Consider the following 56852-nt stretch of genomic DNA (forward strand, 5'->3'; position numbering starts at 1 on the left):
CAGCAACGTCAGGCCCACGCCGGCCATCAGGCCAGCCCAGACGGTGTAACGGGTCAGCAGGCGGGCTTCGGTCACGCCGCGAGAACGCGCCGCGTTGACAATCACGATCCCAAAGACCATCGCCCCAAGGGTGTCCATGGTCAGATAGCCGTTGACGAAGCCGTTGGAGAATGGCGCGGTACGGTAGGCTTCCATCGCGTGGCTCAGCGGACCGGCTGGCCAGACGATCGCCGCAACGGCGAGAATAATCAGAGCGATGATTTTCAACGGCGCGAGGAAATTCCCGACGGTGTCCAGCAGCTTGCCCGGATAGAGCGAAACGAGGATCACCAGGGCAAAATAGATAACGCTGTAAATCAGCAGCGGCAGCGGGCCGTCGCCGGTCAGCGGAGCAATCCCCACTTCAAAAGAGACGGTGGCGGTACGCGGAGTCGCAAACAGCGGCCCAACGGCAAGGTAGCAGACCACCGCCAGCAGGATACCGGCAACTTTACCAATCGGCGTGCTCAGGCTCTCTACGCCGCCGCCGACTTTCGCCAGCGCCACAACCGTTAGCACCGGCAGACCCACGGCGGTAATCAGAAAGCCAATAGCCGCGGTCCAGACGTGTTCGCCGGCCTGCAAGCCAACCATCGGAGGAAAGATAATATTGCCTGCGCCGACGAACAGCGCGAAGGTCATAAAGCCCAACGCAATGATGTCGCGAGATTTTAACTGATGGGTCATAAATTCATTACAGCCTGTGGATGTGGTGTTGTAAAAACGGATAAATACCGCGCCTTTCCCCTGGGGATGATACAGCGGCCATTGTCAGTAAACTCAGCGGGATATGCTCCCAAAGCGGCGTGGAAAAGAATTGTTTTTTGAATTACCACGCAAAAACAGTCTGTCTGCGACCGTAGGGGGGCAATTTAAACGCTTATAACGTTTTAAAGCAAGGAGGGATCGCAAAAGCAGATGATTATGCTGACTCTATTTTAATGCGTAGAATTATTTACCTGATGGATGGAAAACATCTGGCTTATCATGCGAACAAAAAAGCAGCTAACGTTCGTTAATTACTCAACTTCGATTTTACTGCAAACGAAAATGACCAGCCGAAGCTGGTCATTGGCAAGTTATGCTGACACCCACATGCAGGCGTTCAATTTTTGGCAATTAAACGTTCCGGTAGCAGGAAGCTAAAGCGGGTGCCTTTACCCAGCGTACTCTCAATTTCGAGGCGGCTATCGTGATGGCTGACCGCATGTTTGACAATCGCCAGCCCCAGACCGCTGCCGCCGGTCTGTCTCGAGCGCGCTTTATCCACCCGATAGAAACGCTCGGTCAGGCGCGGAATATGTTCCGGCGCGATGCCCGGCCCGTTATCTTCGACGCTGAACATTGCCCCGTGCGGCGCTCGCTGCCAGCTTACGGTAATATCCGTTCCCGGCGGCGTATGATTGATCGCGTTATACACCAGGTTGGAAATCGCGCTGCGCAGCTGTTCTTCATTACCCAGCACTTTCAGCGATTCATCAACCGAAAAATGCAGCGCATGCTTCTGCTGGCTTAGCGTTTGCGCTTCGCGCTCAACGACCCGCAGCATCATCGGCACATCGATTTTATCGTTCATCGCCAGGACCGGCGCGGCTTCGATTCGCGACAGCGTCAGCAATTGTTTCACCAGGCCTTCCATTCGCTGAGTTTGCTCGCGCATGGTGTGCAACGCTTTTTCGCGCGTCCCCCCTTCCAGCACCTGCTCCTGCATCATCTCCAGATACCCCTGCAGCACCGTCAGCGGCGTACGCAGCTCATGGCTGACGTTAGCGAAAAAGTTTCTCCGCGCCCCTTCCAGCTGGTGCATCTGCGTAACATCGCGCGCAACCATCAGCAGCTGTTTATCGCTGTAGGGCATCACGCGAATCTCCAGATGGCGGCCGTTATTCAGCACCAGGTTGAGCGGTTTAGAAAAATCCCTGTATTTCAGGTAATTGGCAAATTCAGGATAGCGCAAGAGGTTAAGGATGTTCTGCCCGTTATCGTCAGGCCAGCGTAGATTCAGGATCTGCTGCGCCAGGCCGTTACACCAGAACATCGCGCCTTCTTCGGTGGTCAGCACTACCGCATCCGGCAGAGACTCCGCCCCGCTGCGAAAGCGCTTAATCAGGTTGCCCAGCTCACGGCGACGCTTTTTATTACGCATCTGCATTTGATGCAGTCCGTACAGCAGCGGCTCCCAGCTGCCGCTACCCGGCGGAGGCGTCATGCTGCGGTCAACCCACAGCCACCATGACAGGCGCATCAGATTCCAGAAATGCCAGATAAGAAGACCGGTCACTGCCGCCAATAAAAACCACGGCAGATGACCTAAAAACGCCCCGAGGATCAGGGCCGGGATACAACACAAGAAAAGCTCAAGCGCCAGCCTTTTCCATGACAGCCGTTCCAGCACGGTTCACACTCCTGTCAACATTCAGAATCGGGCGGAGAAACGATATCCCGTACCGCGAACCGTTTGTACCATCCGGTCATGGCCGCTATGTTCCAGCGCTTTGCGCAGACGGCGAATATGCACGTCTACCGTTCTGTCTTCAACATAAACGTTGGTTCCCCAGACGTGATTCAGCAGCTGTTCGCGGCTATAAACCCGTTCCGGGTGGGTCATAAAGAAGTGTAATAATTTAAACTCCGTCGGCCCCATATCCAGCGGATTTTCACCGGTCATGACCCGATGCGAAGAGGGGTCCAGGCTCAGCCCCTGCATTTCAATCACCTCTTCCACCGCCATCGGCGAAATGCGCCGCATCACGGCTTTAATTCGCGCCACCAGCTCTTTCGGGGAAAACGGCTTAGTGATGTAGTCATCGGCGCCGGTCTCCAGACCGCGGACGCGATCTTCCTCTTCGCCGCGGGCGGTGAGCATCACCACGGGAATATCGCGGGTCATCGCTTCACGCTTGAGCTGTTTAATAAACTGCAGACCCGACCCACCCGGCAGCATCCAGTCGAGGAGGATCAAATCCGGCCAGGGTTCATTGAGCTGATTAACCGCGCTGTCAAAATCTTCCGCCTCGACGGGCTGAAAGCCGTTTTGCTCCAGAACAAAGCAAACCATCTCGCGGATTGGAGCTTCATCTTCAACGACCAGAATTCTTCTCGCCATTATTTACCCTGTATTTTTTAGCCATCAGTATAGAAGTGCGCGGCCATTATGCGTCAGATTTATGACAGATTTATGAAAAAAATGACCGCCGGATGAACGCGGATTTCGAATTGTGACGCGGACTTATCGCGCCTGAGAGCAGTGTTGTCCCCGTAATAATTCGGCTTGCTTAAAGGCAGCAAGGGCGTAAGTCCCAAAAAAGAGATAACGATGCGACTGGGTGGGCGCGGGTAGCCAACACATAAGCAACTTGAAGGATGACGGGTATATAATGCCGCTTTCGCTTTTACGCTATGGAACAACTATGCGCATCCTTCATACCTCTGACTGGCATCTTGGGCAAAATTTTTACAGCAAAAGTCGCGCCGCCGAACATCAGGCGTTTCTCGACTGGCTGCTGGCCAGCGCGCAGGAATATGACGTCGATGCCATTATTGTCGCGGGCGATATTTTTGATACTGGCTCCCCGCCGAGCTACGCGCGCGAGCTGTATAACCGGTTTGTCGTTCAGCTGCAGCAAACCGGCTGTCGGCTGGTGGTGCTGGCGGGCAACCATGATTCGGTCGCCACCCTCAACGAGTCGCGAGACATTCTTGCGTTCCTGAAAACCACGGTCGTGGCCAATGCCGGCCACGCCCCCTTTATTCTGCCGCTGCGCGACGGTTCGCCGGGGGCGATTTTTTGCCCGGTGCCGTTCCTGCGCCCGCGTGAACTGGTAACCAGCCAGGCCGGGCACTCCAGCGGCGAAAAGCAGCAGCAGCTCCTGAGCGCCATCAGCGACTATTACCAGCAGCAGTACCAGCAGGCCTGCGAACTGCGCGGCGACCGGGCGCTACCGATTATCGCCAGCGGCCATTTAACCACCGTCGGCGCCAGCAAAAGCGACGCGGTGCGCGAAATCTATATCGGTACGCTGGACGCCTTTCCGGCGAGCCGTTTTCCGCCTGCCGACTATATTGCGCTCGGCCATATTCACCGTGCGCAGGTGGTGGGCGGCTGCGAGCATATCCGCTACAGCGGCTCCCCCATCCCGCTGAGCTTTGATGAAACAGGGAAAAATAAAAGCGTCAATCTGGTCACTTTTACCCACGGGCGTCTGGCGGATGTCACGCCGCTTATCGTTCCCGTCACCCAGCCGCTGGCGGTGCTAAAGGGCGATTTCGCCAGCATTAGCGAGCAGCTAAACCAATGGCAGGATAGCGCCCTGCAGCCCGCAGTGTGGCTGGATATCGAAATCACCAGCGACGAATATATGCATGATATCCAGCGTAAAATTCAGGCGCAGACCGAAACGCTGCCGGTGGAAGTCCTGCTGGTGCGCCGCAGTCGCGCCCAGCGCAACCGCATTCTGGCCGGCGCTCAGCGAGAGACCCTCAGCGAACTGCAGGTGGAGGATGTCTTCGCCCGCCGTCTGGCGCTGGAAACGCTGGAAGCCGCGCAGCAGCAGCGCCTGGAACAGCTTTTTAATGAAACGCTGCATAGCCTGAACGGTGAGGATCGCCTGTGAAAATACTCAGCTTACGCCTGAAAAACCTCAATTCACTGAAAGGTGAATGGAAAATTGATTTCACCGCTGAGCCGTTCGCCAGCAACGGTCTGTTCGCGATTACCGGGCCGACCGGCGCCGGAAAAACCACGCTGCTGGATGCTATCTGCCTCGCGCTCTATCACGAAACCCCGCGCCTGAGCAGCGTGTCGCAATCACAAAACGATCTGATGACCCGCGACACCGCCGAATGTCTGGCGGAAGTGGAGTTCGAAGTCAAAGGCATCGCCTATCGCGCCTTCTGGAGTCAGAACCGGGCGCGAAACCAGCCGGACGGCAACCTGCAGGTGCCGCGCGTCGAGCTGGCGCGCTGCGAGGATGGCAAAATCCTCGCCGATAAGATCAAAGACAAGCTGGAAATGACCGCCTCGCTCACCGGCCTGGACTATGGCCGCTTCACCCGCTCGATGCTGCTATCGCAGGGGCAGTTCGCCGCCTTCCTGAATGCTAAACCGAAAGAGCGCGCCGAGCTGCTGGAAGAGCTGACCGGTACCGAAATTTACGGCCAGATTTCCGCGCAGGTCTTTGAAAAGCATAAGCAGGCCCGCGTCGAGCTGGAGAAAATCCAGGCTCAGGCTTCCGGCGTCCTGCTGCTAAGCGACGACCAGCAGCTGGCGCTACAGCAAAGTTTGCAAGCGCTTACTGATGAAGAAAAACAGAAGGTTAGCGAACAAAGCCGTCTGCAAAATGCCCGTCAGTGGCTGGTACGCCGCGCAGAGCTGACAGCAGAAGATCTGCAGGCGCAGAGCGCGCTACGCGAAGCCCAATCTGCGCTGGAGCAGGCGCAGCCACAGCTGACCGTGCTGCTGAATGCCCAGCCAGCAGAGCACTTACGTCCACAGTGGACGCGTCAGCAGGAACAAACCACCGCGCTGGCGCAAACCCGTCGCCTGAGAGAAGAAGTAAATACTCGCTTACATGAAAGGCTGCGACGGCGAGCGGGGATTCGCCTCGCCGCCCGCCAGCAGTCTGAACGCCTGCAGAGCCACCAGCAAACGCTCTCCGCATGGCTAAAAGAGCATGACCGTTTTCAGCGGTGGGGCAATGCGCTGGCGGGCTGGCGGGCGGCTTTCCAGCAGCAGACTCGCGATACCCAGCAGCAAGCCGCCCTGCAGCAACGTCTGGCGGAAACCCGTCGCAGACTGGCAGACCTGCCGCCCGCCGTGCTGACGCTGGATGCCGAACAGGTCAGCGCCGGGCTGGCGCAGCACGCCGCGGCTCGCGCTCTGCGCCAGCAGCTCTCAGCGCTACATAGTCAACTTCAGCCTCTGGGCCAGCGCCTGATGCAGCTCAACGCCGCCGGGCAGGCCACCAGGCAGGAGCAGGAAAAACTGGAAGCGATGCTGGCTCAGCGCCGTCAGGCTTATAAAGAGAAGAATCAGCAGCTGAGCGATGTGAAAGCCCTGTGCGAAATGGAAGCGCGCATTGCCGGTCTTGAGGCCGAGCGTGCTCGCCTGCAGCCCGGTACCCCATGTCCGCTCTGCGGTTCCGCGCAGCATCCGGCCGTCGCCGAATATCAGGCGCTGGTTCCCGGCGTTAATCAGGCGCGGCGCGATGCGCTGGAGCGCGAAGTTAAACAGCTGGCGGAGGCTGGCGCCCTGGTGCGCGGCGAGCTGGACGCCCTGATTAAGCACCAGCAAAAAGAGGCGGCTGAGAAAGCATCGCTTCTGCAGCAGGAGCAAGCGCTTACATCACGCTGGCAGGAGACGATCGGCGGATTAAATATCGACCTGACGCCAAAGGATGATATTCCGGGCTGGATAAATGCGCAGCAGGAGCATGAACAGCGGCTCTATCAGCATCAGCAGCGTCTGGCCTGGCAGGCTCAGCAGCAGGAGTGCCAGCAGCAGCTTCAGCAGCTACAGCAGGAACAAGAGCAGCGCAGCGCCGCGCTGGCGGCCGAACTGAGCGCCTTTAGCCTGAGCCTACCGGCTGCAGAGCAGACCGCGAGCTGGCTGGCGCTGCGGGAAGAAGAGACCCGCAGCTGGCAGGCCAAACAGAATGAACTGCTCGCCCTGCAGGAACAGCTCCAGCAGCTGACCCCGCTGCTGGAGGCCTTACCGGAAACGGACTTAGCGGCAGAACCCGCGCCGCTCGACGGCTGGCGTCAGGTGCACGATGAATGCCTCGCGATCCAGAGCCAGTGGCAAACTCTGGGGCAGCAGGAGAGCCAGCAGCAGGTTCAGTTGAAAGAGAGCGAAGCGCAGTTCAGCGCAGCGCTGGCCGCCAGCCCCTTCGCGGACCGGCAGGCATTTCTCGCCGCGCTGCTTGATGAGGAAACGCGCCAGCGTCTCGAAAACCTGAAACAGACGCTGGAGAGCAGGCTACAGCAGAATCAGGCGCTGGCGCTACGGGCTCGCGAAGCGCTCGATAACCACAGCCGGCAGCCGCCGGCGGAAATGGACTTCAGCCAGTCTCTTGAGCAGGTGCAGGAACAGCTTCAGCAGCTAACGACGCTGCTGCGGGAAAACAGCGCCCGTCAGGGAGAGATTCGCCAGCAGCTGAAACAGAATGCAGAAAACCAGCAGCGTCAGCACGCTTTACGCCAGCAGATGGAGCGCACTGCGCAGGAAGTGGAAGACTGGGGATGGCTGAACTCGCTTATCGGCTCCAGGGAGGGCGATAAATTCCGTAAATTTGCCCAGGGCCTGACGCTGGATAATCTGGTGTGGCTGGCCAACCACCAGCTTAATCGCCTGCACGGTCGCTATCTGCTGCAACGTAAAGCCAGCGATGCCCTGGAGCTTGAAGTGGTCGACACCTGGCAAGCGGACGCGGTGCGCGACACCCGGACCCTCTCCGGCGGCGAGAGTTTCCTCGTAAGCCTCGCGCTGGCGCTGGCGCTCTCCGACCTGGTGAGCCATAAGACGCGGATAGACTCGTTGTTTCTTGATGAGGGCTTCGGCACGCTGGATAGCGAAACCCTCGATACCGCGCTGGATGCGCTGGACGCGCTCAACGCCAGCGGCAAGATTATCGGCGTCATCAGCCACGTCGAGGCGATGAAAGAGCGCATTCCGGTGCAAATTAAAGTTAAAAAGATCAACGGGCTGGGCTATAGCCGCCTGGATAAAACCTTCGCCGTCGAGTAACTTTCTTCATCCTTTTCATCCCTGATGACCTCCTCCCGACAGGGGGTCATCAATCTCCTCTCAGCTCTCAAATCACGACTCATCTTGATTATGCACGAATTCGCATGATACGTTAACATTACTTTCTAATTCGGTAATTAACAGGCAGCCTCATGCGCGTAAATGTCAATTCATTCTCATGAAACGCTCAATTCGTGCAAATTCGTGCATTTAGCTTTCGCACTGGCAAAGCATGTTACGGGAAAGGATGGCCGCAACTGCATTGCCCTACATTCTCCTGCAACGCATCAAGAAGGTCCTGAAAAATGAAAAAGTTACTTATTTTGATCGCCGGCCCGGTACGCAGCGGTACCCAGAATCGTCCGGAATTAATCGAAGCGAACCTGAACAACATGGCCCAGGTTGCGCTAAGCGTGTACAAAAAAGGTCATATTCCGGTCGTCGGCGAATGGCTGGCTTTGCCCATAGCCAAAGCCGCGGGTTCCACGCAAATTGGCGATGAGATTAGCGAGGAATATCTCTACCCCGTCGCTCACCGCTTAATTAGCCGCTGTGACGCTATTTTACGCCTGCCGGGCGAATCTCGCGGCGCGGATCTGGATATTGAGGAAGGCAAAAAAAGGGGGCTGTCGATTTATTACAGCCTGGAGGAGATCCCGGACCGATAATCCGCAGGGTACCCGCTGCACCGTTCAGGCCGCGCAGCGGGTTGAAGATTACAGCGGCCACAGCCAGGCCGCGCCGCGCACGCCGCTGGAGTCCCCGTGCACCGCCCGGCGAATCGGCGTCTCGCATTCACCGCCGAATACCCACGGTTTTAGCAGATTCGGCACCGTCTGGTAGAGACGATCAACGTTGCTCATTCCCCCGCCAAGCACAATGACGTCCGGATCGAGAATGTTGACCACGTGAGCCAACGACTTCGCCAGCCGCATCTCATAGCGGCTCAGCGCCAGTTCCGCTACCGGGTCCCGCTCGCCGACGCGCTGCATAATCTCGCTGCCCTGTAGCCGCTGACCGCTCAGGCGCTGGTAATCGGTCGCAAAGCCGGTGCCGGAGATAAAGGTTTCGATACAGCCCTGTTTACCGCAGTAGCACGGTACTTCAGCGCGATAGCGCAGTTCATCCTCATCCATCCACGGCAGCGGATTGTGTCCCCACTCGCCCGCCGTGCCGTTGCCGCCAATATGGGCGCGTTCGTTAAGCGCCACGCCTGAACCGCAGCCGGTGCCAATGATGACTGCAAATACCGTTTGCGCCCCGACCGCCGCGCCGTCGACCGCTTCCGACACCGCGAGGCAGTTGGCATCGTTGGCCAGACGCACTTCACGTTGTAGACGCTGGCTAAGGTCTTTATCAAACGGCTGGCCGTTGAGCCACGTTGAGTTGGCATTTTTAACTACGCCGGTATAAGGCGAAATCGAACCGGGGATGCCGACGCCGACCGTGCCGCTCTGCCCGGTAGCCTGCTCGGCCATCTCGACCAGCGAGGCTATCGTCTCTATCGTCTGGCGATAATCACCCCCTGGCGTAGGCAGGCGGTGGCGAAATAGCTGCTCTCCCTGGTCGCTCAGCGCGATGACTTCCGTTTTGGTCCCGCCTAAATCAATCCCAATGCGCACTGTGAATTCCTCTCCCGATTAACAATGCAAGCATAGCGACAATTCGCTATCATGCCCGCTGGATTTAACGACAAAGCCGTGGAAATTATCATGCTGTGGTTCAAAAATTTAATGGTTTATCGTCTCAGCCGCGACATTTCCCTGCGCGCCGAGGAGATGGAAAAACAGCTGGCCGAGCTGACATTTACCCCTTGCGGCAGCCAGGATATGGCCAAAACCGGTTGGGTTCCGCCGATGGGCTCGCACAGTGATGCGCTGACCCATACGGCAAATGGCCAGATAGTTATCTGCGCGCGTAAAGAAGAGAAGATCCTGCCGTCTCCGGTGATCAAACAGGCGCTGGAAGCAAAGATCTTCAAGCTGGAAGCCGAACAGGGCCGTAAGCTGAAAAAAACGGAAAAAGATTCGCTGAAGGATGAAGTGCTTCATTCCCTGCTGCCGCGCGCCTTTAGCCGCTTCAGCCAGACCATGATGTGGATCGATACCGTCAACGGGTTGATCATGGTGGACTGCGCCAGCGCCAAAAAAGCGGAAGATACGCTGGCGCTGCTGCGTAAAACCCTGGGCTCGCTGCCGGTTGTTCCGCTGGCGCTGGAAACCCCGATCGAACTGACGCTGACCGAGTGGGTGCGTTCCGGTACCGTGGCTCAGGGCTTCCAGCTGCTGGATGAAGCCGAGCTGAAAGCGATGCTGGAAGATGGCGGCGTGATCCGCGCGAAAAAACAGGATCTGGTCAGCGATGAGATCGCTGTGCACATTGAGGCTGGTAAGGTGGTGACCAAGCTGGCGCTCGACTGGCAGCAGCGCATTCAGTTCTTAATGTGCGATGATGGTTCGATTAAACGTCTGAAGTTCTGCGACGAGCTTCGGGACCAGAATGAAGATATCGACCGGGAAGATTTCGCTCAGCGCTTTGACGCGGACTTTATTCTGATGACCGGCGAACTGGCCGCGCTGATTCAGAATCTGGTAGAAGGGTTAGGCGGCGAAGCGCAGCGCTAATCGGGTAAATTCCTTCCTGCCTGCGCAGGAAGGAAACGAACATTACAGATAGCGGCACAGATAAGAGGTCGGCTCAGCCACCTGCAAATTAAACTCGCTATTCCCCGGAACGTTGAATACTTCCCCGGCAGCATAGACTTTCCACTCGGTTTCACCCGGCAGAAGAACGTTCAGCGCGCCGCTGACTACGGTCATCTCTTCCGGCTGCGCGGTCCCGAAGGTGTATTCCCCTTCCGCCATAACGCCCACGCTCGCACGACCGGTGCTGCTGCTGGTGAAGCCAATGGATTTTACTTTTCCGTCAAAGTATTCATTGCTTTGAAGCATAAACTCGCCCTTATGATCTTGTGTTGAAGGCACAATATAGGGGGCGCTCCTTGCCCCTGTCACGTAAAATTAACGTGTTACAACAGGTTAAACTAATAGTTCTGCCGCCAGCCGTGAAATCAGTATATTTGACAATAAAACCGGAATATCCAGCGCTTTTTGTAATATATCGCGATGCTGCTGGTGGTAACAAAGACAATCCAGCATTAATACGTCAGCGCCTTGTTCAATCAACTCCCTGCCCGCGGCCAGCAGCTGTTCTTTACTACCGTTAACCGGACTGCAGATAGCATAAAGAGGAGTATGCGTTAACACCTGCCATTTATCCCGCTGCAGCGGCAGCATCTCTTCCACCGGAACAATTACTCCCACCTGATGGCCGTCAACAATCGACGCGACCAGCGGCGGAATGATCCTTTGCGGCTCGAGCAGGATTGCATTATTTGCTTTAAATCCGCTAAAAGGATGGGTACTCATCAGTAAAATAAGGTCGTAATTTTGTTTATCGAGCATCGCAATGACGCTATGTAAATCACGTTCAACTTTCTGCCGCGAGACTTGCGCGATTTGATTATCATTGAGCAAGGTTAACAGCGCTTCATCGCCGGGTTCCACGCAGTAATCGCGCATAACCTCTTCGCGCGCCATTTTGCCTAACAGGCTAATATGATTGATCTGATCTTCCCTGATATGTTCAGTTAAAAGCGGCAACATCTCCGCCACCGGTACCACCCCAATGGTCAAAATTGCCATCGATGCACTACTCATATCATTTACCTTTGTCACAACCGCTGTTTCAAAACAGGCTTCTATTTACGACTTCTGCCCCCTGGTGACCAAAATCAACCGTCGTGAAGCGTAGCAGGTTACGGCTAATATGGAATGTAAAGATTCCAGAAGTGCTTAAAACGCTCCTGAAAATCCGTATCTTAGTTAATCATTAGTACTGTTAATTAATTAAAAATGTGATATATGCCCGGTTACGACTTTTTCAGAGCGAATCCCGGACATTTATTGGGGAATTATGACTTGTCAGGATCTTCGTAACGCCGTTTAGCGTCCAGCGCTTCCTGTTCTGTAGGGTGCTCACTGATAAGCGAGTTAGGCGTCGGATGGTCAGCGCGCAGTTCATACCAGGTCACCGTTTGCCCCTCGGGGCCTTTCTCAACGGCGACAACGCGCGCTTCCCTTGGATATGGAGGTCTGGTCGGCATAGCATTTCCTTTTTTTACCTTAAGAGATTTAAAGTATAGGCGCTGCCGATCCGTTTACCCCAGGTAAAGTCTTAACTGGTATAGGTCTCACCGCAGACGGTCGTCATAATCTGTTCAACGACTTCATCCGGCGGGACGGTCGCGTTGATAATATGATGCGCGGCGGCCCGATACAGCGCTTCCCTCTGTGCCAGCACCTCCCCCACTTCATCGCGGATCGGCTTTCCGGTCAGCGTAGGGCGCTGTTCCGCCTTCGGATAGGCTTCAAGACGACCAATCAGGGCAGAAACCGTGGCCTCAAGATAGATCACGACGCCATTTTCCCGCATAAACTGACGATTGTATTCGCTGAGAATAATGCCGCCGCCGGTAGCGATGATCGTTGCGGGTTGAGCGACGCGTTCCAGCGCCTGCGTTTCCAGAGCGCGAAAGCGTTCCCAGCCTTCCTGCTGAACGATAGTCGCCACGCTGCGTTGTTCATGCTCCTGAAGCTCATGATCCGTATCGGCGAACTGGAAACCGCGAGCTTCCGCCAGCGCATGACCGATCGTCGTTTTACCGCAGCCGCGAGGCCCGACAAGAAAAATTAGCTGTGTCATTACCGAAGACCCCTTGGTTCCGCGTTTTGCGGATAAATGAAAGCGAAAAGAGAAACAATGGTACCGCAAACTTACCCGACGATAACCGTAAAATAAACGTTACACACCATCTGCAAACCCTTTCACCTTAGTAATAGAAAGGACTTTAAATGTAAACTTATCATTGCACGTGGTGTTATGCCAGCTTTACTTTTGTACAAAAGTTATTTTTTGTTCGCAGTCTGGCGTAAACAGTAACACATTTCTGCACAGCTTTACGCAGCCACATATTTACAACATCCGTGCTTCGGAGCGAATCTGAGGCTAATCAATCAGTATGACAGAGGTATGTAGTATGCAATCTGAAGAGCAACGCCTTATCGATGGACTGTTTTCCCGGTTAAAAGAGGCCGAGAGCCGCAGCGCATCGCGCGATTCCAGCGCTGAGGAGCGGATTGCCGGGCACATTAAAGAACAACCGTTCGCCCCTTACTATATGGCGCAAACGATTCTGATTCAGGAAGCGGCAATCAAGCAGCTCAACGAGCGGATTCAGGCGCTGGAAAGTCAGGTCAGCCAGCTGCAGGCCGCGAAGCCGAGCAGCGGTGGCTTTCTCTCTGGTCTGTTTGGTGGCGGTCAGTCTCGCGGTTCCGATCCCATTCCTGGGGCCGAGCAGTATGGTCGCCCTCAGGCCAGCGTCCAGCCTCAGTATGCTCCGCAGACGCAACAGCAGAGCTATGCGCCTCAGGGCGCCCGCAGCGGCGGCGGTTTTATGGCCGGTGCGCTGCAAACGGCGGCGGGCGTTGCGGGCGGGGTGGTGCTGGGAAACATGCTCACCAATATGTTTAGCGGCTCGCATCCGCAGGAGATCGTTAATATCATCGAAGAGAAACCGCAGCCGGATCTCAGCCAGGCGCAGGACAATAGCGTCGCTGACGATACCTTCCGCCAGGATGACAGTCAGTTCCTTGCCGACAACAACGACTATGATGCCGACTTCGACGCCGGTTTTGGCAACGATGATTTCGGCAGCGACGACGACAGCTGGGTTTAACCCTGCTGGCGCTTGACGTCCAGCAGCCATTTCTCCAGCGCGGCGGCAAACTGCTGTCGATCGCGCTGGGATAAGCTATCCGGGCCGCCGGTCTGCACGCCGCTGGCCCGCATCGTTTCCATAAAATCGCGCATCGTGAGGCGTTCGCGTATCGTCGCCTCACTGTAGCGTTCGCCGCGCGGGTTCAGCGCCGCCCCACCCTTCGCCAGCACTTCCGCCGCCAGCGGGATATCGGCGGTAATCACCAGATCCCCCGGTTCACATAAACGTACGATTTCGTTATCCGCCACGTCAAAACCCTGCGCCACGCGCAGCGTGCGAATAAAGCGCGACGGCGGGACGCGCAGCGGCTGGTTAGCGACCAGCGTCAGCGAGATTTGCGTACGCTCGGCGGCGCGGAACAAAATATCTTTAATGACGTTCGGACACGCGTCCGCATCAACCCAAATAGCCATTGCGGCTCCTGTCGATGAAAAAGAGATAACGTATTGTCGCCTGCTTTGGCCTTCCGCGAAAGCAACAAGATGATAAGCTATGTCGCTAACGATAAAACAAACAAGGGGATTGGTGATGGAGAAGAAAATCGGCTTTATCGGCTGCGGCAACATGGGCAAGGCCATTCTCGGCGGCCTGATCGCCAGCGGACAGGTTCAGCCGGGACAAATCTGGGTCTACACCCCGTCGCCGGATAAAGTGGCGGCCCTGCACGACCAGTACGGCATAAATGCGGCGCAAAGCGCGCAGGAAGTGGCTCAGGTAGCGGATATTATCTTTGGCGCCGTTAAGCCGGGCGTGATGGTGAAAGTTCTCAGCGACGTTGCCTCCAGCCTGAATAAAGACTCTCTGGTGGTTTCCATTGCCGCTGGCGTCACCCTCGACCAACTGGCGCGCGCTCTGGGCCACGATCGTAAAATAGTCCGCGCGATGCCCAATACGCCTTCGCTGGTTAATGCGGGCATGACGTCGGTTACGCCAAACGCGCTGGTTAGCGCCGAAGAGACCGCGGATATCCTGACCATCTTCCGTTGCTTTGGCCAGGCGGAAATTATTGCTGAGCCGATGATCCACCCGGTGGTAGGCGTCAGCGGCTCCGCGCCGGCTTACGTCTTTATGTTTATCGAAGCAATGGCTGATGCCGCCGTACTCGGCGGAATGCCGCGCGCTCAGGCATATAAATTCGCAGCTCAGGCGGTGATGGGCTCGGCCAAAATGGTGCTCGAAAGCGGGGAACATCCGGGCGCGCTGAAGGATATGGTGTGCTCGCCGGGCGGCACGACGATCGAGGCCGTGCGCGTGCTGGAAGAGAAGGGTTTCCGTTCCGCCGTTATCGAAGCCATGGCGAAATGCATGGAAAAATCAGAGCAGCTGAGCCGTTCCTGATATCCACATCGGACAGCGGGTGGGGTATCCCTCACCCGCTCATTTTCTACACCTGTTTTTTCAGGCACGCGCTCATAAATTTGCTGCGATCGTCACCTTTCAGCGACTGCTGGGTCGCCTGACCGTTGCACTCGCGCATTTTTAGCTGCTGAGGCGTTAACCCCTTACCGTCCTGGGCCGCGCCCCCTTTCTTCAGGCAGCTGCTCATAAACGTTTTACGCTCATCCCCTTTTAGCGACTTCGCTGATGCTTCTTTATTGCAGACGCTCATCTTTTGCTGCTGGGGGGTCAACTCTTTTTCCGCGGCACTCACCGCTGTCATAAATACCAGGCCAAAAAGTAGGGTCACAAGTAATGTTATTTTCATCGCACCATCCTCTATGAGTGGAACACTGTAAGTCTGGTCGCTGATGGAGAAAAAACCAGCCGGTAACGAAAATTCATCACCGGCGTCCGGTTATTTCAGATTAAGTGCGGCTTTCATGGTGTAAAACAGGTCGGTCTGATCGGTTAAGCCCACCACGTTAGCCGCATGCGGGCCATAGGCGGCGATACGCAGCTGAGTACCGGTATGCTCCATCGACTCTTCTTCAGAGTTGCCGTAGCTCATCACCATCACCGAGCCATCTTTGGTGTTCAGCGCCTGCGTCAGGCCCGGCGCTTTGGTATCGGCGGGGATAATCTGGCTGGCGTGAGCGTGGTCGGCGGTGACGATAACCAGGGTGTTGCCCTCTTTTTTGGCAAATTCCAGCGCCTTCTGTACCGCTTCATCCAGATCGACGGTCTCGCCAATCTGGCCGCACGGATTCGCCGCATGATCCTGTTTATCGATGGAAGCGCCTTCCACCTGCAGGAAGAAGCCTTTCTCATTGCTGCTCAGCAGATCGATGGCTTTTTCAGTCATCTGCGCCAGCGTCGGCACCGATGCATCGCGTTTTGGGTTCGGAGTACAGGTTACTGCCGCCTTATCGATATTACCGTGGTAAGACGCCTTTGGGCCTTCCCAACGCACCGGCATATTGCCTTCCGCGAAGAGACCGAGCAGCGGTTTATCCTGATTTGCCTGGCTAATGGCGGCCAATGAGCTGGCATCGGTAACGATCTGGTAGCCGCGGGCCACCGCCTGCTCGTGCAGCGTTTTGCCCTGCCATTCGCCGGCCGTCGCGCTTTCAGCGAAGGTTTTCGCTCCGCCGCCCAGCGTCACGTCGGGACGCGCGTTCAGCAGCTGTTCGGTAATGGAACCTTTCCCGCCCTTTTCCAGCGCATTGCTGGCGCATTTTTCGCTGGTCACGCTCGGGCCGTAGCATTTACGCGAAGTGACGTGCGCCACCAGCGCAGCCGGCGTCGCGTCCTGCAGTTCCGCCGTTGAGACGTTACCGGTGGCTAAACCCGCCGCTTTCGCCAGCTCAAGGATAGTCTGATGATCTTTTTCATGGATATCGACGCCCAGCGCGCCGTTATAGCTTTTTACGCCGGTGGTCCATGCGGTAGCGGAAGCGGCGGAGTCGGTCACATAATTCGGCTTGCCGGTTTTCTTATCCAGCGAATAGTGGGTGTACTGGCCAGTCAGCGGCAGCGCGTCAATCCCTTTAAAAAATCCGCCCGCCCCTTCTGCATAATTTCGCGCGGCGGTAATTTCAGAATCCCCCATCCCGTCGCCAATCAGCAAAATAATATTTTTAGCCGGTTTATTGATTAACGAAGCGCGCAGCGCCTCGGTCCGATCGCCGCTTAAACGACGCGCGCCGCCCGGCGTGGTGATATCGCCCTGGGCGGCGCGATTTTCCAGAACCGGTGCGGTTGTTGTTTCTGCGTGAATAATCGGGGAGCCCAGCAGAGGTAGCAGGGCAATAAACAGGGCGCTTAATTTCACTTTTATCGTCTCCATGTAAAAAATACTTTAAAAAACAAAACGAGGGAGACTGTATAAAAGCGATGTGACAGTAAAATGACAGCATCCATACCTTGTCACGAAACTAACTACGAGGATGCCGTAACAGCTTTTTTATATATTGCTGCAGTAGCTGGGTATCGCGGTCATCGACCAGCGGGCCGGGGCTGGCCTCGTCGATCGCCTGCTCGATATCGCTGATGAGCGCCTGCTGGGCGTCCTGCGCCATATGGCGCAGCAGAGCAGTGACCACCACTTCCAGCGCCTCGACCTGGGCCGTCAGTTCCTTCGATTCTTCTTCCTTTTGGGCGAGTTTTACCAGTAGCTCAGCAATGAGATTCTTCACAGCGCTTTATCCTTATGCGAGGTCCGTAGTCTGCTATTTATGTCATACATTAGCCGTCGGTTGCCACAATTATTTTTTTAAAATGAATCGGCTCATCCATGAATAACAAGCGAAACGTTTTGCTCTTTACACCCCGCCATCCAGGAAATGACTCAATGACGGATTAATAAGCGACATAACCAAATTTAACAAATAAGAATAAAATGGAATATCGCTATTCTATCGATAACTATAACGTATCGCCATAATATATCTGGTAGGCCAGATTAACGCTGTCCGGCGCGTCTTTTCCGGCCAGACGTGCAATAAGTATTTCGCTCGCAGTTTTACCGATTTCATAACGTGGGGTAATGACGCTGGCGATTTTTTGCAGCCGGGCGCGGCCAATTTCCAGCCCGTGAAAACCGGCAATCGCCATCTCCTGCGGGACGGTTTTTCCCTGAGCCTGGCACTCCAGCAGCACGCCTACCGCCAGATCGTCGTTGGTACAAAAGATCGCATCGATATCCGGCCGCACCTGCTGCATTTGCAGAAACATCTGCCGGCCAAGCGCAACCGAGGAGATGGTGCGCGGCGCCATATGATAGGGCTTCAAACCGTGGGCCGCCAGCGCCAGTTCGGTTCCGTGAAAGCGGCTTAAATCGCGGGGATCGTCCATTGAACCAAAAAAGGCGATCGCCCGTTTACCGCTCTCAAGAAAGGCGTTCGTCATGTCCCACGCCGCCTTTTCGTTATCGAAACCTACCTGGATATCCAGTTGCTGACCGCCAAAATCCATCAGTTCAGCAACAGGAATACCGCTGGCGCGGACGTATTGCACCATGCGATCGCTATGCTGTTTTCCGGTCAAAATCAGCCCGTCAATGTTATAAGAGAGCAGGTTAAGCACCTCGCGCTCTTCACGCTGCGGATCGTATTCGTAGTTGGCAATCAGGGTCTGGTACTGGTGAGCGGAAGTGACGGATTCGATTCCGGCCAGCACATCGGCAAAAATCTGATTGCGAAAAGAGGGAATGAGCACGCCAATCGTTTTGCTGCGGGCATTAAGCAGGATTTCCGGCGCCCGATTAGGAATATAGTTGTTCTCTTCCATGACCTTCGAAATCAGCTCACGGCTGCGCTGGGAGACCTGACCGGGGTCGCGTAAATAACGACTGACCGTCATTTTATTCAACCCCGCCAGGTTGGCGATATCCTGCAATGTCATCCGGTTGTTTTTCATCAGGTTCTCTACGACAAACGACTTATGTCCTTGCATAGAACCTTACCACAGCAGCGGCGGTTTATGTTAACCGGCGACCTTTTTTGCCGTCACCGAGGAGGTGGCGGGTTGTGGGTTAGCGCGCACGTTGTACATCAGCACGACGGAGGACAACAGCGCGATAGCCATAAAGGTATAGGATACCCCCGGTCCGCCGGTAATACCGTTCAGATACCCCACCAGCCACGCGCCAAGGAAAGCGCCGAGCGCGCCGAAGCTGTTGATCAGGCCCATCGATACCCCGGAGACGTTACGCGGCAACAGTTCAGGAATGAGCGCGAAGAACGGGCCATAGGGCGCGTACATGCACGCCGCGGCAATCACCAGCAGCAGGTAAGAGAGCCAGAACGCCTGGTTGCCCACCATCCACGAACCAAAGAAAGCGATAGCGGCAATCAGTAATAATGGCCAAATAAACAGCTTTCGATTCTGAAACTTATCCGACAGCCAGGAAACCGTCAGCATCAGGATGATTGCCGCCAGGTACGGCACCGCCGCCAGCCAGCCCACCGCCACGATATCCATCTGCGCGGCGTTTTTCAGAATTGACGGCATCCACATCATGAAGCCGTACACGCCGATGCTCCACAGCGCATGGACCGCGCAGAGCATAATGACATTGCGCGAGCGCAGCGCTTCACCGTAGTTGCGCACTGGCTTGATATGACTCTGCTCGCTGTCCATCACCTTCTGCAGGGTCTCTTTTTCCTGCTCACTCAGCCAGGAAACCTCGGACGGTTTATCGCGCACCAGAATCCACCAGCATACCGCCCACAGCACCGCCGGAATGCCTTCGATAATAAACATCTCGCGCCAGCCCCACGCCTGAATGAGGTAGCCCGAAACGATCGACATCCACAGCACCGTCACCGGATTTCCGAGGATCAGGAACGTATTGGCGCGTGAACGTTCGGTTTTGGTAAACCAGTTACTGATATAAATCAGCATTGCCGGCATCACCGCCGCCTCGACCACGCCCAGCGTAAAGCGAATCGCCATCAGCATCGGAATATTGCTGACGAACCCGGTCGCCGCCGCGCAAAATCCCCATAAAATAAGACTGAAGAAAATCATTTTTCGCACGCTGCGTTTTACCGCATATATCGCACCGGGCACCTGGAAAAAGAAATAGCCGAGAAAAAATAGTGCGCCAATAAGCGATGCCGTTCCTTTCGTAATCCCTAAATCACTTTCAATTCCCGCCGCAGCGGCAAAACCATAATTTGCGCGGTCAAGGTAGGCCAGACTATAGGTAATAAATATAATCGGCATTAAATACCACCAGCGACGCGCGGGTAATTTCGCGAGCATTTGCATAAGTCATCCTCAGGTGTTGAATACCATCACACGGGTTTAATAATCCGTCCTTCAGGCAGTGCGTGCGCGCATGCGGTTCGAAGGACGTGAAGTGATTCAGACGGCGGCAAGCATCCCGCCATCCACGAATAACAAATGACCGTTAACAAAGTTTGCCGCTGAAGAAGCCAGATACACCGCGGCGCCAATCAGTTCTTCCGGTTTGCCCCAGCGTGCCGCCGGGGTGCGCTGATACAGCCAGGCGGAAAACGCCTCATCGTTGACCAGGGCGGTGGTCATCTCGGTGGCAAAATATCCCGGTGCGATACCGTTAACCTGAATATTGTATTCCGCCAGCTCAACGCACATGCCGCGGGTCAGCATTTTAACCGCCCCTTTCGAGGCCGCATAAGGCGTAATGGTTTTACGCCCCAGCTCGCTCTGCATTGAGCAAATATTAATTATCTTCCCGGCGCGGCGGCCGATCATATATTTCGCCACCTGCTGCGAAACCAGGAAAACGCCCTTCTGGTTGACCTCAATAACGTTATCCCACTCCTCCTCCGGAAACTCGGTAAAAGGGAAACGTCGTTGAATCCCGGCGTTATTAATTAAAATATCAATGGCGCCGACCTCCGCTTCGATGCGGGCTATCGCCTGCTCGACCTGCGTCGCCTGAGTGACATCAAATGCGTACCCTACCGCGCGGAAGCCCTGCGCCACCAGCGCCTGCGCCGCCTGGTCCGCACGAGCCTGAGTCCGATCGTTGATGATGATTTCTGCCCCATACTCCGCAAGGCCGCCGGCCAGCAAATTGCCTATCCCCTGAGCAGACCCGGTGATCAGCGCGCGCTTCCCTGTCAAATCGAATAAATTTCGCATAAAACCTCTTTTTAAGATAACTGTTACGCGTAACTGTATACGCGTAACAGTTAATAATAGAAGAGGATGAGAGGGGAAAATGATCGTTTTGTGATCGGTGATACATTTGAAGCTGAAGGCGGTCGGCGACCGGCATTGACGCTGTGATGTCAATACCGGCGAAGGAGAAGAGAAGGGATTAAGCCGTTGTACGACGGCTGCGACGCAGCATGATGGCCAGCTGCCAGATATTGATCAGGACAATAACCGCCGTCGCGATAAACACCCAGCGGAAGCCGGCCATGGCCGAGACCGATGCGCCGATTAACGGACCGGCCACGTTGCCAAGATACATAAACGACTGGTTATAACCAAAAATCCGCCCGGTCACGCTGTCGCTGCAGTATTTCAGCAGAAGCGTTTGCACCGCCGGCAGCATTGCCCCATCGGCAAAACCGAGCAGAAAACGCAGCACGCCAAGCTGGAATGGGGTTGTGACGAACGACATGGCAAAGAACATCACCACCGCGCAGCATAGCGTCGCCAGCAGGATCCGCGAGGTGCCGATCCTGTCGCCCAGTTTCCCCAGACGGGGAGCCGAAATCAGCGCCGACACGCCCGGTACGGCGGCGATCATGCCGGCAAGAAAGGCGATGTTATTGCTATCCGGCGCCATCGACTTAATAAAGAGCGCCAGAATCGGGCCAATTGAACCATTGCACAGTTGGATCACCAGGGTGGTGAAAAACAGGCTGATTACCAGACCCGGATAAGGCAGCGAGGCAAACACCGCCTTACCGCTCAGCCGCTCCGCCTTACTCATCTGCGGGCGGACGCCCTCTTTGATCAGAAACAGCGTCACCAGGAAACTCACGGTCAGTAAAACAGCAGTGATGATAAAGACCGCGCGCAAACCGACATGGTCAGCCAGGAAACCGCCGAGCAGCGGCCCACCGATCACGCCGCTGATTTGCGCCGTTGAAAGTGTACTCAGCGCCCAGCCGCTACGCTCGCGCGGAACCTGAGACGCCACCAGCGCCATAGCGTTAGGAATATAGCCGGAGGTCAGCCCCATCACCGCACGCAGGATAAACAGTTGCCAGACGTTGGTGGCAAAGGCCTGGAGTAAAATGGCGATGGCCATCCCCAGCGAGGCGCGCAGCAGCATTAGCTTGCGCCCTTTGCGGTCGGCCAGGCTGCCCCACATCGGCGAGACGATCGCTGACACCAGAAAGGTGACGCTGAAGGTCAGCCCAGACCACATGGATAACGCTTCGTGCGAGGTTACGCCGAGTTGAGAAACGTACAGCGGCAAAAAGGGGAGAATTTGGCTGATAGCCAGTCCGGTAAAAAAACAGCCAAACCAGACGGAGATAAGATTAACCTTCCAGGATTCCATAACTACGCGTATTCATTAATTTTTTGGCAATTATTACCTAGCTTAGCAATTTCCCCGATCCGCCGTACTACCAGAGATGCGCCAGAGGTGAGTTTAGTGTTTTATGACACCATATAGCCCTGTTGTGAATGATTTCGTGGTGAAAATCGTGGTGTACAGTGAGTTATGCTTAGAAACAGAAACCCTGGCCGCGCATCCCGAAGTGAAAATGGTTGGTATGGGCCGCGTTATAGTCCGGCCCTAAAGCGTTGCCGTAATAGCGGCAACCGCCGGCCAGTAACGCCTGCAGCCAGGGGTGATACTGCGCATCGGGCCACCCTTTCAGCACGCTGACGCGTCGGCCATCGGACAGACGAAAGCCGCTGACATCCAGCGCCTCCGCGGTAGCGTGCTCACTGCGCCGCGCGTTCTGGCGATGGTAAATATTACGGCAGGCATAGCTGCCAAAATGGTCAATCTGGCGGAGCTCTTGCCCCAGCATCCGGCGAGTCAACGGTTTCGCCTGCTGTTGCAGATATAGCGCGCTGCTCAACGCCAGCGGACAACTGGCAAGAAAGCTGCTGCTGAGCTTCACCGTGCCAAAATCACGCACCCGAACCACATTCTGCAGAGGACACGCTCCTCCGCTATCGGCCACCGGCTGGCTGGAAATGAGCTTCCGCCGGTTGGCCTCCTCAAGCAGGCCAGCGCACTCGGCGGGCGTTAATCGCCGCAGTTTATAGTGGCTGAGGAGTCCCGGGGGGTCTTCCAGGCGCAGCGGCGCGAATGGATTGTACTGTGCGGGAAGATAACGATAGCCGTAATATCCGGCCGCCAGCAGCGCCAACAGAACGATAAGACCTTTTCCTTTCACGCGCCGCCTCCCAATGCTTTACCCGGTGAATATTATGGCAGCCAGGGGGCTCTTTCACATGCTATGTTATGCCCTTTGATGTAATCATGATGGAAGTTGAAATGGCTAAGATGAGGGTTGGGATCGTTTTCGGCGGTAAGTCGGCAGAACATGAAGTGTCGCTTCAGTCAGCGAAAAATATCGTGGAAGCGATCGATAAAACGCGCTTCGACGTAGTTTTGCTGGGGATTGATAAGCAGGGGCAATGGCATATTAACGACGCCAGTAACTATCTGCTCAATCCGCAGGATCCTGCCCATATTGCCCTGCGCCCGTCCGATATTACGCTGGCGCAGATTCCCGGACGCGAGGCGCAGCAGCTGATTAACGTCGATAGCGGCCAGCCGCTGGCGGCCATCGACGTCATCTTCCCGATCGTTCACGGCACTCTTGGCGAAGATGGTTCTCTGCAGGGCATGCTGCGGATGGCCAACCTGCCCTTCGTCGGCTCCGACGTCCTCGGCTCCGCCGCCTGCATGGACAAAGACGTCACCAAACGTCTGCTGCGCGATGCCGGGCTGTCGATTGCCCCTTTTATTACCCTGACCCGCGCTAACAGGAATCAGGTAAGCTTTGCCGAGGTGCAGGCGAAGCTGGGCCTGCCGCTGTTTGTTAAACCGGCGAACCAGGGCTCCTCGGTGGGCGTCAGCAAGGTCAACAGCGAAGAGCAGTATCAGCAGGCCGTCGCCCTGGCCTTCGAATTTGACCATAAAGTGGTGGTTGAACAGGGGATTAAAGGGCGTGAGATCGAGTGCGCGGTATTGGGCAACGATAATCCCGAGGCCAGCACCTGCGGTGAAATCGTCCTCAACAGCGAATTCTACGCCTATGACACCAAGTACATTGACGATCAGGGCGCGAAAGTGGTGGTTCCGGCGGCCATCGACAGCGATGTAAACGATAAAATTCGCGAGATCGCCGTTCGTGCCTATCAGACCCTCGGCTGCAGCGGCATGGCGCGCGTCGATGTGTTCCTGACCGCCGATAACGACGTGGTGATTAACGAAATCAATACGCTGCCGGGTTTCACCAACATCAGCATGTATCCGAAGCTATGGCAGGCCAGCGGCCTGGATTACACCAGCCTGATTAGCCGCCTGATTGAACTGGCGCTGGAGCGTCACGCCGCCGATCGGGCGCTGAAAACATCGATGAATTAATCAAGGTATCGCCCGGTGGCGGCTGGTGCCTTACCGGGCCGGTAGCCCGGACAGATGCGCAGCATCGCCTCCGGGAAACCACATCCAACACGGCTTCAGGTTATCTCCCCGGGGGCGGCGCAAGCGCCTGCCCGGGCTACGGGTTCACCACCTCCGCTTTACGCTTCCTCTGGCGGACGGCGGCGAATAATAAAACCGGCGATCCAGAAGCTAATCACCCACGTCACCAGCCCAACCGCGTATGAACGCCAGCCTTCGGTTTCATACCCCAGCAGCCCGACTACGCCATTCATAATAAAAATTAACCCCAGGGCAACCGCATAGTAGTGCCAGTCGCGGCGGATTTTTTCAGTGAGTTTCATAACCACTCCGACAACAAAAAAAGCATCTTCGCATAGCCATCACCGCCGGTCTGCAGCCGCGTGGAGAATTGTCGCACATTGCGATAGCGGTCTAAATTTCACAAATTTGTAGCAAACTCACAAGCCGATGAAATCAGGAATATTCCTGGGCGGAAATTACCAGCAATCTGATACTGGAATCCCCCCGGGGTTGCCAGAATGACTCGTATGTAGCCGAAGTAAAAAATCGGCAAGAAAGCGAAGTCCGGAGGTCAATATGGCTGAGTTCACCTTTGCAAAGACCGTCAACGGCGGCAAAAAGAGGAGCGCTATTACCAGCAGCAACATCGCCTATGCTCTGTTTGTGCTGTTTTGCTTCTGGGCCGGCGCGCAAATGCTGAGCATGTTAATCCACGCGCCGGGCGTTCTTGAGCACTTGATTCAGATGCAGGACAGTAGCCGCCCCCGGGTCGAAATTGGCCTGCTGGTCGGCACCCTGTTTGGCCTGATTCCCTTCGTGGCGGCCAGCCTGTTAATTGGCATATCAGGGCTGATTTTCCGCTGGCGCAGCCGCCGTTAGCGGCGCGCCATACAGCTGGCCCGTCGGTCGTCAACGCGTTTGGCAAACCAGGCGGTGGTCAGATTACGGGTGATTTTGGGGCTCTCAAGCTGTATACCCGGCAGGACTTCCCGCGGAAGCGTTTTACCGGCTTTCTTATCGGCGATGCGAAATACCTGTTTATAAAGATCGCTCTCTTCAAACGCCAGCGTGTCACCTTTCTTTAACTGACGATGGATCTCGTCATCGCTCATCGCCAGCTGGGAGGATAAGCGGCGCACCGCCAGTTCGGTGGTTCCCGCCTCGTCGCTGTCGTAGCGAATTAAGTCGCCATCCAGCGCCAGCTTCACGCCCGTTGCTTTAGAGACGGCATTCTGGAAGGCGGCATTGCGGCTGGCGTACCATCCGGCGTTAAAATCAGCAAAACGGTACAGCGGTACGCTGTAATTCGCCGGATAGTTCAGCAGATGATAGGTGCCAAACCACAGACCGCCGCGCAGACTGAACACCTCCTGGCGCACGGTACCGTCGATTTTCCACGGATAGCCGTCGGTGTGCTGCTCGGCGAAAGCAATGCTGACCTGCATCGGGCCGCCGGTATGTACCGGGTTCAACGAGCCGAACAGCTTCTGTCCCATCGGCACCATGCCGATAAAATCATCGAAAATCGCGCTCAGCTGCTTTTCGGTTTTCACGCTATCCAGACGTTCGCTATAGCTTTTGCCGTTGGGTGATTTGATTTTCAGCGCGGTATGTACCAGAAAAACCGGGATGTGCATTTTTTCCGCCCGGCGGTCTATCTCCTGCCAGGCGATTTTATTCAGCCCCGGCACCGCCGGGTCAGATTGATAGTTGGATTCCTGCTGCGCCACCGCCAGCACCGAACAGACGTTCTCTTCCGTCGGCGCCAGCTTCTGACTGGCAAAGGTTTTGGCGATAGCCTGCGCCCAGGCTTCGCGATCCTTCACGCTGGCGGGCATTTTCTGCCGCACTACCGCGGCGACATCAATCGCCTTTTCGCCCTTTTTCAGCTCCGGCTCCGGTTTGCTGGAGCAGGCGCTGAGGACAATCCCTGCCAGTAGCGTCAGGGTGAGAGAAGTGATTCTGGATTGCGCTACCGGCATGGTTCATCCTTGCGTTGATTAACTTAATGTTTGCGTCACGGTCTGCAGCTCTTTGCCATCCAGCTCGCGCTCGAAGCTGCGCAGACGTTTGTAGATAGACATCAGCTCAACCAGTGTAGTCCATGAGCTGATCAGGTACTGGAACGAACCGCGAACCTGGCCAAAGACGTTGGTTATCTGAGTCATCAGGCCCAGCGTAATCGTACCGGCAACAATCGACGGAAACAGCAGGAACAAACCGAAAACGTTATCCACCTGCAGATAAAGAATACGGGCGATATTGAAATACATATAGTGGAAATAGAGGCGGAAATAGTTGCGGCGCACGGCGCCAAAGAGTTCACGCACCGTCGGCGGCGTCGCGCGGTTAGCGTCATCTTCGCCGTAAACCAGCTCTTTACGATAGGCGGCCTCAACGCGCTGGTTTTTGAACTCCAGGCCGGGCAGCTTGATCCCAACGACCGCCAGCAGGCCGGTACCCATTAACGACCAGACGATGGCGGCAATCACCAGGCCATAAGGCAGATGACCGACAATCGGTAAATCCGGGACGTGCGCGGAGAGCGTTACCAGCACCGGCAGGAAGGCGATAAGGGTCATCACCGCGTTAAGGAAGCTGACGCCCATGCTCTCCAGCGTGGAAGCAAAGCGCATGGTATCTTCCTGCACGCGCTGCGCGGCGCCTTCGATATGGCGCAAATGCTGCCAGTGCGCCATATAGTGTTCGTTCATCGCGGTACGCCAGCGGAAGACGTAGTGGCTGACGAAGAAGTTGTTCATCACGCCGATCACCACCGCGATTAGCGCAATGCCGAGGAAGATGCCAATTTCATGATAGAACTGGTTAATGCTGACCTTGTGCGGCGTTGCCAGCGCGGCCTGGATAAGATCGTAGAACGGAGCATACCAGGCGTTAATGGCCACCCCAACCTCGACCAGAAACCAGGTAACGAAAATAATCAGCGAGGTACCGAGGATCGACCAGTACTGCCAGCGGTGCGGGCTGTAAATAAACCAGAAAAGGGCGAAAACGCCCACGCAGAATACGTAGAAGGCGTAGAACACCAGGTAGTTGAGGGACCAGAAGCGCGCCGCGCTAATCGCCACATCCTGCGATGCGCCGGTGACCCGCAGCAGCCAGTCGCCGCCGCCCGCCTGCCAAAAGATCACCGCCAGCAGCGACCAGATAAAGGCAGAAATAAAAAACGGCCCCGGTTTGGGGAAAAAGGATTTAAACATCTTGCTCTCCTGCTAACTTCTTTTTCGTTTTGCTGTGCTGTGTACCACAAAAGCGCCCGCCGCAAAGCCGTCGCAGCGAAGCAAAGTGGGCGGATGATGAGACCGGATATCAGCAGCTTAGTTCGCCTGCCATCCGCTAAGAATTGTTTCTGTCGGTTTCACCTGTAAAGGATTGCCGGGAACGGTCAGTGAACGCCACACATCGTTGTAGTGGGCGATCAGCGTGACGGCCGGCGCCGCTGGACGGTTGGCGGTAGTGTGGGCATCTTCCGCGACGGTAATCGCGTAGCCCCGGCTGGCGCCGTTTTTGATGGTGGTATCCACGCAGTAGTCGGTGGCGCAGCCGCAAATCACAAACTGCGTGATGTGATGTTCGCGCAGTACCTCTTCCAGACGGGTACGGTAAAAGGCGTCGCAGGCGGTCTTAGTCACGTACAGGGAGCCTGCGGGTTGGATCAGCTCGGGGAGCAAAGCAAAACCTTCGCTCCCCTCTTCGAGGCCGCCCGCTTCGCAGTGCTGAATGAAAATTACGGTGTCCGCAGCGTTAATCAGGCGGTTAATTTGCGCCGCGCAGCGCTCGCGCTCAACTCGCGGCGTCGCGAAAACGCCGTTTTGCATATCCACTACCATCACTACCCGTTTCGCCGCCATCTTCTCTTGCCCCCCCTCTTTAGCCAAAACGATCATCATACGCGCCCGCAGGTGAATGCCGCTATCCGAAAGCAAAAAAAGGATTTTTTACGCCAGGTTACGTTTTTCCGCACAGAATCGTGCTATTAGCGCTTTGCACGGCGGCGCTTCGTAGTATAAATACGCTCTATCTTTTTTCTTCATCATGATGGATGCTCCCGTTGAAACGTAGTCTGCTCATTTTTGCTGCGCTGTGCGCGGCGTCGTTGACATCGGTCCAGGCCGCACAGCCGAGCGTCGACCCGGAATTCGCCGCTGATGTGGTCGATCGTTACGCTAACCATATCTACTACGGCAGCGGCGCAGTCGGTATGGCGCTGGTGGTTATCGACGGAAACCAGCGCGTATTCCGCAGCTTCGGCGAGACGCGCCCGGGCAATAATGAGCACCCGCAGCTCGATTCGGTGATCCGCATTGCCTCTATCAGCAAATTGATGACCAGTGAAATGCTGGTCAAACTTCTCGATCAGGGCGTGGTTAAGCTCAACGATCCGCTAAGCAAATATGCTCCGCCGGGTGCGCGGGTGCCGACTTACCAGGGGGCGCCTATCACGCTGGTAAATCTGGCGACCCATACCAGTGCCCTGCCGCGCGAGCAGCCCGGCGGCGCGGCGCACCGGCCGGTATTTGTCTGGCCAACTCGCCAGCAGCGCTGGAACTGGTTATCCACCGCAACGCTGAAAACCGCTCCCGGCACCCAGGCCGCCTACTCCAATCTGGCATTCGATTTACTCGCCGATGCGCTCTCTACCGCTGCGGGCAAGCCTTATCCGCAGCTGTTTGAAGAGCAGATCACCCGTCCGCTGGGGATGAAAGACACCACCTTTACGCCTTCGCCCGATCAGTGCCGGCGCCTGATGATTCCGGAGAAAGGAGCCAGCCCGTGCAACAATACGCTGGCGGCTATCGGCAGCGGCGGCGTCTATTCCACGCCGGGCGATATGATGCGCTGGATGCAGCAGTTCCTCTCTTCCGATTTCTTCGCCCGTGGGCAGCAGGCGGACCGGATGCAAACGCTGATTTATCAACGCAGCCAGCTGACGAAGGTGATCGGTATGGACGTGCCGGGTAAAGCCGATGCGCTGGGCCTCGGCTGGGTCTACATGAAGCCGAAAAACGGCCAGCCGGGCATTATTCAGAAGACCGGCGGCGGCGGCGGCTTTATTACTTACATGGCGATGAACCCGCAGGCCAACGTCGGCGCCTTCGTGGTGGTCACCCGCTCTTCATTGACGCGTTTCAACAACATGAGCGACGGGATCAACGAGCTGGTCAGTGAATTAAGCGGCGTCCGCACCGGAATTGAGACCGCCAGCCAGTAACCTGTGGGGATGTTTTGCCGACGATTGATAAGGATCGTTTTGGCGAAACATCCCGCCGCCAATTGAGGTAAACTCACTTTTTTCATTTCACAAAATCAGGCAAACCATGACAGATTTAATCACTCGCCCACGCCGCCTGCGCAAGTCCGCTTCGCTACGTGCCATGTTTGAAGAGACAACACTGAGTTTGAACGACCTGGTGTTGCCGATCTTTGTTGAAGAAGAAATCGACGATTACACGGCCATTGAAGCCATGCCCGGCGTGATGCGTATTCCGGAAAAACACCTGGCGCGCGAAATCGAGCGCATTGCCAACGCCGGCATCCGTTCGGTGATGACCTTCGGCATTTCCCATCATACCGATGCCGTTGGCAGCGATACCTGGAACGAAAACGGCCTGGTGGCGCGCATGTCCCGCATCTGTAAAGAGGCGGTGCCGGAGATGATCGTCATGTCCGACACCTGTTTCTGCGAATACACCTCCCACGGCCACTGCGGCGTGCTGTGCGATCACGGCGTGGATAACGACAAAACCCTTGAGAATCTCGGCAAGCAGGCGGTGGTCGCCGCTGCCGCAGGCGCAGATTTTATCGCGCCTTCCGCCGCGATGGATGGCCAGGTGCAGGCTATTCGCCAGGCGCTGGACGCCGCCGGATTTACCGATACGGCGATTATGTCCTACTCCACCAAATTCGCTTCATCGTTCTATGGCCCGTTCCGCGAAGCCGCAGGTACCGCGCTGAAAGGCGATCGTAAAACCTATCAGATGAGCCCGATGAACCGCCGCGAAGCGATTCGTGAATCGCTGCTGGACGAAGCCCAGGGCGCCGACTGCCTGATGGTCAAACCGGCGGGTCCCTATCTTGATATCCTGCGCGATCTGCGCGAGCGCACCAACCTGCCGATCGGCGCGTACCAGGTGAGCGGTGAATACGCGATGATTAAGTTCGCCGCCCAGGCTGGCGCTATCGATGAAGAGAAAGTGGTGCTGGAAAGTCTCGGCGCAATCAAGCGCGCCGGCGCAGATCTGATCTTCAGCTATTTCGCCCTCGATCTGGCCGAAAAGAAAATCCTGCGTTAATTCGGCTATTACTGCCTCCCCGGTGGCGGCTGTACGACCGGGCTACAGGCTCACAGCTATCTGTGGGTTGGTAGCCCGGACAGGCGCAGCGCGCCGCCTCCGGGAAGTCATTTTAATAACGCTCGCCGCACAATAATTCCTTCACTTCCCCACCCCAATCAACAGGATACAAACTACGGCTTACATCGCGATGAAAGGTTGAATAGGGCCAATCCCGTACCTGCCTTACCCACCCGTGCTTAATCGGATTGATATAAATATAATCAACATGGCTTCGGTAATCCTTCTGGTTGCGAATGGCGTGTTCCCAATATCTCGGTTGCCACACGTTATGCGCGCCTGTTAAACCTGAAAAATGCTTTTTAATTGCTCTCCAGCGCGATGGAAAATCGCTGTCGTTGTCAGGTAAGGTCCAGATGCAATGAAGGTGTTCGGGGAGCACCACCCAGGCATCAATATGAAAAGGTTTCTGTTTGTGGACTATTGCCACCGCCTGTCGTAACGCATCAATATGCTGAACCAGAAATCGACTCTCTCTGTCGCGTAAATTGACGGTGAAAAACCAGCTCCCACCCTTGAGGTAATAACGACGATAATCGACCATCGGATGCTCCCTGCTGAAGATATTTGCCTGTTCCCCAGGTTAAAAGAGGGGGAGACCGAAAGGCAAGAAACCGGAGATCAATCTGGAAAAGCGTTCGCAACTTTTCACCTGTGGCCTTCCCGGAGGCGGCGCTGCGCGCCTGTCCGGGCTACCCGCTCCCGCCAATCCCAAATCTTCACTCAACTGTAATCTGAACGACATCTGCGCCTTCTACTGTCTGGGCAGGACGGAGGAGGTGCCGCTATGTTTAGTCTCGACAATGTCATCGATGACCTGTGGCCTCAGGCAAAGCCAGCGCTCTGGCAGAAAAAGGTGCTGAAAAAGCTCCTGCATGAGGAAGAGTTTCAGCAGTTTGCCGCGCGTCATCATCACCTGAAAGGACTGGATACGGTCGAACAGGTGCTCGAACATCTTAATATCCGCTGCGCTATCCCGGCGCACGATCTCGAACAAATCCCCGAACATGGTCCGCTGGTCATCATCGCCAACCACCCCACCGGTACACTTGACGGCCTGGCCCTGCTCTACGCGGTGTCCCGCGTGCGCCGCGACGTCAAAGTGGTCACCAACCGCATGCTGACTCACCTTGAACCGCTGAGCTCGCTGTTTATTCCGGTCGATAATATCAATGGCCGCACCGCCAAAGCGGCGTTGCAGCAGATGGACCAGCAGTTGCAAAACGGCGGCGTGCTGATTTTCTTCCCGGCCGGCGAAGTTTCACGCCTCACCCGGCGCGGTATTCGTGATAAAAAATGGCACTCCGGATTTATTAAGCTGGCGGCGAAATACCGCGCCCCGCTGCTGCCAGCGTGGATCCGCGCGCGCAACAGCGCACTGTTTTACGCCAGTACCCTGATGTCCGAGAATCTGCCGTTACTGCTGCTGATGCAGCAAATGTTCCGTCGCCGCAACAGCAGCCTGCCGGTGAATATTGGTCAACAGATAACCTGGTCAAACTGGTTCAATCCGCAAAGCTCTTCTCGGGAACTGACCGAGCGCTGCTATCGCCACCTGGAGCTACTCGGCAAAGGGCTGCCGGGTATATTCAAAACCGAAAGTGCTATCGCCCGTCCCGAAGACCGCGCCCTGCTCAAGCGCGAGCTGGGGAAGGCTGAAACGCTGGGACGCACAGCGGATGGTAAAGTCATCTATCTCTGGCAGCGCCGCGGCCAGGAAGATGCGCCGATACTGCGCGAGCTGGGCCGTCTGCGGGAAATCGCCTTCCGCGCGGTGGGGGAAGGCAGCGGCAAACGTCGCGACGTTGACGTTTATGACGACGACTATCTGCAGCTGATTCTGTGGGATGAGGAAGATCTTGAGATCGTCGGCGCTTACCGTTTTATGCCAACCGCAATACAGCTGGAAAAGCGCGGCCTGAACGGCATCTACAGCTACAGCCTGTTTCATTACGACGCGCGCATGGACGATATTCTGCAACACGGCATTGAACTGGGTCGCAGTTTTATCCAGCCGCGTTACTGGGGCCGCCGCGGGCTGGACTACCTGTGGTCCGGCATTGGCGCGTATCTGGCGCGCTATCCGCACTATCGCTATCTGTTCGGCCCGGTGTCGATTTCCGGCGGGCTGCCGCCGTCGGCGCGCGATCTGCTGGTGGCTTTTTATCGGCTGTGGTTCCCGGCGACGCATCCGCTGGCAGAGTCGCGGCGTCCTTATCCGGCCTCGCTGCCCGATGTACTGGCGCAGTTTGGCGGAGAAGATTACAACGACGACCTGGCGCGGCTAAAGTCCCTGCTCGGCAACCTCGGTTGCGCGATCCCGCCGCTGTATAAACAGTACTCAGAAGTCTGCGAGCCGGGCGGCGTGCAGTTTATCGATTTCGGCAGCGACCCGGATTTCAACAACTGCGTGGATGGGCTGGTGCTGGTGGATTTGACCTATCTGAAGGCCAACCGCTATCAGCGCTATATTGGGGTACATCTGGACGCGCAAAAATCGGCATAAAAGCCTTTTCCCGGAGGCGGCGCGTTGCGCCTGTCCGGGCTGCGGTGCGTTTATCGTAGGTTGTTTCCCGGCTTATGGCACATTGCGCCTTAGCCGGGCTACGGGTTAACCGCGTTCTGCGGAGCGGTAGCCCGGACAAGGCGCGTTAAGCGCCGCCTCCGGGAAACAGCGCACAATGCAGCGTCCACTTTCCTCCTCGGCTCGCGGCTGATGCCTTAGCCGGGCTATAGAAATTAACCAGCCCGGTAATACGGCTTGTCTCCGAGAATCGTCGCCCGGTGCATAATGCGCCGCTGCGGCAGGTAATCGGCGTTGGCGTAGTGCTGGGTGACGCGGTTATCCCAAATCGCCACGTCGTTCGGCTGCCAGCGCCAGCGCACCTGAAAGTCCGGTTTAGTGACGTGAGCAAACAGGAAGCCGAGCAGCGCCTCGCTCTCTTTCTCCGTGACGTCAACGATGCGGGTGGTAAAGCCCTCATTGACAAACAGCGCCTGTTTACCGGTCACCGGATGGGTGCGCACTACCGGATGTAGCAGCGGCGGATTTTTCGCGACCGCCTCCAGCCAGCGCTGATGCTCCTCTTCGCTTTTACGATATTTATACTCCTGAAACGATTTGCGGAAATCATGCTCCGCGTGCAGGCCGCTTAACAGCTGGCGTAAAGGCCCGGAGAGCGCCTCATAGGCCGCAATGCCGCTGGTCCACAGGGTGTCGCCGCCGGTTGACGGCAGCTCTTTTGCCGCGAGGATCGCCCCGGCGGGCGGCGTCTCAATGAAGGTGACATCGGTGTGCCAGTTATCGTTATCCGGCGGGTTATCGTCGTGGGTATCAAGCACGATAATCTCATCGACGCCGGGCGCGTGCGGATAGACCGGATGAATATGCAGGTCGCCAAAGCGCAGGGCAAGATCCCGCTGCTGCTCGGGAGTGATGTTCTGCTCGCGCAGGAACACCACCTGGTGACGCAGCACCGCGTGATACAGCTGCTCAAACTGGTTGTCGCTCAGCGGGCGGGTAATATCGACGCCGGATACCTGCGCGCCAATATACGGCCCCAGCGGGGTAATGCTTAAACGTTCGCTCATTGTACTTCTCCATGCCAGGGCGTCAGTCGACGCTGCAGCGCGCGCAGCCCCAGTTCCAGTAAAAAGGCGATGATGGCAATCACCGCGATCCCGGCCAGCACCACGTCGGTGGCGAGGAACTCACCGGCGGACTGCACCATAAAACCTAACCCGCGGGTGGCGGCAATCAGCTCCGCGGCCACCAGCGTCGACCAACCCACGCCGAGCCCAATGCGCAGGCCGGTGAGGATCTCCGGCAGCGCGCCGGGCAGGATCACCAGCCACAGCACCTGCGCCCGGCTGGCCCCTAAAGATTGCGCGGCGCGAATGCGCACCTGCTGGGCGCTCTTTACGCCCGCCAGCGCCGACATCGCCACCGGCGCGAATATCGCCAGGTAGATCAACAGGATCTTCGAGGTCTCGCCGATGCCGAACCAGATCACCATCAGCGGTAAATAGGCCAGCGGCGGCACCGGGCGATATAGCTCGATCAGCGGGTCGAGGATCCCGCGTACCGTGGGGCTCAGCCCCATGGCGATCCCGACCGGCACGCCGAGCAGTACCGCCGCCAGCAGCGCGATAACGATACGCGTCAGGCTCGCCGCCAGGTGCTGCCAGAGGGTGGCGTCCATAAAACCCTGCGGACCGGCAATAGTGATAAGTTTCTGCAATACCTGCCCCGGCGGCGGCAGAAACAGCGGGCTAATCAGCTGCAGGGCGGCAACGGCCCACCAGATAGCCAGCAGTACCGCCAGGGTCGCCGCGCTGAGAGTGAGCTGACGCGAGAACGGCCAGCGCCACTTCAGCCTCCGCTGACGCGGTTTATCATTGATGACCACGCTCATGAGAAAGCCTCCCGTTGTTCAAATACCCGGCTGAGGACGTACTCGCGCTGTTCGATAAACCGCGGGTCCGATTTAATGCTGCGGCAGGATTCGCCGGCCACAAAGCGGCGGCCAAAATCGAGCGGCAGCCGTTCGAGCACCCGGCCCGGCCCCGGCGAAAGCAGTATCAGCTCGGTGGCCATAAACACCGCCTCTTCGATATCGTGGGTGATCAGTAGTACCTTCTTGCCGGTCTCATGCCACAGGCTGAGCAGCAGGGTTTGCATCTGCTCGCGGGTAAAGGCATCCAGCGCACCAAACGGCTCGTCGAGAAGCAGCAGCTGCGGATTGGCCGCCAGCGCGCGGGCAATGCCCACCCGCTGACGCTGGCCGCCGGAAAGCTGCCAGATAAAGCGCTTTTCCGCCCCTTCGAGGCCGACTTTTTTCAGCATCCGCGCGGCGGTTGCCCGGCGCTGCGTTTTGCCGACGCCCGCCAGCTGTAGCCCGAGCGCAACGTTATCCTGCACATTGCGCCACGGCAGCAGCCCTTCATTCTGAAAGACCACGCCGCGATCGGCTCCCGGCCCTTCAACCCGCCTGCCTTCAAGAGTGATGCTGCCGTGCTGATAAGGCACGAATCCGGCAATCAGGTTCAGCAGCGTGGTTTTACCGCAGCCGGAAGGCCCGAGGACCACCAGCAGTTCACCGCTGTCCAGCGTCAGGTTGATATCCGCCAGCGCTGGTTTACCGCCGTAGTCGGCGGAAAGATGCGAGATTTGCAGCATCATGACCTCCTTTACTTCACAAAACGGTCGGTAACGTACTGGCTGTAGTCGCTTCCCGCTGCGGGGACTTTACCCTGCTCTTTCAGGAATTTAGCGGTGTCGATGATGGCTTTATTCACCGGCCCGTTCAGCTCCTGCGCCTGCTGGGCGGCGGTCAGATAGGTATTGCCTTTCACCAGCCCCGGCACGTCGGCTTCCGGTACGCCGCTCAGGCGCGCCAGCTTGCTGATGTTTTCCGGCTGCTTCAGCCACTCATCCGGGTTGGCGATATAGGGCTGCTGCGCGTCAATGGCGCTTTTGGCGAAGGCTTTGACAATATCAGGATGCTTTTCGGCAAAGTCTTTGCGCACCACCCACACGTCCAGCGTCGGCGCGCCCCACTCCCCCACCTGCGACGAGTCGGTGAGAACCGTGCCGTCTTTTTCCAGCGCGTTGACCGCCGGCGCCCAGACGTAGGCGCCGTCAATGTCGCCGCGCTGCCAGGCGGCAATAATCGCCGGCGGCTGCAGGTTGAGGATCTGCACCTGCCCCGGTTTAATCCCCCAGTGCTTCAGCGCCGACAGCAGGCTGTAGTGAGTCGTAGAGATAAATGGCACGGCGATGCGTTTGCCGATCAGGTCTTGCGGTTTGGTGATGCTCTTTTTGACCACCAGCGCTTCGGAGTTACCGAGCTTTGAGGCCAGCAGAAAGACTTCAATCGGCACCTGCTGGGTGGCGGCGACCGCCAGCGGGCTGGAGCCGAGGTTGCCGATCTGCACGTCGCCGGAAGCCAGCGCCCGCACGATGCTCGCGCCGCTGTCAAACTTGCGCCAGTCGACGGTCGCCCCGCTCGCTTTGGCGAAGGTGTTGTCCGCCTGGGCGACTTTCGCCGGTTCGGCGGAGGTCTGATACGCCACGGTGACGTTCACCGCCTGGGCCTGGAATGCCGCCAGCGCCAGCGCGGCAATGAGTGTGATACGCGATGATAGTGCCATAGTGTCTGCTTCCCATAGTTGTTATGGGTGCAGTATTTCCGGCGCGATGCGTTTGATGAAGTAATTAAAAATTCTTGCTAAGAACAAAGCGTTTTTAGAAAAAAATCGGCAATGCTTATACACAAAATCATTCATGCTGCATCGAGGCGGCAAGGTTGTTCGTCCCCGGGAGCTGACATAAGTCAGTGACCGGGGCGGGCAAACGAAGCCAACAAAGAGGCAGCTTGAAGGATGAAGTGTATTGCGATTTTGTTACATTCATTGCATAACTGCGCCTGATTGATTGCCAGCGCAGCGGTGGCAGGCATCATAGAACCATGATGCGCTAAGAGAGAAGAAACATGATTCGAGTGGTGCTGGTCGATGACCATGTGGTGGTGCGTTCAGGCTTTGCGCAGTTACTCAGCCTCGAAGAGGATCTCGAGGTGGTTGGCCAGTTCAGCAGCGCGGCGGAAGCGTGGCCGGCATTATTGCGCGACGACGTCAACGTGGCGGTCATGGATATCGCCATGCCGGATGAGAACGGCCTGAGCCTGCTAAAGCGCCTGCGCGCGCAAAAGCCGCAGTTTCGCGCCATTATTCTCAGCATTTACGACACCCCGGCCTTCGTGCAGAGCGCCCTTGATGCCGGCGCCAGCGGCTATCTGACCAAACGCTGCGGCCCGGAAGAGCTCGTGCAGGCGGTGCGTTCCGTCGGTATGGGTGGACACTACCTGTGCGCCGATGCCCTGCGGGCGCTACGCGGCGGAGAGCAACCGGCGCAGGTGCTCGAGGTGCTCACCCCGCGTGAACGCGAAGTGTTTGATTTGCTCGTTAAAGGCGACAGCGTCAAGGAAATCGCCTTCAAGCTCGATCTCAGCCACAAGACGGTGCACGTTCATCGCGCCAACGTGCTGGGCAAACTGCAGTGCCACAGCACCATTGATCTGGTCCATTTCGCCCTCGACCACCAGCTGCTGGCGGGCCATTAATGTCGCGCAGCCTTCGCCACAGCGTCATCTCGCTGTTCATCGTGCTGGCCTGGGGAAGCGGCTGGCTGATGCTGTGGACGCTCGGGTTTTACCTGACCCATAACGGCCAGCAGGCGGCGCTGTTCCTGCCGCACGGCGTCTATCTGGCGCTGCTGATCCTGCTTTCGCGCCGCTACTGGCCCGCGCTGGTGCTGCCTCCCGTGTTGATGCTGTTCTGGCTGCACGGCGAACAGCTGCTGAACGGCTATATTCTGCTGGCCGCGCCGTTGATCGGCCTGCTTCCCGCCGGCATCGCCCAACAGTTCTGGCACCGCTTCCCCCTTTACTGGCAGCGGCTGACGCTGCTGCTGGCCACGGTCACCGCCAGCGCATTACTCAACACCGCCCTGCTCTCGCCGTTTGTGAAAAGTCCGGCGATGATGCTCGGTCTGGCCTCGTTTACCGGCGGGGTGCTGCTGACGCCGTTTGTCTATCTGATTTTTGAATTCCTGCGCCAGCAGCACCGCTACCACCTGCTGGGGCTGGATACCAATAATCCGCCGCTGCGCACCTCATTGATCATCTGGTGCAGCCTGTTCTTTATTATCGGCATCGGCACCCAAATGGTTCTGTCGCCGGAAATCGAGCGTCTGCTGTTAATTGTGGTGTTTCTGCCCAACGTGGTGATGGCGTGGAAGTTTGGCTGGCAGGGCGGCGTTCTCTCCGGTCTGCTGGGCAGCATGATGATCACCATCGCCCGCCAGGTTGGCGTCGGATTCAGCAACCTGGTGGAGCTGGAGATTTTTCTGGCGACCCAGGCGCTCCTCGGTATCGGGCTGGGGATTGCCATCAGTCGCCAGCAGCACCTGGCGCAAAACCTGCACCACTATCGCCAGCGGCTGGAGGCGGAGCTGGCGGCGCGGCGGGCGCTAACCGAAAAGCTGATCCATACCGAAGAGGATACGCGCAAAAGCCTGGCGCGCGAGCTGCACGACGAAATCGGCCAGAATATTACCGCCATTCAGATCCAGTCGCAGCTGGTGAAGCGAGCGCGCGATCCGGCGCAAACCCAGGCCGCCGCCAGCCAGATTAACGATCTCGCCCGGCGTATTCACCACTCTACCCGCCAGCTGCTGCGCCAGCTACGCCCCCCGGCCCTTGATGAACTGTCGTTTAAAGAGGCGCTGCACCATTTGCTCAATGAGTTTGCCTTTGCCGAGCGCGGTATCCGCTGCCGCTTTGACTACCGGCTCACCGCCACGCCGGAGAGCGAAACGGTACGTTTTACCCTCTATCGGCTGCTACAGGAGCTGCTTAACAACGTCTGTAAACACGCCGACGCCAGCGAGGTTGCCATTGCTCTGTATCAGCAGGGGACGCTGCTGCGCCTGGAGGTCAAGGACAACGGCATCGGTATCAGCCCCGACAAAATGGCCGGCTTCGGCATTCAGGGCATGCGTGAACGGGTCAGCGCCCTGGGCGGAGAGCTGACCCTGGAGTCGCAGCATGGGACGCGGGTAATTGTTAACTTGCCCACAAATTTGCAACAAACAGCCGGCTAACCAGGAAAAAGTCTTAGTCACTCCGGACTTTCTCTCATCCCCTTTCGATTTCACTTTCATATAGTCAGCAAAACGGAGACGGCGATGCGCTCAGCAACCGACATTAATCAACATTACCGGACGCTGCGTCCGCAGCTGCTGATGTACATGGTCATCGGATATGCGGCGTTTTACCTGACGCGCAAAAGCGTCAACTACGTATTGCCGGCGCTGCAAACGGATCTGGGTCTGGATAAAGGCGATATCGGCCTGCTGGGATCGCTGTTTTACCTGACCTACGGTCTGTCGAAGTTTACCGCCGGACTGTGGCACGACAGCCACGGGCAGCGCTGGTTTATGGGCGTGGGCCTGTTCGCCACCGGTCTGCTGAACGTGGTGTTCGCCTTCGGCGAATCGCTGACGCTGCTGCTGGCGGTCTGGACGCTGAACGGATTTTTTCAGGGCTGGGGCTGGCCTCCCTGCGCCCGCCTGCTGACCCACTGGTACTCGCGCAACGAACGCGGCTTCTGGTGGGGCTGCTGGAATATGTCGATCAATATCGGCGGAGCGATTATCCCGCTGATTAGCGCCTTTGCCGCCCACTGGTGGGGCTGGCAGGCGGCGATGCTGGCACCGGGGACGATCAGCATGGCATCAGGCATCTGGTTAACGCTGCACCTGAAAGGAACGCCCCGCGAAGAGGGATTGCCGTCAGTAGGCCGCTGGCGTAACGACCCGCTGGAGCTGCGCCAGGAGCAGCAAAGCCCGCCGATGGGGCTATGGCAGATGCTGCGCACCACGATGCTGAAGAATCCGATGATCTGGCTGCTGGGCGTCTCTTACGTGCTGGTCTATCTGATCCGCATCGCGCTCAACGACTGGGGCAACATCTGGCTGACGGAGAGCCACGGCGTCAATCTGCTCAGCGCCAACGCCACGGTGATGCTGTTTGAAGCGGGCGGTCTGCTCGGGGCGTTGTTCGCCGGATGGGGCTCGGATCTGCTGTTCAGCGGCCAGCGGGCGCCGATGATTTTACTGTTCACGCTGGGGTTGATGGTCTCCGTCGCCGCGCTTTGGCTGGCGCCGGTCCATCACTACGCGCTGCTGGCGGTGTGTTTCTTTACGGTGGGCTTCTTCGTTTTTGGCCCACAAATGCTGATTGGCCTCGCGGCGGTGGAGTGCGGACACAAAGCGGCGGCGGGTTCAATTACCGGATTTCTTGGCCTGTTCGCCTATCTGGGGGCAGCGCTGGCGGGCTGGCCTCTGTCGCTGGTCATTGAACGCTACGGCTGGTCGGGCATGTTCAGTTTACTCTCGGTCGCCGCAGTTCTGATGGGTTTATTGCTGATGCCGCTGCTGATGGCGAGCATTACTACCTCTGCTGCTCAAAGGATAAAATAATGAAAAAAACGCTGGTCACTACCCTGATTGCTTCCGGCATTGCGCTGGCGACGTTAAGCGGCGCGGCGCACGCCAAAGGTCGTCTGGTGGTCTATTGCAGCGCCACCAACGAAATGTGTGAGGCGGAAACCAAAGCCTTCGGCGAAAAATATGACGTAAAAACCTCATTTATTCGCAACGGTTCCGGCAGCACGCTGGCGAAGGTCGATGCCGAGAAGAAAAACCCGCAGGCGGATGTCTGGTACGGCGGCACCCTCGACCCGCAGTCCCAGGCCGGTGAAATGGGCCTGCTGCAGCCCTATAAATCGCCCAATCTTGCGCAGGTGATGGAGCAGTTCCGCGATCCGGCGAAGCTGAAAGGCAACTACTCCTCGGCGGTGTACGTTGGCATACTCGGCTTCGGCGTGAACACCCAGCGCCTGAAAGAGAAAAATCTGCCGGTGCCGAAATGCTGGAAAGATCTGACTAAACCGGAATATAAAGGCGAAATTCAGATTGCCGACCCGCAGAGTTCCGGCACCGCCTACACCGCGCTGGCGACCTTCGCCCAGCTGTGGGGGGACGATCAGGCTTTCGATTATCTCAAACAGCTTAACGCTAACGTCTCCCAGTACACGAAGTCCGGTATAGCCCCGGCCCGCAACGCCGCCCGCGGTGAAACGGCCATCGGCATCGGCTTCCTGCACGACTATTCGCTGGAAAAAGAACAGGGCGCGCCGCTGGAGCTGATCTCGCCGTGCGAAGGCACCGGCTATGAAATTGGCGGCGTCAGTATCCTGAAGGGCGCGCGCAACCTCGACAACGCCAAACTGTTTGTCGACTGGGTGCTGTCGAAAGATGCCCAGGAGCTGGCGTGGAAGAAAGGCAAGTCTTATCAGATCCTGACCAACACTACCGCCGACACCTCGCCGAACTCGCTGAAGCTCGACGACCTGAAGCTCATCAACTATGACATGGATAAATACGGCTCAACGGACGTGCGTAAAGCGCTAATCAATAAATGGGTTAGCGAAGTGAAGATGGGTAAATAAGCCCGCATTGCGTTCATTTGCCGGGTGGCGGCATCACTGCCCTACCCGGCCTACGACACCGGAAAACTTATGTCACACACACTTGCACTCCATCCCGTGAAAAAGCGGGATGCGATATTCCTTTGGGTTTTATTCGGCTGGCTGGCGTTTGCCCTGCTGCCGAGCTGGAGCCTGGATTACGGTCTGCTGGAGTCCACGAGCGATGAAATTCTCGCGGCCTACGGCTGGTCACAGTTCAATATCAGCTGGCTGTGGTATCTGTTACCGAGCCTGCTGCTGATTCGTCCCTTTCAGGAAGCCAGGCGGGAGCAGCGCAGCCGCCACTATCTCGATGCTGGCTGGGCGTTCTGCTGTATGGCGTTTATCGTCGTCAGCGCCACCGTGGAAGGCCGCGGATTAGGCTACGCCACCATCGTGCTGTTTGTCGCGCTGGGGGCCATCATGACCCTGGCGCTCACCCGCCTGGAATGGCTGGGGGGCGACCGCTTTGTCATTGGTTCGCTGGTCACCATCGTGGCGTTAATCGGCGTCTTTATCGTCTGGCCGAGCATCGCTATTTTCATCCCGATGTTCACTAACGACGCCGGCGAGTTTGCCCCGCTGGCGTTTATGGCCGTGCTGTCGCAGGCGCATATTGTCCAGGTGATCCTCAACTCCATCGCCCTGTCAATTGCGGTAGGCATCGGCTGCACTTTCTTTGGTCTGGTGCTGGCGATTTACACCACCCGTATCGCCCAGCGCAGCGCGATTATTGGCCGCATTTTCTCGATTCTGCCGATCGTCACCCCGCCGTTTGTCGTCGGTCTCGGCGTTACCCTGATGATGGGCCGTTCCGGCTACATCACCGAACTGATGGTCGACTGGTTTGGCTTAACCAACACCAACTGGCTGTACGGATTTACCGGCATCTGGCTGGCGCAGGTGCTGGCGTTCACCCCGATGGCGTTTATGATCCTCGACGGCGCGATTAAGACCATTCATCCGTCGCTGGAGGAGGCGTCGTACACCCTGCGCGCCAGCCGCTGGCAGACCTTCAACGGCGTCTTCGTCCCGCTGCTGAAACCGGCGCTGGCGAACGCGTTTTTAATCGTCATCGTTCAGTCGCTGGCCGACTTCAGCAACCCGCTGGTGCTCGGCGGCAACTTCGACGTACTGGCGACGCAAATCTACTTCTATATCACCGGTTCGCAGCTCGATTATCAGGCCGCCAGTACTCTCGGCGCATTCCTGCTGCTGTTCTCGCTGCTGGTGTTCTGCATTCAGTATATGTGGATCGGCAAGCGCTCTTACGTCACGGTTTCCGGCAAGTCCTACCGTGGCGACGTGCAGCCGCTGCCGGTGACCCTGGTGTGGAGCGTGATCGCCATTCTGGCGGTGTGGATCGCCTTCAACGCCCTGCTCTACGGCAGTATTTTCTACGGCAGCTTTACCGTTAACTGGGGCGTGGACTACACCCTGACGCTGGATAACTTTATCAAGCTGTTCGGCCAGGGGATGAGCGACGGCGCCTGGCCTTCGCTGCTCGATACTCTGCTTTACGCCGGGATCGCCGCGCCCATCACCGCCGCTTTCGGCCTGCTGATCGCCTGGATCGTAGTGCGACAGCAGTTTAAAGGCAAAAAGACCATCGAGTTCACCACCATGCTGTGCTTCGCGGTGCCGGGCACCGTGGCGGGCGTCTCCTATATTCTCGCCTTTAACAGCGCGCCGGTGTACCTCACCGGAACGGCGGCGATTGTGATTATCTCGATGGTCATGCGTAACGTGCCGGTGGGCATTCGGGCAGGTATTGCCGGTTTAGGCCAGATCGACAAATCGCTGGACGAAGCGTCGCTCAGCCTGCGCGCGGGTTCCCTGCGCACCATTACGCATATCCTGCTGCCGCTGCTGCGCCCGGCGATCCTCTCGGCGCTGATCTACAGCTTTGTGCGCGCCATTACCACCGTCAGCGCCATTGTGTTCCTCGTGACGCCGGACACCCGCGTCGCTACCGCCTATATCCTCAACCGGGTGGAAGACGGCGAATACGGCGTGGCGATCGCCTACGGATCGATTCTGATCGTCGTGATGCTGGCGATTATTTTTATCTTTGACTGGCTGATCGGGGAAGCGCGTATCTCCCGGTCAAAAGCCAAAAACCAGGCGTAATGGAGCGCACTATGAGTCAGAAAAATTTTGTTGAGCTGCGCAACGTCACCAAGCGATTCGGCAGCAACACGGTTATCGACAATATCAATCTCACCATCCCCCAGGGACAAATGGTGACCCTGCTCGGCCCGTCCGGCTGCGGCAAGACCACCATTCTGCGCCTGGTCGCCGGGCTGGAAAAACCGAGCGAAGGACAGATTTTCATCGATGGCGAAGACGTTACTCATCGCTCCATTCAGCAGCGCGACATCTGTATGGTATTTCAGTCTTACGCCCTGTTTCCGCATATGTCGCTGGGGGACAACGTCGGCTACGGTCTGAAGATGCTCGGCGTGTCGCGCAGCGACGTGAAAGCGCGGGTGAAGGAGGCGCTGGCGATGGTGGATCTGGAAGGATTCGAAGATCGCTATGTCGATCAGATTTCCGGCGGTCAGCAGCAGCGCGTGGCGCTGGCGCGCGCCCTGATCCTCAAGCCAAAGGTGCTGCTGTTTGATGAGCCCTTAAGCAACCTCGATGCCAACCTGCGGCGCAGCATGCGCGATAAGATCCGCGAGTTACAGAAGCAGTTTGATATCACCTCGCTGTACGTGACCCATGATCAGAGCGAAGCCTTTGCGGTTTCCGATACCGTGCTGGTGATGAATAAGGGACATATCATGCAGATCGGCTCGCCGCAGGATCTTTACCGCCAGCCCGCGTCGCGCTTTATGGCGAGCTTTATGGGCGATGCCAACCTGTTCCCGGCCGCCTTTAGCGAGGATTTTGTCAATATTTATGGCTATCGGCTGCCGAGGCCGCCGCATTTTGCCGCCCAGGGCGAGGGCAGCGTCGGCGTGCGCCCGGAGGCAATCACCCTGAGCGATCGCGGCGAGGAGAGCCAGCGCTGCACGATTCGCCACGTGGCCTATATGGGACCGCAGTACGAGGTGACGGTAGAGTGGCACGGGCAGGAAATTTTGCTGCAGGTGAACGCGACGCGGCTGCAGCCGGATGTCGGCGAGCACTATTATCTCGAAATCCACCCGTACGGGATGTTTGTGTTAGCGGATGCCAAGTGATTGATGCCGGGTAGCGCTTACGCTTACCCGGCCTACGATTCGTGCACGTTGTAGGCCGGGTAAGGCATCAGCCGCCACCTGGCGCAAACTCAACGCCGCGCGTTCAGTTCGGCAATATCCTTCGGCGTCGTGCGGCAGCAGCCGCCAATCAGCTTCGCGCCCGCCGCCAGCCACTGGGGTAAATATTCCGCCAGCGTTGCACAGGCTTCGCCGTGGCGATGCCAGGTCTTGGATACCGCGTCATAGTACTCCCCGGAGTTAGGATAAACCACCAGCGGCAGCGCCGTCAGGCTATGCAGATGCGCCAGCGCGGCGGTGCTGTTTTCCAGCGCGATACAGTTAATGCCCAGCGCCACCACCTGCGGATAGTTTGCCAGCACGGCAACCACTTCCCGCAGCGGCGTGCCGTCGCTGAGATGCTGCGCATCGCGCAGGGTAAACGAGAACCATGCCCGCGCGCGCGGATAGGCAGTCAGCAGCTCCGCCAGCGCCTTCATCTCGGCGAAATTCGGCATCGTTTCACAGGCCAGCAGATCGGCCCCGGCGTCGAGCAGCGCTTCCACGCGCGGACGATGAAATGCCTGAAATTCCTCATCGCTGCGGACATAATCGCCGCGATACTCCGAGCCGTCCGCCAGGAAGGCGCCGTACGGCCCGACCGAACCGGCAACCAGCAACGCGCCCGCCTGCGGGTTTTCCGCCAGATACGCTTCCCGCGCCTTGCGGGCCAGCTCAACGCTTTTGCCGATCAGCGCTTTCGACTGCGCTTCATCAAGGCCGAGGGCGGCAAAACCTGCCGGAGTGGCCTGATAGCTGGCGGTGATCGCCACCTGCGCGCCGGCGCGGAAATAGTCGAGGTGAACTTCGCGGATAAGCTCCGGGTTGTCGACCAGCACTTTCGCCGACCACAGGCTGTCGGCAAGATTGCAGCCGCGCGCTTCCAGCTCCGTCGCCATCGCGCCGTCCAGCAGGATAAAGGGCTTTGCGTCGAGGAGGGCGGTTAACGGATTATTCTGCGACATGTTGAGGCTCCTGGGTGAGTTTCCGTGAACGAGTCAGATAATACGCACCATAACACAGTGCCACGAACGGGATCCCGCACCACAGCGCAATCCTCTGACTCGGGTCAAACGCCAGACCCACGCAGGCTACCAGGCAAAGCACAAATCCCAGCACCGGCACCAGCGGATACCACGGCGCGCGATAGTGCAGTTCGCTTAGCGCCTTCCCCTGCTGCAGATGGCGACGGCGGAACATAAAGTGCGAGGCGCAAATGCTCAGCCATACCGCCACCACCGCAAAACCGGAAATCGCCGACAGCGCGACAAACACCGTATCCGGGGCCACGACGCTGGAGAAAAGCGCCAGCACGCCGCCGAGCATGCTGACCGAAATCGCCGTCAGCGGTACCCCGTTCCTGGTCAATTTGGTAAAACAGGACGGCAGCGTTTTTTCATTGGAGAGCGACCACAGCATCCGCCCGGAGGCGTAAAGGCCAGAGTTGGCCGCCGACAGAATCGCCGTCAGGATCACAAAGTTAAAGATATCCGCCGCGTAGGGAATACCGACCTTTTCAAACACCAGCACAAACGGGCTTTTCTCGACTCCCGCCTGCTGCATCGGGATCAGCGCCGCCAGCACGAAGACGGTGCCGATGAAAAAGATAATCAGCCGGGCGATGGTGGTACGAATGGCCACCGGAATGACTTTATGCGGATTCTCCGTTTCCCCCGCCGCGATGCCGATAAGCTCGGTGCCGGAGAAAGCGAAGTTAACCGCCACCATGGTCATCAGGATCGGCAGACCGCCGTGCGGGAACCAGCCTTCGGCGGTGATATTGCGCAGCCCCGGCGCCGGAGAGCCATCCTGCATCGGAATGATGCCAAAGATCGCCGCCCCGCCGAGAATAATAAAGGCGATAATGGTGACCACCTTCACCAGCGAGAACCAGAATTCACCTTCGGCAAAGAAGCGGGTGGAGATAACGTTGAGCGCGAAAATCACCGCGCAGAACACCACGCACCAGACCCATACCGGCACCTGCGGGAACCAGTACTGCATGCAGAATCCGGCGGCGGTGAAGCTTGAGCCAAGCGCGACGGTCCAGGTCAGCCAGTAGAGCCAGGCGACGGTATACCCGGTCGCCGGGCCGAGATAGCGCGCGGCGTAGACGTGAAACGCCCCGGTTTCCGGCATCGCCACCGAAAGTTCGCCCAGACACTGCATCACCAGCCAGACCACCAGCGCGCCAATCAGATAGGCCAGCAGCGTGCCCGCCGCTCCGGTGGTGGAGATGATATAGCCGGTATTAAAAAATAGCCCTGTGCCAATAACGCCACCCAGCGACAGCATGATCAGGTGGCGAGTCTTCATGGTGCGCTTAAGCTGCCCACCTTGTTGTTGTTGTGTTGTTTGCATTTGACCCCATGGGCGTATAGACATCTAAACATCTAGATAAGAGGTTTCTTATACCCCGCCTGTCGCCAAATTGCAAAGCCGCCGGGCCTGTCATCTATGCATTCGCCCAAATCATCATCGCCACTTATGGGCAGAATAACGACAAAAGAGAAACCGTGATCGCCGCCCTCATTAAATCAAAACATTGGTGCTAATTTTACAAAACAACAAACCAAAAAAGGATAATGCCATGATACCCCGCGCTTTGCCTCTGTGGGCCGCCGCTGCCGCCGTCGGCCTTCTACCGCTGCACGCCGCTCAGGCCGCGAGTTCCGTGAAGTTTCCCGATAAAGTCTGTGATATCACCCACTACGGCGCAGAAGGCCATCGGCTGCAAATCGCGCTCAACACCGATGCCATTCAAAAAGCGATTGATGACTGCGCCGCCGCCGGAGGGGGAACGGTGCTGGTGCCGAAAGGTAATTTCCTCACCAACCCGCTGTTTCTGAAAAATAATATTCAGCTTAAGCTGGAGAAAGACGCCACCCTGGTGGCCTCAACCGAAGTGGCTGCCTATCGCGGCGATGATAAAACGCGATACGCCGAAGCGGAAAACGGCTGGCTGCCGTTTATTAGCATCGCCGACGCGCAAAACGTGGCCATCGTCGGTGAAGGCACTATCGACGGCCAGGGCGCAGTGTGGTGGGAACGCTGGCGGGAAAATATCCGCGCCACCGGCAAGAAAGGCGGAACCGACCGGCCGCGGCTGATTTATATCACCCGCGCCAGCAACGTGCTTATCGACGGCGTGACCCTCACCCATTCACCCAGCTTCCACGTGGTCACCCGCTACGCGCACGATGTCGATATCAACGGCACGCGTATTCTTTCGCCGTGGCATGCGCCGAACACCGACGCCATCGATCCTATCGATAGCCAGAATATCCGTATTACCAACAACTATATCGACTGTAACGACGACCATATTGCCATCAAGGCGGAGAAAGCCGACCCGCGCTTCCCGGACGGCGTGGTGGATAACATCTATATCGCCAACAACACTCTGAAGCAGGGGCGCGGGATCTCCATCGGCAGCGAGAGCGCAGGCGGCGTGAATAACGTGCTGGTGGAAAACAATACCTTCGAAGGTTCGATGTACGGCATTCGGATTAAAAGCCCGCGCGGCAAAGGCGGCGAGGTAAAAAATATCGTCTACCGCAATACCAGAATGCATAACGTTGAGGTGCCGCTGGTGTTCTCCGCCTATTACAAAGCCGCGCCGATTGTGCAGGCCGATGTCGATAAGCTGTTGCAGGCAGGCGGCTTTACCCTCGGCGAGCAGATCTATCCGCCGGACAGCGACCCGAAACAGCCGTTCGATAAATACAAGACTCCGCACTTCAGTAACATCACCGTTGAGAATTTAACCTCCACCGGCGACAGCAAAGCGGCGGCCTATATTATCGGTACCCCGGAAGCGCCGCTCAGCGGTTTCCATTTTAGCAACGTCAATATTGAAGCCGACCGCGGCCTGCGCATTCGCAATGCCGAGCTGGAGAGTAAAGGACTTAACCTGCAGGTGAAAGCAGGTCCGGTAATTCAACAAGACGCTGGCGCCATCGTGCGCCAGTAACGCCACATTTGCGGGCAGCTGCACCACGGCGACTCTTCCGCCGGGCGCGGTCTGCCCCTTTTTTGATCCTCGTTGGCTTAGAGCCTGGCCCAACAGGCGTAATCGTTGCAGACAGTTTGCACACGGACAGCGCGCAAGAACCGGAGCGTACACGTAGTACGTGAGGGTGATTCGCTACGCTCCCCCTGCGGGCCGCCCAGAAGGGCGTTCAACACTCTGTGAGTATTGTCTGAGCACTGCCCAGGGCCAAACTGGCAAATAAGATAGCCCTAATGGGATAGGTTCTTAAACCGCCGCGTTTATCGATGGTATGCCCTGGCATTCTCTTTGCAACCCTCCCGATATCTTTATCTGGCGAGGCAACGAACATGACAGAGCAAACCACAACGCTTAAAAGAACGCTCGGCAGTTTCCGCTTATGGGGGATCGCCGTTGGGCTGGTTATTTCCGGGGAGTACTTCGGCTGGAGCTACGGCTGGTCCCAGGCCGGGACGCTGGGCTTTCTGATCGTCGCGCTGGCCATCGCCGCGATGTACTGCGCCTTTATTTTTAGCTTCACCGAGCTGACCACCGCCATTCCGCATGCGGGCGGACCTTTTGCCTACGCCTACCGCGCCTTTGGCCCCACCGGCGGATTTATCGCCGGCTTCGCGACCCTGATTGAATTCGTCTTCGCCCCGCCCGCCATCGCTATGGCCATCGGCGCCTATCTTAACGTGCAGTTTCCGGCGCTCGACCCCAAATGGGTGGCCTGCGGCGCCTATATTATCTTTATGACGCTGAATATTCTCGGCGTGGGGATTGCCGCCACCTTTGAGCTGGTGGTGACGTTATTAGCGATCTTCGAGCTGCTGGTGTTTATGGGCGTGGTCGCGCCGGGCTTCTCCTGGAGCCACTTTACCGCTAACGGCTGGGCGGGCGCGGAAAGCTTCAGCGGCCTGGCGCTGCCGGGCATGTTTGCCGCCATCCCGTTCGCGATCTGGTTCTTTCTGGCGATTGAAGGCGCATCGATGGCCGCCGAAGAAGCTAAAGATCCGCAGCGCACTATTCCCCGGGCGCTGGGCGGCGGCATTCTGACCCTGACCGTACTGGCGATAGGCGTGATGGTCTTTGCCGGCGGCGTCGGCGACTGGCGAACCCTGGCCAATATCAACGACCCGCTACCGCAGGCGATGAAAATGGTGGTCGGCAACAGCAGCGGCTGGCTGCATATGCTGGTGTGGCTGGGGCTGTTTGGCCTGGTGGCCTCGTTCCACGGGATTATCATGGGCTACTCGCGGCAGATTTACTCTCTGGCGCGCGCGGGCTATCTCCCCGCCGGGCTGGCGACGCTGAACCGCCGCACCCGCACGCCGCATCTGGCGATCCTCGCCGGAGGCGTGGTCGGCATCGCCGCCATTTTCTCCGATTCGCTGATCACCATTAGCGGAATGCCGCTGACCGCCTGTATCGTCACGATGTCGGTATTTGGCGCTATTGTTATGTATATCACCTCGATGGCGGCGCTGTTTAAGCTGCGCCGCAGCGAGCCGAAGCTGATTCGACCGTTCCGCGCGCCGCTCTATCCGTGGGCGCCGGCCTTCGCGCTGGCCATGGCGGTGCTCTGCCTGGTGGCGATGGTCTGGTACAACACGCTGCTGGCGCTGATTTTCGCCGCCATGATGCTCGGCGGCTACCTGTGGTTTCGCAAGACCGCAGCGGCCCGCCAGCGCGCGGCGGTGGATCCGCAGCTGCATACGGTCTCCTGAGGAGGCGACACATGTATAAAACCACGCTATCGGGCCAGGTATGGCGCTTTGAGAGCCTGAAAACCCTACTGGCGAAGGCCTCCCCTGCGCGTTCCGGCGACGCGCTGGCGGGCGTTATCGCCGGCTCCGCCGAAGAGCGGATGGCGGCAAAAATGGCGCTGGCGGAGGTTCCGCTCACCGAGATTCTCGATAATCCGCTGATTCCCTACGAGCAGGATGAGGTGACCCGGCTGATCCTCGATACCCACGACGCCCGGGGCTTCGCGGCGATTCGCCATCTTACGGTCGGCGATTTTCGCGACTGGCTGCTCGACGACGCCACCGATGAAGCGGCGCTGCGCCAGGTCGCCCGCGCGATAACCCCGGAGATGGCCGCCGCGGTCAGCAAGCTGATGCGCAATCAGGATCTGATCCTCGCCGCCAGCAAATGCCGGGTCGTCACCCGTTTTCGCAACACTATCGGCCTGCCGGGGCGCCTGAGCGTGCGCCTGCAGCCCAATCACCCGACCGATGACCTCAAAGGCATCGCCGCCAGCATGCTCGACGGCCTGCTGTACGGCGCAGGAGACGCGGTGATCGGCATCAATCCGGCCAGCGACAGCCTGCCGGTGCTGGCGCAGCTAAACCATATGCTTGACGATATTATTCAGCGCTTCGCCATCCCCACCCAGTCGTGCATTTTGACCCACGTCACCAACACTCTGCAGCTGATTGAGCGCGGCGCGCCGGTGGATCTGGTGTTCCAGTCGGTGGCCGGTACCGAAGCCGCCAACAGCGGTTTCGGCATTAATCTGGCGCTGCTGCAGGAAGCGCGGGAAGCGGCGCTTAGCCTGAACCGCGGCACGCTGGGCAACAACGTGATGTATTTTGAAACCGGCCAGGGCAGCTGTCTTTCCGCCAACGCCCACCACGGCGTTGACCAGCAGACCTGCGAAGCCCGGGCCTACGCCGTCGCCCGCCATTTTGAGCCGCTGCTGGTCAATACGGTGGTGGGCTTTATCGGCCCGGAGTATCTGTACGATGGTAAGCAGATTATCCGCGCCGGACTGGAAGATCACTTCTGCGGCAAGCTGATGGGGCTGCCCATCGGCTGCGACGTTTGCTACACCAATCACGCCGAAGCGGATCAGGACGATATGGATACCCTGCTGACGCTGCTTTGCGCGGCCGGGCTGACCTTTTTGATCGGCGTACCGGGGGCTGACGATATCATGCTCAACTATCAAAGCACCTCGTTCCACGATGCCCTTTACGCCCGCCGACTGCTGGGTTTACAGCATGCGCCTGAGTTCGCCGACTGGCTGACGAAGATGCAGATTATTGACCGCCACGGCGCGCTGCGTCTGACCGATGCCCGCCATCCGCTGCTTTCCGTCCTGCCGCAAGGAGAACCGGTATGAATCCTCCCGACGCCTGGAACCCGCTGCGTGAGTTTACCGATGCGCGGATTGCGCTGGGGCGCAGCGGCGCCAGCCTGCCTACCCGCGAAGTGCTGAATTTCGGCCTCGCCCACGCCCGGGCGCGCGATGCTATCCACCAACCTTTCGCCAGCGACCAGCTTGTTCAGCCGCTGGCGGAGCTGGGGCTGTCGACGCTGACTGTCCGCAGTGCCGCCAGCGATCGCCATGTCTATCTGAATCGCCCGGATTTGGGGCGACAGCTGAATGAAGAGAGCCGCGCCGACCTCGCCGCCAGCGGCCCGCGCCCCGCCGACCTGCTGCTGGTGATTGGCGACGGACTGTCGTCGTACGCCGTTCAGCGCCAGGCAGTGCCGTTGATTCGCGCCCTGCTGCCCTATCTGAAAACCCTCGGCCTGAGCCTGGCCCCGGTGGTGCTGGCGCACCAGTCGCGGGTCGCGCTGGGCGATGATATAGGCGAAACGCTGAAGGCCAGAGCGGTGGCGATATTGATTGGCGAACGGCCCGGGCTCTCTTCGCCGGACAGCCTCGGAGTGTATTTAACCTGGCAGCCGCATCGTCAGCGTCTGGAGTCGGAGCGCAACTGTATTTCTAATATCCGTCCGGAAGGGCTGAGCTTTGCTGCCGCCGCTTTTAAGCTGGCCTGGCTACTGGAGCAGGCCTTTTTGCGGCGGCTTACCGGAGTGCGCCTGAAAGACGAAAGCGATAATCCTGCACTGCATGGAAAAATAAAACCGTTGAGCCAGCTAAAATAATAAACCAGGCGGACAGAAGAATAGATTTTTAATATTACCGGCGCACCTGGATATTATTTTCGGGTGCACGCTGGCATTGCGGATTTTGCAGGCCGGGTAAGGCGTCAGCCGCCCCCGGCATAATGCGTTCACCGTACCCAAAACAGGGTTGTCATCAGCCTTATGCCCTCGCCTGGAGGTAATAAGAATATTGCATGAGTAAAAACGAAACGGACGTTGTAAGGTAAATCTGCATACCAAATATATCTCGTTATCTATTCAATATAACAGCCAATAATTCGCCGGATATCCAGGTGAATTATTTCTCAATGTTATGCAGTCATTGATGGTTAAAGATATACCCAAAATAATTCGAGTTGCAGGAAGGCGGCGACGCAGGGAATCCCCAGGAGCTTACTCTAGTAAGTGACTGGGGTGAGCGAGGAAAGCCAACGCACATGCAACTTGAAGTATGAAGGGTATAAATAATCGACCGACGGTGAGGTAAAAATGAACAAGTTTTCCGGGAAAGCGTCTTTAATGGCCACGCTGGTTGCCGCGTGGGTCGGTGCCAGCAGCGCGCAGGCGGCTGAAATTAAAATTGGCGTGGTCTTGCCGCTGAGCGGCGCGCTGAGCGGCTACGGACAACCTTCGCAAAAAGGGCTGGATATCATCCAGAGCATTACGCCGACGTTAAAAAATGGCGACACCGTGAAGCTTATCGTGATTGACGATAAGAGCGACAAGGTCGAAGCCGCTAACGCCATGCAGCGCCTGGTCTCCAGCGATAAAGTCGACGCGGTGATCGGCGAAGTCACCTCCTCCAATACCCTGGCGATGACCAAAATCGCCGACGACAGTAAAACGCCGCTGGTCTCCTCAACCGCCACCAACGACCGCGTCACCCGCAACCACCCTTACGTCAGTCGGGTCTGCTTCTCCGACAGCTTCCAGGGAGTGGTCGGCGCTAACCTCGCCTCGCGCGATCTGAAGGCTAAAACCGCCGCCATCGTCTTCGACAGCAGCAACGACTACTCCGTTGGCCTGGCGAAAGCCTTCCGCACGCAGTTCCTGAAAAACGGCGGCACCATTCCTATCGAAGTTCAGGCTCCCGGCGGCAGCAAAGACTTTAAGGCCCAGCTGGCCAGCGTGAAGGCGAAGAACGTCGACATGATCTATATGCCGATCTACTACACCGAAGGGGCGCTGATCGCCGTACAGGCGAAGCAGCTGGGGCTGAGCAAGCCGGTGGTCGGCGGCGACGGGCTGGCGGCGGATCAGGTCTTTTTTGACGTCGGCAAAGACGCGGTCAACGGCTATATGACCACCGACTACTACTCGCCGAACGCCAAAGAGCAAACGCCGGCGGGCGAGGTGTTTATCAAAGCCTGGGAAGCCAAATACCAGCAGCCGACCCATACCTGGGGCGCGATGGCGGCGGACGCCTATAACGTCATTATCAACGCCATGAACCAGTGCAGCGACCCGCGCGACCGGGTTTGCGTTAACGAAAAAATTCGCGCTACTAAGGACTTCCAGGGCGTAACCGGTACGCTGACGTTACAAAACGGCGACGCTATCCGCAGCGCGGTCATCAACGAAGTGAAGGATGGCAAGCTGGCGTTTCGTACCGTGGTTAATCCTTAACCCCGTCATACTTCAAGTTGCATGTGCGCTGGCTGTGTTACTCGGCTCATCCATGAGCATCGCCCCTACGGGGCCAGCGCAAGCGCTGTTCAAAACGGTTAACCGTTTTGTCCTGCAACTCGAATTATTTAGGGAAAATAAGAGAGATATCAGATGGATGGTGCCATTTTTCTCCAGCAAGTGGTCAATGGAATGAGCCTTGGGGGCATGTACGCCCTGATTGCCATCGGTTATACGATGGTTTATGGGGTGCTGCGCCTGATCAACTTCGCCCATGCGGACGTGATGATGGTCGGGGCGTTTACCACCCTGTTTTTGTTTTCTTCCATTGGACTACCCTTCGGGGTAGCCGTTTTCCTGACCCTCGCGCTGTGCGGCCTGTTCGGCATGCTGATCGACCGGGTGGCCTATCGCCCGCTGCGTCAGGCATCAAAAATCTCGATGCTGATCACCGCCATCGGCGTCAGCTTCTTCCTTGAAAACCTGTTCAACGTGCTGTTTGGCGGCAGCTCGCGCTTCTTTTCCGCACCGGAATTTTTCAATAACACTCGCGCCGTTGGTGACGTGATTATCACCAACGTGGCGTGGATTGTGCCGCTGATCACCGTCCTGCTGCTGCTGGCGATCCTCTGGCTGCTGTACCGCACCCGCTACGGGATGGCGATCCGCGCGGTGGCCTTCGACGTTAATACCGTGCGCCTGATGGGCATCGACGCCAACCGCATTATCTCGCTGGTGTTCGCCCTCGGCAGCAGCCTCGCGGCGCTGGGCGGGGTGTTCTACTCCATCAGCTACCCGACCATCGACCCGCTGATGGGCGTGCTGATCGGCCTGAAGGCCTTCGCCGCCGCGGTGCTCGGCGGAATCGGCAGCGTCACCGGCGCGGTGCTCGGCGGCTTTATTCTCGGCTTTACCGAGGTGGTGGCGGTCGCCCTGTTTCCCGAGCTGGGCGGCTACAAAGACGCCTTTGCCTTTATGTTCTTGATTCTGGTCCTCTTATTCCGCCCGGTTGGCATTATGGGCGATGAACGTCTGGAAAGGAGCCGTTTCTGATGCTCAACGCTACGACTACCGCCGGGGCGCAGCTGCGCAACCTGGTCATTATTGCTCTCTGCGTCGCGCTGCTGGCCGGGATCAACGTCGTCTTCAACGACTACATTATTCGCGTCATCAGCACCATTTTCGTCTTTATGATCCTCGCAGTCAGCTATAACCTGATCAACGGCGTGACCGGCCAGCTGTCGCTGGAGCCCAACGGCTTTGTGGCGGTCGGCGCTTACGTCACCGCCCTGCTGATCCTCCCCAGCGACAGCAAGCTGGATATGTTTGAGATGGCCGCGCCCAGCCCGTGGATCCTCGTGCTGCACGCCGGGTTCCTGCCCGCGCTGCTCATTAGCGGCCTGTGCGCGGCGGCGCTGGCGGTTTGCCTTGCCCTGCCGGTCTTCCGCGTGCGCGGCGACTACCTGGCGATTGTGACCCTCGGCTTCGGCTTTATCATTAAAATCCTCGCAATCAACAATCCGCAGATCACCAACGGCGCGATTGGCCTCAACGATATTCCGCAGCAGCCGCATCTGCTGTTCTGGTGCGGGCTGTTCGCCCTGCTGGCGACCGGGATGATTTTGCAGCTGGTGTGGTCGAAGTACGGGCGAATGATGAAAGCGGTGCGCGACGACGAAGACGCCGCTATCGCCATGGGCGTGAACACGTTTCGCATTAAAACCTGCGCCTTCGCCACCAGCGCCTTCTTCGAAGGGATCGGCGGCGGCCTGCTGGCCTCGCTGCTGACCACCATCTCGCCGGGCCTGTTCGACTTTATGCTTACCTTCCAGCTACTGATTATTATCGTGCTCGGCGGCCTGGGCAGCACCACCGGCGCGCTGCTCGGCACCGTACTGGTGGTCGGCAGCGGCGAGTGGCTGCGCTTTCTCGATCAGCCGCTCCAGTTCTTCGGTCACGATCTCGGCGCGTATCCGGGCCTGCGGATGGTGGTGTTCTCGCTGCTGCTGCTGATCATCATGTTGTTCGCCCGCGAAGGTCTGCTGGGCAAAAAAGAGATTTGGCAGGTGGGCAAAAGGAGACGCGGCGATGGCGCAAAATAAGGTCATTTTACAGGTGCAGGACGTGACCATGCAGTTCGGTGGCCTGCGGGCTATCGACAGCGTCAGTTTCCACGTCGACGAGGCGGAAATTTTTGGCCTGATTGGCCCCAACGGCGCGGGCAAAACCACGATGTTCAACGTCATCACCGCCAACTATAAACCGACCAGCGGCAGCGTGACCCTCGCGGGAAAATCGCTAAAAGGGCTGAAGCCGAACCGGGTGGTCAACGCCGGGATTGCCCGCACCTTTCAGAATATCCGCCTGTTCAACTCGATGACGGTATTAGAAAACGTGATGGTTGGCCTCGACAGCGCCAGCCGCTATTCGCTGCTGGAAGCGGCGCTGCATATCGGCCGCTACTACCCCGCCGAGCGGGCGGCAAAGGCCAAAGCGATGGCGATTCTGGAC

Annotated in this window: 53 protein-coding genes and 1 pseudogene (2 of these 54 running past the window's edge); 25 read left to right on the plus strand and 29 right to left on the minus strand. The window is 57.6% G+C overall.

Features of this window, described 5'->3' with window-relative positions; all coding sequences use genetic code 11:
- From brnQ to phoB, 3 genes are all read right to left on the minus strand, one after another.
- On the minus strand, positions 1-726 hold the 5' portion of the coding sequence (gene brnQ / locus ACSIPU_RS10640) for a branched-chain amino acid transporter carrier protein BrnQ (protein ID WP_004099403.1). 594 nt of this gene lie to the left of the window's left edge; 726 of the gene's 1320 nt are visible here — the first part of the coding sequence; it begins with the start codon at positions 724-726; its stop codon lies beyond the left edge, outside the window.
- A 418-nt stretch (positions 727-1144) separates the two neighbouring features.
- Positions 1145-2434, minus strand: a complete 1290-nt coding sequence (gene phoR / locus ACSIPU_RS10645) for a phosphate regulon sensor histidine kinase PhoR (RefSeq protein WP_023329353.1) — start codon at positions 2432-2434, stop codon at positions 1145-1147.
- A 21-nt stretch (positions 2435-2455) separates the two neighbouring features.
- Positions 2456-3145, minus strand: a complete 690-nt coding sequence (gene phoB, locus ACSIPU_RS10650; protein WP_004099401.1) for a phosphate response regulator transcription factor PhoB — start codon at positions 3143-3145, stop codon at positions 2456-2458.
- A 304-nt stretch (positions 3146-3449) separates the two neighbouring features.
- Between phoB and sbcD the strand changes: the two genes are divergently transcribed.
- From sbcD to ACSIPU_RS10665, 3 genes are all read left to right on the plus strand, one after another.
- A complete protein-coding gene (sbcD, locus tag ACSIPU_RS10655; protein ID WP_016808642.1) occupies positions 3450-4652 on the plus strand; it encodes an exonuclease subunit SbcD in 1203 nt (400 codons plus the stop codon).
- Positions 4649-7783, plus strand: a complete 3135-nt coding sequence (gene sbcC / locus ACSIPU_RS10660) for an exonuclease subunit SbcC (RefSeq protein WP_196557681.1) — start codon at positions 4649-4651, stop codon at positions 7781-7783. The genes sbcD and sbcC overlap by 4 nt, the downstream gene beginning before the upstream one ends.
- Before the next feature lie 305 nt (positions 7784-8088).
- A complete protein-coding gene (locus ACSIPU_RS10665; RefSeq protein WP_196557679.1) occupies positions 8089-8451 on the plus strand; it encodes an NUDIX hydrolase in 363 nt (120 codons plus the stop codon).
- A gap of 48 nt (positions 8452-8499) precedes the next feature.
- Here ACSIPU_RS10665 and mak read toward each other — a convergent pair whose 3' ends face one another.
- Positions 8500-9405 (minus strand): fructokinase, encoded by a 906-nt coding sequence (gene mak / locus ACSIPU_RS10670; RefSeq protein WP_196557677.1) that lies wholly within the window; start codon positions 9403-9405, stop codon positions 8500-8502.
- Positions 9406-9495: 90 nt separating this feature from the next.
- Here mak and rdgC point away from each other — a divergent pair, with 90 nt between their 5' ends.
- The gene (rdgC, locus tag ACSIPU_RS10675) at positions 9496-10407 is read left to right on the plus strand and encodes a recombination-associated protein RdgC (RefSeq protein WP_004099396.1); all 912 of its coding nucleotides are present in this window, start codon (positions 9496-9498) and stop codon (positions 10405-10407) included.
- 42 nt (positions 10408-10449) lie between these two features.
- Here rdgC and ppnP read toward each other — a convergent pair whose 3' ends face one another.
- The 4 genes from ppnP to aroL all read right to left on the minus strand — a co-directional run bounded on the left by ppnP (position 10450) and on the right by aroL (position 12547).
- The gene (gene ppnP / locus ACSIPU_RS10680; protein ID WP_004099395.1) at positions 10450-10734 is read right to left on the minus strand and encodes a pyrimidine/purine nucleoside phosphorylase; all 285 of its coding nucleotides are present in this window, start codon (positions 10732-10734) and stop codon (positions 10450-10452) included.
- A gap of 87 nt (positions 10735-10821) precedes the next feature.
- Positions 10822-11502: an AroM family protein gene (locus ACSIPU_RS10685; protein WP_168217105.1), complete on the minus strand. Its 681-nt coding sequence runs from the start codon at positions 11500-11502 to the stop codon at positions 10822-10824.
- A 254-nt stretch (positions 11503-11756) separates the two neighbouring features.
- Complete coding sequence (locus tag ACSIPU_RS10690; RefSeq protein ID WP_070557159.1) at positions 11757-11948, minus strand: YaiA family protein; 192 nt, start codon at positions 11946-11948, stop codon at positions 11757-11759.
- Between the two features lie 71 nt (positions 11949-12019).
- Positions 12020-12547 (minus strand): shikimate kinase AroL, encoded by a 528-nt coding sequence (gene aroL / locus ACSIPU_RS10695; protein ID WP_004099392.1) that lies wholly within the window; start codon positions 12545-12547, stop codon positions 12020-12022.
- Between the two features lie 334 nt (positions 12548-12881).
- On the opposite strand from aroL, the gene ACSIPU_RS10700 reads away from it, so the two are divergent.
- Positions 12882-13580, plus strand: coding sequence for a DUF2076 domain-containing protein (locus ACSIPU_RS10700; RefSeq protein WP_004099391.1), 699 nt, complete (start codon positions 12882-12884; stop codon positions 13578-13580).
- On the opposite strand, the gene ACSIPU_RS10705 is transcribed toward ACSIPU_RS10700, so the two are convergent.
- The gene (locus ACSIPU_RS10705; RefSeq protein WP_004099390.1) at positions 13577-14035 is read right to left on the minus strand and encodes a YaiI/YqxD family protein; all 459 of its coding nucleotides are present in this window, start codon (positions 14033-14035) and stop codon (positions 13577-13579) included. The genes ACSIPU_RS10700 and ACSIPU_RS10705 overlap by 4 nt on opposite strands.
- 115 nt (positions 14036-14150) lie before the next feature.
- On the opposite strand from ACSIPU_RS10705, the gene proC reads away from it, so the two are divergent.
- On the plus strand, positions 14151-14960 hold the full coding sequence (gene proC, locus ACSIPU_RS10710) for a pyrroline-5-carboxylate reductase (RefSeq protein ID WP_004099389.1): 810 nt from the start codon (positions 14151-14153) through the stop codon (positions 14958-14960).
- A 46-nt stretch (positions 14961-15006) separates the two neighbouring features.
- Here proC and psiF read toward each other — a convergent pair whose 3' ends face one another.
- The 8 genes from psiF to ACSIPU_RS10750 form a co-directional block, all read right to left on the minus strand.
- Positions 15007-15327 (minus strand): phosphate starvation-inducible protein PsiF, encoded by a 321-nt coding sequence (gene psiF, locus ACSIPU_RS10715; protein WP_196557675.1) that lies wholly within the window; start codon positions 15325-15327, stop codon positions 15007-15009.
- A 90-nt stretch (positions 15328-15417) separates the two neighbouring features.
- Entirely contained in the window at positions 15418-16848 is a 1431-nt protein-coding gene (phoA, locus tag ACSIPU_RS10720) for an alkaline phosphatase (RefSeq protein WP_024273826.1), read from the minus strand.
- 88 nt (positions 16849-16936) lie between these two features.
- On the minus strand, positions 16937-17197 hold the full coding sequence (gene iraP / locus ACSIPU_RS10725) for an anti-adapter protein IraP (protein WP_004099385.1): 261 nt from the start codon (positions 17195-17197) through the stop codon (positions 16937-16939).
- 229 nt (positions 17198-17426) lie between these two features.
- Entirely contained in the window at positions 17427-18419 is a 993-nt protein-coding gene (gene idnR / locus ACSIPU_RS10730; protein ID WP_004099384.1) for a DNA-binding transcriptional regulator IdnR, read from the minus strand.
- Between the two features lie 66 nt (positions 18420-18485).
- The gene (locus ACSIPU_RS10735; RefSeq protein WP_004099383.1) at positions 18486-19775 is read right to left on the minus strand and encodes an MFS transporter; all 1290 of its coding nucleotides are present in this window, start codon (positions 19773-19775) and stop codon (positions 18486-18488) included.
- A 96-nt stretch (positions 19776-19871) separates the two neighbouring features.
- Complete coding sequence (gene idnO / locus ACSIPU_RS10740) at positions 19872-20636, minus strand: gluconate 5-dehydrogenase (protein WP_004099382.1); 765 nt, start codon at positions 20634-20636, stop codon at positions 19872-19874.
- A gap of 178 nt (positions 20637-20814) precedes the next feature.
- Positions 20815-22014 (minus strand): multidrug efflux MFS transporter, encoded by a 1200-nt coding sequence (locus tag ACSIPU_RS10745; protein WP_004099381.1) that lies wholly within the window; start codon positions 22012-22014, stop codon positions 20815-20817.
- A 169-nt stretch (positions 22015-22183) separates the two neighbouring features.
- Entirely contained in the window at positions 22184-22867 is a 684-nt protein-coding gene (locus ACSIPU_RS10750) for an extensin-like domain-containing protein (RefSeq protein WP_017146533.1), read from the minus strand.
- Between the two features lie 101 nt (positions 22868-22968).
- Here ACSIPU_RS10750 and ddlA point away from each other — a divergent pair, with 101 nt between their 5' ends.
- Entirely contained in the window at positions 22969-24066 is a 1098-nt protein-coding gene (gene ddlA, locus ACSIPU_RS10755) for a D-alanine--D-alanine ligase (protein WP_196557673.1), read from the plus strand.
- Positions 24067-24224: 158 nt separating this feature from the next.
- Here ddlA and ACSIPU_RS10760 read toward each other — a convergent pair whose 3' ends face one another.
- Positions 24225-24428, minus strand: a complete 204-nt coding sequence (locus ACSIPU_RS10760; protein WP_004099377.1) for a DUF2754 family protein — start codon at positions 24426-24428, stop codon at positions 24225-24227.
- Between the two features lie 256 nt (positions 24429-24684).
- Here ACSIPU_RS10760 and ACSIPU_RS10765 point away from each other — a divergent pair, with 256 nt between their 5' ends.
- Positions 24685-24987: a DUF2755 family protein gene (locus ACSIPU_RS10765; protein WP_004099375.1), complete on the plus strand. Its 303-nt coding sequence runs from the start codon at positions 24685-24687 to the stop codon at positions 24985-24987.
- Here the strand turns inward: ACSIPU_RS10765 and ACSIPU_RS10770 are convergent.
- From ACSIPU_RS10770 to ACSIPU_RS10780, 3 genes are all read right to left on the minus strand, one after another.
- The gene (locus ACSIPU_RS10770; RefSeq protein WP_004099373.1) at positions 24984-26090 is read right to left on the minus strand and encodes a DUF1615 domain-containing protein; all 1107 of its coding nucleotides are present in this window, start codon (positions 26088-26090) and stop codon (positions 24984-24986) included. The two genes, ACSIPU_RS10765 and ACSIPU_RS10770, sit on opposite strands and share 4 nt — an antisense overlap.
- Positions 26091-26108: 18 nt before the next feature.
- On the minus strand, positions 26109-27329 hold the full coding sequence (gene sbmA / locus ACSIPU_RS10775; protein ID WP_032727867.1) for a peptide antibiotic transporter SbmA: 1221 nt from the start codon (positions 27327-27329) through the stop codon (positions 26109-26111).
- A 117-nt stretch (positions 27330-27446) separates the two neighbouring features.
- Positions 27447-27959 carry an isochorismatase family protein gene (locus ACSIPU_RS10780; RefSeq protein ID WP_162098351.1) on the minus strand — a complete coding sequence of 171 codons (513 nt, stop codon included), beginning with the start codon at positions 27957-27959 and terminating at the stop codon, positions 27447-27449.
- Positions 27960-28180: 221 nt separating this feature from the next.
- On the opposite strand from ACSIPU_RS10780, the gene ampH reads away from it, so the two are divergent.
- Both ampH and hemB read left to right on the plus strand, forming a co-directional pair.
- Positions 28181-29341, plus strand: coding sequence for a D-alanyl-D-alanine-carboxypeptidase/endopeptidase AmpH (gene ampH, locus ACSIPU_RS10785; protein WP_016808633.1), 1161 nt, complete (start codon positions 28181-28183; stop codon positions 29339-29341).
- Between the two features lie 106 nt (positions 29342-29447).
- Complete coding sequence (hemB, locus tag ACSIPU_RS10790) at positions 29448-30422, plus strand: porphobilinogen synthase (RefSeq protein ID WP_004099358.1); 975 nt, start codon at positions 29448-29450, stop codon at positions 30420-30422.
- A gap of 112 nt (positions 30423-30534) precedes the next feature.
- Here the strand turns inward: hemB and ACSIPU_RS10795 are convergent, their stop codons facing one another.
- The gene (locus ACSIPU_RS10795) at positions 30535-31026 is read right to left on the minus strand and encodes an REP-associated tyrosine transposase (RefSeq protein WP_004099357.1); all 492 of its coding nucleotides are present in this window, start codon (positions 31024-31026) and stop codon (positions 30535-30537) included.
- A gap of 243 nt (positions 31027-31269) precedes the next feature.
- On the opposite strand from ACSIPU_RS10795, the gene ACSIPU_RS10800 reads away from it, so the two are divergent.
- Positions 31270-32988 (plus strand): lysophospholipid acyltransferase family protein, encoded by a 1719-nt coding sequence (locus tag ACSIPU_RS10800; protein WP_053064647.1) that lies wholly within the window; start codon positions 31270-31272, stop codon positions 32986-32988.
- A gap of 233 nt (positions 32989-33221) precedes the next feature.
- On the opposite strand, the gene tauD is transcribed toward ACSIPU_RS10800, so the two are convergent.
- From tauD to tauA, 4 genes are read right to left on the minus strand one after another with little or no spacing between them, the layout of a single operon-like run.
- Entirely contained in the window at positions 33222-34073 is an 852-nt protein-coding gene (gene tauD, locus ACSIPU_RS10805) for a taurine dioxygenase (protein WP_004099353.1), read from the minus strand.
- Positions 34070-34897, minus strand: coding sequence for a taurine ABC transporter permease TauC (gene tauC / locus ACSIPU_RS10810; RefSeq protein WP_004099351.1), 828 nt, complete (start codon positions 34895-34897; stop codon positions 34070-34072). The genes tauD and tauC overlap by 4 nt, the downstream gene beginning before the upstream one ends.
- A complete protein-coding gene (gene tauB / locus ACSIPU_RS10815; protein ID WP_004110944.1) occupies positions 34894-35661 on the minus strand; it encodes a taurine ABC transporter ATP-binding subunit in 768 nt (255 codons plus the stop codon). The genes tauC and tauB overlap by 4 nt, the downstream gene beginning before the upstream one ends.
- Before the next feature lie 11 nt (positions 35662-35672).
- Positions 35673-36635: a taurine ABC transporter substrate-binding protein gene (gene tauA / locus ACSIPU_RS10820; protein ID WP_004099349.1), complete on the minus strand. Its 963-nt coding sequence runs from the start codon at positions 36633-36635 to the stop codon at positions 35673-35675.
- A 341-nt stretch (positions 36636-36976) separates the two neighbouring features.
- Between tauA and ACSIPU_RS10825 the strand changes: the two genes are divergently transcribed.
- The 6 genes from ACSIPU_RS10825 to fbpC all read left to right on the plus strand — a co-directional run bounded on the left by ACSIPU_RS10825 (position 36977) and on the right by fbpC (position 44764).
- Complete coding sequence (locus ACSIPU_RS10825; RefSeq protein WP_004099348.1) at positions 36977-37606, plus strand: response regulator transcription factor; 630 nt, start codon at positions 36977-36979, stop codon at positions 37604-37606.
- Entirely contained in the window at positions 37606-39147 is a 1542-nt protein-coding gene (locus ACSIPU_RS10830; RefSeq protein WP_004099347.1) for an MASE1 domain-containing sensor histidine kinase, read from the plus strand. Before ACSIPU_RS10825 ends, ACSIPU_RS10830 begins: the two co-directional genes overlap by 1 nt.
- 60 nt (positions 39148-39207) lie before the next feature.
- Positions 39208-40527 (plus strand): MFS transporter family glucose-6-phosphate receptor UhpC, encoded by a 1320-nt coding sequence (gene uhpC, locus ACSIPU_RS10835; protein ID WP_224226429.1) that lies wholly within the window; start codon positions 39208-39210, stop codon positions 40525-40527.
- Positions 40527-41558 carry an ABC transporter substrate-binding protein gene (locus ACSIPU_RS10840; protein WP_004099345.1) on the plus strand — a complete coding sequence of 344 codons (1032 nt, stop codon included), beginning with the start codon at positions 40527-40529 and terminating at the stop codon, positions 41556-41558. Before uhpC ends, ACSIPU_RS10840 begins: the two co-directional genes overlap by 1 nt.
- Before the next feature lie 69 nt (positions 41559-41627).
- On the plus strand, positions 41628-43706 hold the full coding sequence (locus ACSIPU_RS10845) for an ABC transporter permease (RefSeq protein WP_049593467.1): 2079 nt from the start codon (positions 41628-41630) through the stop codon (positions 43704-43706).
- 11 nt (positions 43707-43717) lie between these two features.
- Positions 43718-44764, plus strand: a complete 1047-nt coding sequence (fbpC, locus tag ACSIPU_RS10850) for a ferric ABC transporter ATP-binding protein (RefSeq protein ID WP_023329346.1) — start codon at positions 43718-43720, stop codon at positions 44762-44764.
- 89 nt (positions 44765-44853) lie between these two features.
- Here fbpC and mmuM read toward each other — a convergent pair whose 3' ends face one another.
- Both mmuM and mmuP read right to left on the minus strand, forming a co-directional pair.
- Positions 44854-45786 (minus strand): homocysteine S-methyltransferase, encoded by a 933-nt coding sequence (gene mmuM / locus ACSIPU_RS10855; RefSeq protein WP_196557671.1) that lies wholly within the window; start codon positions 45784-45786, stop codon positions 44854-44856.
- Positions 45773-47182, minus strand: coding sequence for an S-methylmethionine permease (gene mmuP, locus ACSIPU_RS10860; protein WP_032704611.1), 1410 nt, complete (start codon positions 47180-47182; stop codon positions 45773-45775). Before mmuP ends, mmuM begins: the two co-directional genes overlap by 14 nt.
- 229 nt (positions 47183-47411) lie before the next feature.
- On the opposite strand from mmuP, the gene ACSIPU_RS10865 reads away from it, so the two are divergent.
- From ACSIPU_RS10865 to eutC, 4 genes are all read left to right on the plus strand, one after another.
- Positions 47412-48794, plus strand: coding sequence for a glycoside hydrolase family 28 protein (locus tag ACSIPU_RS10865; RefSeq protein ID WP_196557669.1), 1383 nt, complete (start codon positions 47412-47414; stop codon positions 48792-48794).
- A 368-nt stretch (positions 48795-49162) separates the two neighbouring features.
- A complete protein-coding gene (eat, locus tag ACSIPU_RS10870) occupies positions 49163-50542 on the plus strand; it encodes an ethanolamine permease (protein ID WP_196557666.1) in 1380 nt (459 codons plus the stop codon).
- A gap of 11 nt (positions 50543-50553) precedes the next feature.
- Positions 50554-51942, plus strand: a complete 1389-nt coding sequence (locus ACSIPU_RS10875) for an ethanolamine ammonia-lyase subunit EutB (protein WP_049593468.1) — start codon at positions 50554-50556, stop codon at positions 51940-51942.
- A complete protein-coding gene (gene eutC, locus ACSIPU_RS10880; RefSeq protein WP_196557664.1) occupies positions 51939-52715 on the plus strand; it encodes an ethanolamine ammonia-lyase subunit EutC in 777 nt (258 codons plus the stop codon). Before ACSIPU_RS10875 ends, eutC begins: the two co-directional genes overlap by 4 nt.
- Positions 52716-52973: 258 nt before the next feature.
- Here eutC and ACSIPU_RS10885 read toward each other — a convergent pair.
- Positions 52974-53054, minus strand: a pseudogene (locus ACSIPU_RS10885) (hypothetical protein); the annotation flags it as partial.
- A gap of 180 nt (positions 53055-53234) precedes the next feature.
- Here ACSIPU_RS10885 and ACSIPU_RS10890 point away from each other — a divergent pair.
- The 4 genes from ACSIPU_RS10890 to ACSIPU_RS10905 all read left to right on the plus strand — a co-directional run.
- Positions 53235-54341 carry an ABC transporter substrate-binding protein gene (locus ACSIPU_RS10890; protein ID WP_026055932.1) on the plus strand — a complete coding sequence of 369 codons (1107 nt, stop codon included), beginning with the start codon at positions 53235-53237 and terminating at the stop codon, positions 54339-54341.
- A 153-nt stretch (positions 54342-54494) separates the two neighbouring features.
- Positions 54495-55394, plus strand: coding sequence for a branched-chain amino acid ABC transporter permease (locus tag ACSIPU_RS10895; protein WP_049095073.1), 900 nt, complete (start codon positions 54495-54497; stop codon positions 55392-55394).
- Entirely contained in the window at positions 55394-56443 is a 1050-nt protein-coding gene (locus ACSIPU_RS10900) for a branched-chain amino acid ABC transporter permease (RefSeq protein WP_004099332.1), read from the plus strand. The genes ACSIPU_RS10895 and ACSIPU_RS10900 overlap by 1 nt, the downstream gene beginning before the upstream one ends.
- Positions 56430-56852, plus strand: partial view of an ABC transporter ATP-binding protein gene (locus tag ACSIPU_RS10905; protein WP_004099331.1) — the 5' portion only. It continues 360 nt past the right edge of the window; 423 of the gene's 783 nt are visible here — the first part of the coding sequence; the start codon lies at positions 56430-56432; the stop codon falls past the right edge of the window. The genes ACSIPU_RS10900 and ACSIPU_RS10905 overlap by 14 nt, the downstream gene beginning before the upstream one ends.

It is taken from the genome of Klebsiella sp. HN106 (assembly GCF_051209435.1).
GTDB lineage: Bacteria > Pseudomonadota > Gammaproteobacteria > Enterobacterales > Enterobacteriaceae > Klebsiella > Klebsiella oxytoca.

What these genes read in the sequence shown, in the direction of transcription:
- phoB (WP_004099401.1), bottom strand. Translation starts at nt 3,145, where the DNA reads ATGGCGAGAAGAATTCTGGTCGTTGAAGATGAAGCTCCAATCCGCGAG.
- sbcD (WP_016808642.1), top strand. Translation starts at nt 3,450, where the DNA reads ATGCGCATCCTTCATACCTCTGACTGGCATCTTGGGCAAAATTTTTAC.
- ACSIPU_RS10665 (WP_196557679.1), top strand. Translation starts at nt 8,089, where the DNA reads ATGAAAAAGTTACTTATTTTGATCGCCGGCCCGGTACGCAGCGGTACC.
- rdgC (WP_004099396.1), top strand. Translation starts at nt 9,496, where the DNA reads ATGCTGTGGTTCAAAAATTTAATGGTTTATCGTCTCAGCCGCGACATT.
- ppnP (WP_004099395.1), bottom strand. Translation starts at nt 10,734, where the DNA reads ATGCTTCAAAGCAATGAATACTTTGACGGAAAAGTAAAATCCATTGGC.
- ACSIPU_RS10685 (WP_168217105.1), bottom strand. Translation starts at nt 11,502, where the DNA reads ATGAGTAGTGCATCGATGGCAATTTTGACCATTGGGGTGGTACCGGTG.
- ACSIPU_RS10690 (WP_070557159.1), bottom strand. Translation starts at nt 11,948, where the DNA reads ATGCCGACCAGACCTCCATATCCAAGGGAAGCGCGCGTTGTCGCCGTT.
- aroL (WP_004099392.1), bottom strand. Translation starts at nt 12,547, where the DNA reads ATGACACAGCTAATTTTTCTTGTCGGGCCTCGCGGCTGCGGTAAAACG.
- ACSIPU_RS10700 (WP_004099391.1), top strand. Translation starts at nt 12,882, where the DNA reads ATGCAATCTGAAGAGCAACGCCTTATCGATGGACTGTTTTCCCGGTTA.
- ACSIPU_RS10705 (WP_004099390.1), bottom strand. Translation starts at nt 14,035, where the DNA reads ATGGCTATTTGGGTTGATGCGGACGCGTGTCCGAACGTCATTAAAGAT.
- proC (WP_004099389.1), top strand. Translation starts at nt 14,151, where the DNA reads ATGGAGAAGAAAATCGGCTTTATCGGCTGCGGCAACATGGGCAAGGCC.
- psiF (WP_196557675.1), bottom strand. Translation starts at nt 15,327, where the DNA reads ATGAAAATAACATTACTTGTGACCCTACTTTTTGGCCTGGTATTTATG.
- phoA (WP_024273826.1), bottom strand. Translation starts at nt 16,848, where the DNA reads ATGGAGACGATAAAAGTGAAATTAAGCGCCCTGTTTATTGCCCTGCTA.
- idnR (WP_004099384.1), bottom strand. Translation starts at nt 18,419, where the DNA reads ATGAAAAACAACCGGATGACATTGCAGGATATCGCCAACCTGGCGGGG.
- ACSIPU_RS10735 (WP_004099383.1), bottom strand. Translation starts at nt 19,775, where the DNA reads ATGCAAATGCTCGCGAAATTACCCGCGCGTCGCTGGTGGTATTTAATG.
- idnO (WP_004099382.1), bottom strand. Translation starts at nt 20,636, where the DNA reads ATGCGAAATTTATTCGATTTGACAGGGAAGCGCGCGCTGATCACCGGG.
- ACSIPU_RS10745 (WP_004099381.1), bottom strand. Translation starts at nt 22,014, where the DNA reads ATGGAATCCTGGAAGGTTAATCTTATCTCCGTCTGGTTTGGCTGTTTT.
- ddlA (WP_196557673.1), top strand. Translation starts at nt 22,969, where the DNA reads ATGGCTAAGATGAGGGTTGGGATCGTTTTCGGCGGTAAGTCGGCAGAA.
- ACSIPU_RS10760 (WP_004099377.1), bottom strand. Translation starts at nt 24,428, where the DNA reads ATGAAACTCACTGAAAAAATCCGCCGCGACTGGCACTACTATGCGGTT.
- ACSIPU_RS10765 (WP_004099375.1), top strand. Translation starts at nt 24,685, where the DNA reads ATGGCTGAGTTCACCTTTGCAAAGACCGTCAACGGCGGCAAAAAGAGG.
- ACSIPU_RS10770 (WP_004099373.1), bottom strand. Translation starts at nt 26,090, where the DNA reads ATGCCGGTAGCGCAATCCAGAATCACTTCTCTCACCCTGACGCTACTG.
- sbmA (WP_032727867.1), bottom strand. Translation starts at nt 27,329, where the DNA reads ATGTTTAAATCCTTTTTCCCCAAACCGGGGCCGTTTTTTATTTCTGCC.
- ACSIPU_RS10780 (WP_162098351.1), bottom strand. Translation starts at nt 27,959, where the DNA reads ATGGTAGTGGATATGCAAAACGGCGTTTTCGCGACGCCGCGAGTTGAG.
- hemB (WP_004099358.1), top strand. Translation starts at nt 29,448, where the DNA reads ATGACAGATTTAATCACTCGCCCACGCCGCCTGCGCAAGTCCGCTTCG.
- ACSIPU_RS10795 (WP_004099357.1), bottom strand. Translation starts at nt 31,026, where the DNA reads ATGGTCGATTATCGTCGTTATTACCTCAAGGGTGGGAGCTGGTTTTTC.
- ACSIPU_RS10800 (WP_053064647.1), top strand. Translation starts at nt 31,270, where the DNA reads ATGTTTAGTCTCGACAATGTCATCGATGACCTGTGGCCTCAGGCAAAG.
- tauD (WP_004099353.1), bottom strand. Translation starts at nt 34,073, where the DNA reads ATGAGCGAACGTTTAAGCATTACCCCGCTGGGGCCGTATATTGGCGCG.
- tauC (WP_004099351.1), bottom strand. Translation starts at nt 34,897, where the DNA reads ATGAGCGTGGTCATCAATGATAAACCGCGTCAGCGGAGGCTGAAGTGG.
- tauB (WP_004110944.1), bottom strand. Translation starts at nt 35,661, where the DNA reads ATGCTGCAAATCTCGCATCTTTCCGCCGACTACGGCGGTAAACCAGCG.
- tauA (WP_004099349.1), bottom strand. Translation starts at nt 36,635, where the DNA reads ATGGCACTATCATCGCGTATCACACTCATTGCCGCGCTGGCGCTGGCG.
- ACSIPU_RS10825 (WP_004099348.1), top strand. Translation starts at nt 36,977, where the DNA reads ATGATTCGAGTGGTGCTGGTCGATGACCATGTGGTGGTGCGTTCAGGC.
- ACSIPU_RS10830 (WP_004099347.1), top strand. Translation starts at nt 37,606, where the DNA reads ATGTCGCGCAGCCTTCGCCACAGCGTCATCTCGCTGTTCATCGTGCTG.
- ACSIPU_RS10840 (WP_004099345.1), top strand. Translation starts at nt 40,527, where the DNA reads ATGAAAAAAACGCTGGTCACTACCCTGATTGCTTCCGGCATTGCGCTG.
- ACSIPU_RS10845 (WP_049593467.1), top strand. Translation starts at nt 41,628, where the DNA reads ATGTCACACACACTTGCACTCCATCCCGTGAAAAAGCGGGATGCGATA.
- fbpC (WP_023329346.1), top strand. Translation starts at nt 43,718, where the DNA reads ATGAGTCAGAAAAATTTTGTTGAGCTGCGCAACGTCACCAAGCGATTC.
- mmuM (WP_196557671.1), bottom strand. Translation starts at nt 45,786, where the DNA reads ATGTCGCAGAATAATCCGTTAACCGCCCTCCTCGACGCAAAGCCCTTT.
- mmuP (WP_032704611.1), bottom strand. Translation starts at nt 47,182, where the DNA reads ATGCAAACAACACAACAACAACAAGGTGGGCAGCTTAAGCGCACCATG.
- ACSIPU_RS10865 (WP_196557669.1), top strand. Translation starts at nt 47,412, where the DNA reads ATGATACCCCGCGCTTTGCCTCTGTGGGCCGCCGCTGCCGCCGTCGGC.
- eat (WP_196557666.1), top strand. Translation starts at nt 49,163, where the DNA reads ATGACAGAGCAAACCACAACGCTTAAAAGAACGCTCGGCAGTTTCCGC.
- ACSIPU_RS10875 (WP_049593468.1), top strand. Translation starts at nt 50,554, where the DNA reads ATGTATAAAACCACGCTATCGGGCCAGGTATGGCGCTTTGAGAGCCTG.
- eutC (WP_196557664.1), top strand. Translation starts at nt 51,939, where the DNA reads ATGAATCCTCCCGACGCCTGGAACCCGCTGCGTGAGTTTACCGATGCG.
- ACSIPU_RS10890 (WP_026055932.1), top strand. Translation starts at nt 53,235, where the DNA reads ATGGCCACGCTGGTTGCCGCGTGGGTCGGTGCCAGCAGCGCGCAGGCG.
- ACSIPU_RS10895 (WP_049095073.1), top strand. Translation starts at nt 54,495, where the DNA reads ATGGATGGTGCCATTTTTCTCCAGCAAGTGGTCAATGGAATGAGCCTT.
- ACSIPU_RS10900 (WP_004099332.1), top strand. Translation starts at nt 55,394, where the DNA reads ATGCTCAACGCTACGACTACCGCCGGGGCGCAGCTGCGCAACCTGGTC.